Annotated in this window: 40 protein-coding genes, 2 pseudogenes and 1 riboswitch; of the genes and pseudogenes, 21 read left to right on the forward strand and 21 right to left on the reverse strand. The window is 40.4% G+C overall.

Annotated features, from left to right (window positions below):
• Window positions 1–555: 555 nt before the first annotated feature.
• Both QX565_RS13545 and QX565_RS13550 read right to left on the reverse strand, forming a co-directional pair.
• Complete coding sequence (locus QX565_RS13545; protein ID WP_002562392.1) at window positions 556–1,020, reverse strand: MaoC family dehydratase; 465 nt, start codon at window positions 1,018–1,020, stop codon at window positions 556–558.
• 108 nt (window positions 1,021–1,128) lie between these two features.
• On the reverse strand, window positions 1,129–1,995 hold the full coding sequence (locus tag QX565_RS13550) for a DUF6845 domain-containing protein (RefSeq protein WP_289293033.1): 867 nt from the start codon (window positions 1,993–1,995) through the stop codon (window positions 1,129–1,131).
• 709 nt (window positions 1,996–2,704) lie between these two features.
• Here QX565_RS13550 and hdhA point away from each other — a divergent pair.
• The 6 genes from hdhA (at window position 2,705) to pncB (ending at window position 7,747) form a co-directional block, all read left to right on the forward strand.
• Window positions 2,705–3,484, forward strand: a complete 780-nt coding sequence (hdhA, locus tag QX565_RS13555) for a 7alpha-hydroxysteroid dehydrogenase (protein WP_289293034.1) — start codon at window positions 2,705–2,707, stop codon at window positions 3,482–3,484.
• A 191-nt stretch (window positions 3,485–3,675) separates the two neighbouring features.
• Window positions 3,676–4,278, forward strand: coding sequence for a TetR/AcrR family transcriptional regulator (locus QX565_RS13560; RefSeq protein WP_221651206.1), 603 nt, complete (start codon window positions 3,676–3,678; stop codon window positions 4,276–4,278).
• Between the two features lie 8 nt (window positions 4,279–4,286).
• The gene (locus QX565_RS13565) at window positions 4,287–5,009 is read left to right on the forward strand and encodes a T9SS type B sorting domain-containing protein (protein WP_289293036.1); all 723 of its coding nucleotides are present in this window, start codon (window positions 4,287–4,289) and stop codon (window positions 5,007–5,009) included.
• Window positions 5,009–5,539 (forward strand): hypothetical protein, encoded by a 531-nt coding sequence (locus QX565_RS13570; protein WP_289293038.1) that lies wholly within the window; start codon window positions 5,009–5,011, stop codon window positions 5,537–5,539. Before QX565_RS13565 ends, QX565_RS13570 begins: the two co-directional genes overlap by 1 nt.
• Window positions 5,536–6,519, forward strand: a complete 984-nt coding sequence (locus tag QX565_RS13575; RefSeq protein ID WP_289293039.1) for an Acg family FMN-binding oxidoreductase — start codon at window positions 5,536–5,538, stop codon at window positions 6,517–6,519. The genes QX565_RS13570 and QX565_RS13575 overlap by 4 nt, the downstream gene beginning before the upstream one ends.
• A gap of 61 nt (window positions 6,520–6,580) precedes the next feature.
• The gene (pncB, locus tag QX565_RS13580) at window positions 6,581–7,747 is read left to right on the forward strand and encodes a nicotinate phosphoribosyltransferase (protein WP_289293040.1); all 1,167 of its coding nucleotides are present in this window, start codon (window positions 6,581–6,583) and stop codon (window positions 7,745–7,747) included.
• Here the strand turns inward: pncB and QX565_RS13585 are convergent.
• From QX565_RS13585 to QX565_RS13630, 10 genes are all read right to left on the reverse strand, one after another.
• The gene (locus tag QX565_RS13585; RefSeq protein WP_289293041.1) at window positions 7,733–8,554 is read right to left on the reverse strand and encodes a helix-turn-helix domain-containing protein; all 822 of its coding nucleotides are present in this window, start codon (window positions 8,552–8,554) and stop codon (window positions 7,733–7,735) included. The two genes, pncB and QX565_RS13585, sit on opposite strands and share 15 nt — an antisense overlap.
• A 474-nt stretch (window positions 8,555–9,028) precedes the next feature.
• Window positions 9,029–9,877 carry an alpha/beta hydrolase gene (locus QX565_RS13590; RefSeq protein WP_221651200.1) on the reverse strand — a complete coding sequence of 283 codons (849 nt, stop codon included), beginning with the start codon at window positions 9,875–9,877 and terminating at the stop codon, window positions 9,029–9,031.
• A gap of 47 nt (window positions 9,878–9,924) precedes the next feature.
• On the reverse strand, window positions 9,925–11,538 hold the full coding sequence (locus tag QX565_RS13595) for a hypothetical protein (protein ID WP_221651199.1): 1,614 nt from the start codon (window positions 11,536–11,538) through the stop codon (window positions 9,925–9,927).
• Between the two features lie 46 nt (window positions 11,539–11,584).
• The gene (locus QX565_RS13600) at window positions 11,585–13,903 is read right to left on the reverse strand and encodes a WD40/YVTN/BNR-like repeat-containing protein (RefSeq protein ID WP_289293043.1); all 2,319 of its coding nucleotides are present in this window, start codon (window positions 13,901–13,903) and stop codon (window positions 11,585–11,587) included.
• Window positions 13,904–13,946: 43 nt separating this feature from the next.
• Window positions 13,947–17,120: a polysaccharide lyase family 8 super-sandwich domain-containing protein gene (locus QX565_RS13605; RefSeq protein WP_289293044.1), complete on the reverse strand. Its 3,174-nt coding sequence runs from the start codon at window positions 17,118–17,120 to the stop codon at window positions 13,947–13,949.
• Window positions 17,121–17,159: 39 nt separating this feature from the next.
• Window positions 17,160–18,653 (reverse strand): RagB/SusD family nutrient uptake outer membrane protein, encoded by a 1,494-nt coding sequence (locus tag QX565_RS13610; protein ID WP_289293046.1) that lies wholly within the window; start codon window positions 18,651–18,653, stop codon window positions 17,160–17,162.
• Between the two features lie 12 nt (window positions 18,654–18,665).
• Window positions 18,666–21,668 carry a SusC/RagA family TonB-linked outer membrane protein gene (locus QX565_RS13615; RefSeq protein WP_289293048.1) on the reverse strand — a complete coding sequence of 1,001 codons (3,003 nt, stop codon included), beginning with the start codon at window positions 21,666–21,668 and terminating at the stop codon, window positions 18,666–18,668.
• A gap of 321 nt (window positions 21,669–21,989) precedes the next feature.
• A complete protein-coding gene (locus tag QX565_RS13620; RefSeq protein WP_221651195.1) occupies window positions 21,990–23,666 on the reverse strand; it encodes a T9SS type A sorting domain-containing protein in 1,677 nt (558 codons plus the stop codon).
• A 198-nt stretch (window positions 23,667–23,864) separates the two neighbouring features.
• Window positions 23,865–27,905, reverse strand: coding sequence for a hybrid sensor histidine kinase/response regulator transcription factor (locus tag QX565_RS13625; protein WP_289293051.1), 4,041 nt, complete (start codon window positions 27,903–27,905; stop codon window positions 23,865–23,867).
• Window positions 27,906–27,972: 67 nt separating this feature from the next.
• Window positions 27,973–28,212: a hypothetical protein gene (locus QX565_RS13630; protein WP_221651193.1), complete on the reverse strand. Its 240-nt coding sequence runs from the start codon at window positions 28,210–28,212 to the stop codon at window positions 27,973–27,975.
• Window positions 28,213–28,219: 7 nt separating this feature from the next.
• Here QX565_RS13630 and QX565_RS13635 point away from each other — a divergent pair, with 7 nt between their 5' ends.
• A complete protein-coding gene (locus tag QX565_RS13635) occupies window positions 28,220–29,398 on the forward strand; it encodes a multidrug effflux MFS transporter (RefSeq protein ID WP_221651192.1) in 1,179 nt (392 codons plus the stop codon).
• A 61-nt stretch (window positions 29,399–29,459) separates the two neighbouring features.
• On the opposite strand, the gene QX565_RS13640 is transcribed toward QX565_RS13635, so the two are convergent.
• Window positions 29,460–31,706, reverse strand: coding sequence for a monovalent cation:proton antiporter family protein (locus QX565_RS13640; protein ID WP_221651191.1), 2,247 nt, complete (start codon window positions 31,704–31,706; stop codon window positions 29,460–29,462).
• Window positions 31,707–31,879: 173 nt separating this feature from the next.
• A riboswitch (cobalamin riboswitch) is annotated at window positions 31,880–32,094 on the forward strand.
• Between the two features lie 136 nt (window positions 32,095–32,230).
• Between QX565_RS13640 and accC the strand changes: the two genes are divergently transcribed.
• The 4 genes and pseudogenes from accC to QX565_RS13660 all read left to right on the forward strand — a co-directional run.
• The gene (accC, locus tag QX565_RS13645; protein ID WP_289293054.1) at window positions 32,231–33,742 is read left to right on the forward strand and encodes an acetyl-CoA carboxylase biotin carboxylase subunit; all 1,512 of its coding nucleotides are present in this window, start codon (window positions 32,231–32,233) and stop codon (window positions 33,740–33,742) included.
• A gap of 80 nt (window positions 33,743–33,822) precedes the next feature.
• Entirely contained in the window at window positions 33,823–34,332 is a 510-nt protein-coding gene (locus QX565_RS13650) for an acyl-CoA carboxylase biotin carboxyl carrier protein subunit (RefSeq protein ID WP_289293056.1), read from the forward strand.
• 2 nt (window positions 34,333–34,334) lie between these two features.
• A complete protein-coding gene (locus tag QX565_RS13655) occupies window positions 34,335–35,870 on the forward strand; it encodes an acyl-CoA carboxylase subunit beta (protein ID WP_289293058.1) in 1,536 nt (511 codons plus the stop codon).
• A 427-nt stretch (window positions 35,871–36,297) separates the two neighbouring features.
• A pseudogene (locus tag QX565_RS13660) lies at window positions 36,298–36,675 on the forward strand (DUF302 domain-containing protein); the annotation flags it as partial.
• 33 nt (window positions 36,676–36,708) lie between these two features.
• Here the strand turns inward: QX565_RS13660 and QX565_RS13665 are convergent.
• Both QX565_RS13665 and QX565_RS13670 read right to left on the reverse strand, forming a co-directional pair.
• Window positions 36,709–37,647 (reverse strand): homocysteine S-methyltransferase family protein, encoded by a 939-nt coding sequence (locus QX565_RS13665; RefSeq protein WP_289293060.1) that lies wholly within the window; start codon window positions 37,645–37,647, stop codon window positions 36,709–36,711.
• 87 nt (window positions 37,648–37,734) lie between these two features.
• Entirely contained in the window at window positions 37,735–38,790 is a 1,056-nt protein-coding gene (locus tag QX565_RS13670) for an N-acetylmuramoyl-L-alanine amidase family protein (RefSeq protein ID WP_289293062.1), read from the reverse strand.
• 384 nt (window positions 38,791–39,174) lie between these two features.
• On the opposite strand from QX565_RS13670, the gene QX565_RS13675 reads away from it, so the two are divergent.
• A complete protein-coding gene (locus tag QX565_RS13675; RefSeq protein WP_221651184.1) occupies window positions 39,175–40,455 on the forward strand; it encodes an O-acetylhomoserine aminocarboxypropyltransferase/cysteine synthase family protein in 1,281 nt (426 codons plus the stop codon).
• Between the two features lie 157 nt (window positions 40,456–40,612).
• On the opposite strand, the gene QX565_RS13680 is transcribed toward QX565_RS13675, so the two are convergent.
• From QX565_RS13680 to QX565_RS13700, 5 genes are all read right to left on the reverse strand, one after another.
• Entirely contained in the window at window positions 40,613–40,819 is a 207-nt protein-coding gene (locus QX565_RS13680; protein WP_289293063.1) for a hypothetical protein, read from the reverse strand.
• A gap of 229 nt (window positions 40,820–41,048) precedes the next feature.
• Complete coding sequence (locus QX565_RS13685; protein WP_289293064.1) at window positions 41,049–41,648, reverse strand: TetR/AcrR family transcriptional regulator; 600 nt, start codon at window positions 41,646–41,648, stop codon at window positions 41,049–41,051.
• Between the two features lie 16 nt (window positions 41,649–41,664).
• Complete coding sequence (locus QX565_RS13690) at window positions 41,665–43,038, reverse strand: TolC family protein (protein ID WP_195350137.1); 1,374 nt, start codon at window positions 43,036–43,038, stop codon at window positions 41,665–41,667.
• A 31-nt stretch (window positions 43,039–43,069) separates the two neighbouring features.
• The gene (locus QX565_RS13695) at window positions 43,070–46,267 is read right to left on the reverse strand and encodes an efflux RND transporter permease subunit (RefSeq protein ID WP_289293065.1); all 3,198 of its coding nucleotides are present in this window, start codon (window positions 46,265–46,267) and stop codon (window positions 43,070–43,072) included.
• 22 nt (window positions 46,268–46,289) lie between these two features.
• A complete protein-coding gene (locus QX565_RS13700) occupies window positions 46,290–47,420 on the reverse strand; it encodes an efflux RND transporter periplasmic adaptor subunit (protein WP_221651180.1) in 1,131 nt (376 codons plus the stop codon).
• Window positions 47,421–47,619: 199 nt separating this feature from the next.
• Between QX565_RS13700 and QX565_RS13705 the strand changes: the two genes are divergently transcribed.
• The 6 genes from QX565_RS13705 to QX565_RS13730 all read left to right on the forward strand — a co-directional run bounded on the left by QX565_RS13705 (window position 47,620) and on the right by QX565_RS13730 (window position 54,624).
• Entirely contained in the window at window positions 47,620–48,465 is an 846-nt protein-coding gene (locus tag QX565_RS13705; RefSeq protein WP_289293066.1) for a helix-turn-helix domain-containing protein, read from the forward strand.
• A gap of 116 nt (window positions 48,466–48,581) precedes the next feature.
• On the forward strand, window positions 48,582–49,784 hold the full coding sequence (locus QX565_RS13710; protein WP_221651178.1) for an ATP-binding protein: 1,203 nt from the start codon (window positions 48,582–48,584) through the stop codon (window positions 49,782–49,784).
• A 122-nt stretch (window positions 49,785–49,906) separates the two neighbouring features.
• Entirely contained in the window at window positions 49,907–50,389 is a 483-nt protein-coding gene (locus QX565_RS13715; RefSeq protein ID WP_221651177.1) for a PepSY-like domain-containing protein, read from the forward strand.
• Between the two features lie 217 nt (window positions 50,390–50,606).
• Complete coding sequence (locus tag QX565_RS13720) at window positions 50,607–52,895, forward strand: NADP-dependent malic enzyme (RefSeq protein WP_221651176.1); 2,289 nt, start codon at window positions 50,607–50,609, stop codon at window positions 52,893–52,895.
• Window positions 52,892–53,068: a hypothetical protein gene (locus tag QX565_RS13725; RefSeq protein WP_002562412.1), complete on the forward strand. Its 177-nt coding sequence runs from the start codon at window positions 52,892–52,894 to the stop codon at window positions 53,066–53,068. The genes QX565_RS13720 and QX565_RS13725 overlap by 4 nt, the downstream gene beginning before the upstream one ends.
• Before the next feature lie 221 nt (window positions 53,069–53,289).
• Window positions 53,290–54,624 carry an NADP-specific glutamate dehydrogenase gene (locus QX565_RS13730; RefSeq protein WP_221651175.1) on the forward strand — a complete coding sequence of 445 codons (1,335 nt, stop codon included), beginning with the start codon at window positions 53,290–53,292 and terminating at the stop codon, window positions 54,622–54,624.
• Window positions 54,625–54,786: 162 nt separating this feature from the next.
• Here the strand turns inward: QX565_RS13730 and QX565_RS13735 are convergent, their stop codons facing one another.
• On the reverse strand, window positions 54,787–55,065 hold the full coding sequence (locus tag QX565_RS13735; RefSeq protein ID WP_289293067.1) for a hypothetical protein: 279 nt from the start codon (window positions 55,063–55,065) through the stop codon (window positions 54,787–54,789).
• Between the two features lie 194 nt (window positions 55,066–55,259).
• Here QX565_RS13735 and QX565_RS13740 point away from each other — a divergent pair, with 194 nt between their 5' ends.
• The 3 genes and pseudogenes from QX565_RS13740 to QX565_RS13750 all read left to right on the forward strand — a co-directional run bounded on the left by QX565_RS13740 (window position 55,260) and on the right by QX565_RS13750 (window position 57,637).
• Window positions 55,260–55,697 carry a helix-turn-helix domain-containing protein gene (locus tag QX565_RS13740; RefSeq protein ID WP_221651173.1) on the forward strand — a complete coding sequence of 146 codons (438 nt, stop codon included), beginning with the start codon at window positions 55,260–55,262 and terminating at the stop codon, window positions 55,695–55,697.
• Between the two features lie 131 nt (window positions 55,698–55,828).
• Window positions 55,829–56,630, forward strand: a pseudogene (locus tag QX565_RS13745) (PDDEXK nuclease domain-containing protein).
• Window positions 56,631–57,412: 782 nt separating this feature from the next.
• Window positions 57,413–57,637 (forward strand): winged helix-turn-helix domain-containing protein, encoded by a 225-nt coding sequence (locus tag QX565_RS13750; protein WP_221649620.1) that lies wholly within the window; start codon window positions 57,413–57,415, stop codon window positions 57,635–57,637.
• Window positions 57,638–57,671: the final 34 nt, after the last annotated feature.

Consider the following 57,671-nt stretch of genomic DNA (forward strand, 5'->3'; position numbering starts at 1 on the left):
AAGAAATTTATTCTTATTAACGTTCATAAAGAACTATGTTTTCCATGGCAAAGATAATGGTAGAGGAAAAAACAAAAATAGCAACGCGCTGAATAGCAACAGATTACAAAAATAATAAATGTACACTTTTTTTATTGAAAACAAGTAAGGATTGATGATTACAAAAAAATAGAAATGGGAAAATACGCACAGATACTAAGCGAAGATTTATAGTATGAACAATACATATATAACACGTTAAATACCAATATCATATTGATGATAATACAACTCTCTTATATTTATAACATCCAGATGTTCTTGTCAAAAACACCTGGATGTTTTAGCCCACAACACCCGGATGTTTCCTATAAGAACACCCGGGTGTTGTGGTTTCTTAATCCTTGAGTTATTCTCATTATTAAAGCTATTGCTTACATATATAAAAGCATACTGCTAAAAATAGGAACATTGTACAAGTTGGATATTCTCTATAAAACAGAAAGAATACAAGATTTTTGTAGAATCTCATTCATAAGCAATGTGCTTCTCTCATAATACAAATTCTCAGAAGCTTTAATTAAAGTAATATAAGAATATAGCAATACCTTCGAGCGCTTTCTTTGGCTGATCTTTAATTTCAATAACGAATTTAATTTCAGCTTTTGCCACACCACGCAAATTGGTCAGAGAATGAAGACTTGCCACCATACGAACACTCTGCCCTGGCAATACAGCCTGGCCGAATTTCATCTTATCCATACCATAATTTATCATCATCTTCAGGTTATTCACTTCAATAATCTGGTTCCACATATAAGGAAGCAATGATAAAGTAAGATAACCATGAGCAATAGTACTATGATACGGGCTTTCTACTTTGGCACGCTCTGTATCGACATGAATCCACTGATGATCCAAAGTTGCATCGGCAAAAAGATTAATACGTTCCTGCGAAACTTCCAAATAATCCGAAACTCCGATTTGCTGACCTACTAACTTTTCAAATTCCTCATACGAATTGATAATAACCTTCTCCATATTTCTTATATTAAATTGATATTTTACAAAAAAAACATTTTAGTACGTATGTGATAGTACGTACTAAAATGCCACAAAGATATAATTTTTTGGATTAAGCAGGAGCTTTTATATGACAGACGTTTCGTATGCACTGGTCAGCATTTCATAATCGGCATCTGTATACTCTCCTTTTTCCCGTACTTTCTGTGCTTGCTTGATGAAAGTTTCAACTTGCGCCAGGAATGCCTGATAAGCTTTCATATCGTTTTCGTGTCCTGCTACGACAGGAAGTTTTCTGGCTGCTTCTAATTGCCTGGTAAGTTCGGCTATTTTCAGATCAATGCGTGCAGTTTCCATCACAACATGCTTACGGGCATACAAATTAATAATACTTTGCATTGTAGATGCCATTTTGCGAACAGACATAATTTGTTCTTTTAACGGACTGTCTGCCAGAAGCACCTGTTCAGCCTGTTCGGTAAAAGGACTCAGAATATCAAAAACATTCATTTTATACTCAGCCATCTCTATACTCAGCCGATAACTCACTTCGAGGAGCTGGTTCGCTTTAGTATAATCCTTTGTTTTCAAATAAGACAAATAGGTATTGAAATTGGAATAAAACTGAGCTCTTGAACGAAACAGACCTGCATAGTTCTGTTTCAGGTTCTGACGGGTCTCCTCGTTAAAGCAAGTACCCGGATTCATCAGCATCACAGTATCTTTCTCAGAAATGGCAGGAGGTACAATAGGCGTAAGAGCAGGAGCTTTATCTTTCTGTTCCATATATCCCAGAACAGCATTCACATCTTTCTCATTCACTACATCTTTCAGTACACTAAGAGAAGTATTGTAATACTTAACTACTTCCATTGCACTTTCTACATCTGCCGTACTCACAGAAGTAGTTGATTGACTCTTATTTCCTCCCGAACAAGAGGCCAGTAAAAAAGCACCGATCAGTGCTCCAAATAATAATAAATTCTTTCTCATAATTCTTTTCTTTAATAATTTTACAAACAAGATAAGCCAAAAGACAGGCGACATTGCACTAATAACAATATAAATGACGTTTTGCTTTCGGATATTTTATAAATTTAAAAAAGAAGCAGATATTTATCATATAAACAAAAAAAGGCTACGCATCACGCGCAGCCAATCCTTGTTAACCTTAAATCTAATACTTATGAAAAAAACACTGTACAAAGATACCGATTCTCAGGAAATCAGCAAATTTCATAGCCTTTAAAGGCCATATTATAACATGGTTTAATGGTAAAGAGATTGAGTTAACACTTTAGAGTTATTACGTTAACAATTAACATATACATTTACAATCCGAAGAGGTCACATATGGACATAAAAAAAGGCTATCTATCCCAGACAGCCAATCTTTGTTAACCTTAAATCTAATACTATGAAAAACACAATGCAAAGGTACAGATTTTCAAGAAACCTCCAAATATCCGTGACATAACGGGGTGTATTATAACATGGTTTAATAGAATCGACCGGCCATTAACACATTAAGTGTATTCCGTTAACATTTAACAGATTTATAAACAAATGAACCGATAAAAGAATGGCAGATGCAAAAGTCACTAATGAAAACGGAAATCGTATTAAACCAAGATATAGAAAAATAACCTTTTCTTATAGCTGATTGTTTTAAAACAGAAGAACCCACATAAACCATTCTATCATGAACAGATTTGAAAATAAAGTAGCCATCATTACCGGTGCAGCCAGCGGTATTGGAGAGGCAACCACCCGTCGTATCGTATCCGAAGGAGGGAAAGTAATAATCGCTGATTATTCTAAAGAAAAGGCTGACAAACTGGCTACCGAACTAACTCAGTCCGGAGCAGATGTGCGTGCCACTTATTTCTCGGCAACCGTACTTCAAAGTAGTAAAGAACTGGCAGAATTTGCCATGAAAGAATATGGGCAGGTAGATGTACTGGTAAATAATGTGGGCGGAACCGACCCCAAACGAGATGGCAATATCGAGAAACTGGACATAGACTATTTTGACGAAGCATTTCATCTTAATCTATCCTGTACAATGTATCTTTCACAACTCATTATACCTATAATGAAGGTACACGGTGGAGGTAATATTGTTAATGTGGCTTCCATCAGCGGAATTACTGCTGATGCAAGTGGTACACTTTATGGTGCAAGTAAAGCCGGAGTAATTAACTTGACCAGATACATAGCCACACAAGTAGGCAAAAAGAATATCCGTTGCAACGCCGTAGCTCCCGGACTTGTACTCACTCCTGCTGCTTTAAACAACATGAATGAAGATGTACGCAATATTTTCTTAGGACAGTGCGCTACTCCTTATCTGGGAGAACCGCAGGACATCGCAGCTACTATTGCCTTTCTGGCCTCGGAAGATGCACGATACATCACCGGACAAACCATAGTAGCAGATGGAGGACTGACCATACATAACCCGACAGTAGAATTGGCATAACCTCTCAATCAGCTATACTATATTTTTCTTAAAACTAACCACTTAGCCTGTTTAAACTCTCCTCTTAAAAACTCTCTTCAGCTTATCCCAAGGAAATTTTAAACAGGCTCTTAAAATTTATTCCCTTTTTCTTTTTGATGTTACCGATAGGAAACATACTTTTGTGACCAAGTAGTAACAACAACAGAATAATGGAAAAAGAAGTAATTAAAAACAGGCAAACCACAGAAATGAATCTTATCAAAGCCGTTGACGAACTTATCGAAGAAAACGGATTCGAAGGATTGGGCATAAATGCTGTAGCGGCTAAAGCCGGAGTTTCCAAAATGCTAATTTATCGCTATTTCAATTCATTGGATGGATTAATAGCAGCTTACATCCAGCAACATGATTACTGGATAAACTTCGACGAACAACTGCCGGACGAAGAGCACATAGGCGAATTTATCAAAGAAATATTCAAGAGACAAATTGCTATGCTAAGACAAAGTTACACACTCCGAAGATTATACCGATGGGAATTGACATCCAACAATACTTTTATTAAAGAACTACGGGAAAAGAGGGAAGCAAAGGGAATATGGCTGGTAGATGCTGTCAGCAAACTATCTAAACATCCTCAGAAAGAAACCGCAGCAATGGCAAGTATTCTCACTGCTGCAATCAGCTATCTCAGCTTACTGGAAGAAAACTGTCCGTTTTTTAACGGGATTAACATTCAGACCGAGGACGGCTGGAAAGAATTGGAAGAGGGCATTAATATACTGATAGATATTTGGTTAGAAAAACGATAAAAAAGAAAATGAACAAGATGACAATAATAGGAATCTGCATTTTTGCCCTGTTATCGGGTGGATGCAACAAAGATTTGGTGGAGTATCACAGCAACGACATCAGGATATCAATTGAAAAGGGAGATGGATGGTTACATGATTTCCCTCTGTTTTTAGGAATCAATAAAAAGAACCCGCCACAAATTGCAATATGGACAGAAGATACAGAAGGACATTATCTCTCTACAATCTATGTAACACACAAAATAGCTACGCAAACCTGGCAAGCGGCAGGAGGAAACCGAAGAAAAGAAGCACTTCCGCATTGGTGTTATTCCAGAGGTGTAAAGTATGAAGACGGACTATACCTGCCAACCAAAAAATCACCCCTGACAGATGCTGTCACCGGAGCAACTCCTAAAGGAAGTTTTGATGTAAAACTAACTCCAACGGGAAAGATAAAGAAATTCATTGTAAAAGTGGAAATAAATCACTCAACCGACTGGAATGATGCCTATCCGAAATCGGCTCAGCAAGGAGATTCCAACTACTCAGGGGGAAAAGAAGGAAGTGGGCAACCAGCACTGGTCTACGCAGCGGAAGTGAATCTGACGTCAGGAGAAAAAGAGTTTCAGTTAAACCTCATTGGACATAGTAGTCCGGACGGAAGTGACGGAGGTATTACAACGGACATCTCCTCAATAACAACCGCACTGAACATTGTAAAAAGCATAACTATAAACCTGAAATAATGAAACGATTTATCCTCCCATTATTTGTATTATTTAGCTCAACGATAACTGTTCTGGGACAAACCGATACAAAAAAGATTTCCTATACTACCAATTTGGGAACAGGACTTCCGATGAGTTCTCCGGCCCATACACCATTCACATGGGAGGTTATGGGACATTATCACCTTAGTCAACGATTTGCAATAGGTGCCGGTACAGGGCTTTCAGTGTACGAAAGAGTACTTATACCCCTTTATGCAAACGTGCAATTCTTCGTCACCAAACCCAAAAAGCTGACTCCATATCTTGCATGTAATGCCGGCAGCGCATTTGCTCCTGGCAAAGAAGCCAATGGAGGTCTATACCTCTCTCCCTCCGTCGGAATGCAACTGAAGATATCGCATAAACTGAAAGTAAATTTGGCTATAGGATACGAATTGCAGAAACTGAAACGGGTTAAAACAGACTCGAACGAATATTTCACAACGGAGTTTGAAGAACAATTATCCCACAATTCAATAACCTTCAAAATAGGATTGACGCTATGAAAGAAAAAAGAGCTGACTATCTATTCATGATAGAACAGGCCACAAAAGCACCTTCGGGACATAATACACAGCCATGGTTGTTCCGCATCTGCGAAGATAGCATTGAAATACATCCGGACAACCGGAAAACATTGCATGTGGTAGACAGAAACCGAAGAGAAATGTTTGTTTCACTGGGGTGTGCCACGGAAAATCTATGTATAGCAGCCGAAAGTATAGGATATGCCAGCAAGGTACATGTTTCGGAAGAAGGAATCATCTCCATAGAACTTCATTCCGTGGACAATCAGAAAAAGCCATTACTCTCCAGACAAATAGCCGAAAGGCAGACCAACCGAAGTATATATAATGGAAAACAAATTCCGGAAGAGGTAATCAGAGAGTTACTTACCCTTGAAAAAGAAGAATACATCGGGATATACTGCTGGCAGAAACAGAGCATAGAGTTCAACAAAATACGGGATTACGTACTGGCAGGAAATAAAATACAAATGAGCGACAGTCGTTTCAAAAACGAACTGAAAAGTTGGATGCGGTTTAACAAGAGGGATGAGCAACAAACCCTGAACGGATTGAGTTATGCTGTATTCGGAGCTCCTAACCTCCCCAAATGGCTATCACGTCTCATAATGGGAGCATGTCTGACACCCGGGATGCAAAACAAAAGTGATGAAAAGAAAGTAAACTCCTCCTCTCATGTTGTACTTTTCACTGTTGAAAATGATTCTATCCCGGAGTGGATTCAACTTGGACGCACACTGGAACACTTCTTACTAAAAACGACGGAAGCAGGCATTGCCACCGCCTTCATTAATCAACCTTGCGAATTGAAAGTACTGGCGGAGCAAATGCAATGTGAAGTAATTCACCAAACAGGAAAAGAAAAAAGAATCCCGGTAGTATTGTTGCGTATAGGATATGCCAAACCAATGCCTTACTCTCCCAGAAAAGAGAGAAATGAAGTAATTATATCTGAGTAGAGTAGCGTTTCTTCTCAACAAATACTAACTTTATAGTGTTTTCTTAAAAAAAGACCTACAGATGATGATTCATACCATACTCGATACAGACCTCTACAAGTTTACCACTTCGTATGCTTATATAAAGTTGTTTCCCTATGCAATGGGGACTTTTAGTTTTAAAGACAGAGATGAAACAGCCTACACAGAAGTATTTCTGAGTAAACTGAAAACAGAAGTGGCCAACCTGGCTAAAGTGACATTGGCTGATAAAGAACTGGAATATATGACCCGTAACTGCAGATTCCTACCACCGGTATACTGGGAATGGCTCTCTTCTTTCCGGTTCCAACCGGAGAAAATAGACATCCATCTGGATAAAGAACATCACCTGAATATCGAAATAACGGATTACCTCTATAAATCGACACTTTACGAAGTACCATTGCTCGCCATTGTTTCAGAAATAAAAAACCAGATACAGGGAAACGTAGCCAACACGGAAGAGATAATCTGCAAACTATCCGAAAAGGTGGCACTCTCAAATGAACATCAGTTGTCATTCTCTGAATTTGGTACGCGAAGACGATTTTCTTTTGATGTGCAGGACAGAGTGATAGGGTATTTAAAGAAATCTGCACACTACTGCACAGGCACATCGAACTGCTACTTTGCTATGAAGTATAAGATGAAGATGATGGGAACGCATCCACACGAATGGTTCATGTTTCATGGAGCGCAGTTCGGTTACAAACATGCCAATTACATAGCACTGGAAAACTGGGTAAATGTGTATGACGGCGATCTGGGTATCGCACTGTCCGACACTTATACTTCTGACATCTTCCTGACTAATCTCAGCCGCAAACAAGCAAAACTATTTGACGGTGTACGATGCGATTCGGGAAATGAATTAGAATTCATCGATAAACTGACTGCACGCTATAAAGAACTTGGTATCGATTCAACAACTAAAACAATCGTGTTCAGCAATGCACTCGACTTTGGCAAAGCACTGGAAATACAGGAATATTGCCGTGGAAAAATAAGATGTGCTTTCGGTATCGGTACCAATCTGACGAACGACACCGGATTTAAACCTTCTAACATTGTAATGAAGCTGACCCAATGTAAAATGAATGTCAATCAGGAATGGCGCGAATGCGTAAAACTGTCTGATGATATAGGTAAACATATCGGTAGCCCGGAAGAAGTGCGGGCATGTTTATACGATTTACGACTGGGATAACCGATACTCCTGTGGAGCCATTCCTGCATAACGCTTAAAATAACGGGCAAAAAAAGAAGAGTTAGGAAAATTAAACCGTTCTGAGATTTGGGTAACAGTAAGCGTAGTAGACTTCAGTAGCGTCTTTGCCTCACGTACGGTAAAGTCGGCTATCCAATATGACGGAGTATGCCCGGTGACTTGTTGTATCACCCGCGCCAAGTATTTGGAAGTAATGCAAAGCCGATCGGCATAGAAAGATGTCTCCCTATGCATAGGAAGATGTTCATGCAAAAGACTAAAGAATCCATCTGCCAATTCCTCCCGATGAGTGGCAGTAGTCTTTATCGGATAATTGGCATAAATAGCACTCACCTCAGCAGTAAAAATGAATGTTAGAGAACGAAGTATTTGCTTATAAGAAGGATGCGTTTTAAATGTATAATGAGTATTTATGGCTGCATGCCACTTCTCCAACCGCTCTTGCTCTATAGCCGTAAGAAAGAGAAACGGGGTATGCTCTATCTTTTCCGAAATAAGTGTAGGAAGCACATACGGAAAATCAGTCATCGAATCGAAACGAAAAGCAAACGTAAGACAACGGAAATCATCAGTACACATCACCGAACGCAACAAACGTGAAGGCAACAAAGTGAGCAATGCCCCAGCCGACAATGTATACGAATGATTGTCTATCTCTACCGTAGCCTGCCCGGCCGTAGTAAGTACAAACACAAGTCCAACCATCGCATTACGTTGTGATCCTCCAATCGGAAAAAAACGAAAAAAAGCACCTGCCTCATCAGATATAAAGAAAGAAGTTTCCATTTTTAATACTTTTCCAATGTGTCAATCCAGGAGTGTGCAAATGTTCTACCTTTACACACAAATGACTATCAATAAATCACACATTACATTAGTTCATATTTATCCTAATAAACTTGTTACAAATATACCTATTCTTGATGATACAATTTAGACACTTATATCCAACTTGACAGCAAATAACTTGTTATAACAAAAAATAATAACTCATAGAAATACAAACTTTTATTAATATTAAAAGCTTTATTATTATGGAAAAGAAAAAATAAACTTAAGTAATGAAAGATTATTAACATTACGATTACACAAGTAATAAATAGATTCGATATAATAATAATAAATGAAGAAAAGTATCCCTCTGCCCTAACAAGTAGAACAGAAAAGATACTAAAATAGATGACTACTAATTAATCAAGATAAGAACATCTTTGGTATTATCCTGTATATTCTCTATTATATCTCCATTCGTCAGCATAATCATGGTAAATTTACTTCGGATATATTCTTAAAAAAATTACTAAAGAACAACAACTGATAATCTATAGAATTACTCCAATATTGAAAAGTATGTCCTCCCGGACGAACAATATAATCATGTGCAATTTTTTGTTTAAGAAGTTTTTGATGAAGATTATTATTTACCTGAAAAAAGAAATCATTATATCCGCAATCTATTATCAAACACAAACTCCCATTTTTTAATTTATCAATTTGGTTTATAACAGTATAATGTTCCCAGATCTGTTTACTAGATGACTGTTCACCTAAGTGTTTTTTTATTTCCCATTTATCAGGAAACAAAGTTATATCAACTCCTCCACTCATACTTCCGGCAGCACCAAATATATCTTGATGCCGAATAGCCAACCATAAAGCTCCATGTCCGCCCATACTTGCACCTGTTATAGCCCGCCCTCTCCTGTCCGATACTGTGACATAATTTTCATCAATATATTCTACCAGCTCCTTAGTAATAAAAGTTTCAAACTGAGACTTTGGTTCTTCAAGACTATCCCAATACCAACTATTTTCGGCATTAGGGCAAACGATCATAATTCCATATTGATCAGCAAGTATAGGTAAATCCGATTTAATCTTATCAATCCACACTTTATGACTATCATGATATCCTTTATTACTGTAGCCATGTAACAAATATAAAACCGGGAAACGCGATTCAGCTTTTTTTGTGTCGGGCGCAATAACAATACAAGGTATATCCCGATTCATTTTTTCACTTTTCACTTTAATAGTATCAACAACAGAGGAGTTAATCGGAATACATATCCATAAGCAAATCAATAATAATAACGACTTCAATACCATAATAAAATATTTTATATGAACTTCCTTATCGATTAGTTTGATTTTATCTAATTACAAGAATCGCTATTAACTAGTCTGTTTAAATACTCGTCCATAAAAAGTAGTGTTTTCACAGATTTGTAAGTACAGTTCATCCAAAAACTTTTTCCAGGTCTCACCATCCATAATGTAGCCAGAAAACCAGAAGAAGCATCTTGCCAGATTGTTATTGTATTGGTCAGACTTATTGCTTTTGCCAACAATAACGGATCTTTAGTCCTATCATAAGCCGCCATAAGAGCATTAATCACATTACACGCACTATCATCTACCGGAGTTTGATAATGATATTGTTCGAAGACGCAAGGAGTTCCTATCGGATAAATACCATTTTTATCCGCTTCTACATTCCAAATGGTAAACTGATCTTCACAAAAACGTATCAAATCCAACGCATCCTTAATATCCTGAGCTGTAGATTCTTCATCTTTCAACAATAATTCCGCATACGGAGCTACCGTGCAGTTTGTCATATTCTCATAACGATGAATAAAAACCGTCATATCCTCAAACTGACCATGCCAGTCATAAGCCGGATATATATCTTTTTTTATATAATTATAAGCCCTTTCTCGAGCTGTCTCGAATTCAGTATAACCACATATTCTCAACCGGTCAAAAAGAGAAATCAAAGAAGTTGGTATCGCTTTAGCATCATTAACTGGAATCCCACTTTCATAATCAACTTTTACTGGCCACGAACCATCATCCGCTTGATTCTTCAAATACGTTCTAGCAATTCCAAGTGCGTGGTCAAGATATTTTTTATCATGAATCAAATCATATAAATCCAAAAAAGCATCAGCAACAAAAACCGCCTCCATCATCATTGCCTTACCAATATTTTCTTCCTTCCTTGCTGTCAGTTCCTTTCCATAATAAGTTGGAGGGAAAAAAGCCAACGGAGCATCTACTGGAAGACTGTTGTCAATTAAAAATTGCGCAGCATTCTTTGCTATTTCTATAGCACTTTCTTTGTAGTCAGAATTTAATTTAGCAATCATTACCGCTACAGAAACAGTAGCTCCAACAATTTTACAGGGATAGGCATTATGAATATAGCTCATATCCGGTTCCGATGACGTCAACCAATGTTTAAAATACGGCTGGTGACAGAAATAGAACAAACCTTTCATAGCAGCTTCTTTATAAGAACGTACACTCGGAACATAAGGACCGATAAACGGATACTTTTTTTCAAAGCTACGTCGTCCTGCCTCACCTATGTATCGATCTTTTTTATCAAAAGATGCCACAACTAATTCATTCTTTCCTACCGGAACTTTATCCCAAACAGTAGATAATGGAGATAATATCGAATTTGTCCTAAAACTTATAGTATCATTAATAGTAAAAATGTAATACGACGCTTTTTTCTGCGGAACAAACTCGAAAACTGGCGCATAAGTAAAGGCCTTTGCATATTTATTCCAAAACGGAATACTTATCCCATCTCCCGGCCTGATCGGAGTTAAATATTCCACAAGTGCCTGTTTGTTCAACTGTTCAAAATCCAATCCCAATAAACTCTCATATGATTCAAACTTCTGAGCATTCAGATTAGAAACCGTAATAATGGAAACAAATATTGCAACTATTTTTTTTATATTTATCTGTAACATAATTCACATATTTATACATATTAAAATTACTTTCGTAATCATAAATCTATTGATTATCTATAATATCGAAATAAAATATACCACTTCCGGCAGTTGCCGTGTGTATTCGCTGTTTTTTTGCATCGGCAACTACAGAGATCCAACGTAAGCAGCCAAGTGAAGAATCATAAATATCCGTCCACTCATTCCCCTCATCGGTACTGATAAGAAGCTGTACCGGAGTATCTCCCAACGGATGATTCGAACAGGCTAAAACCATCAAACTCCGTCCGTTCTCATCCCTGCTTATCGACATGGAACTTGCATTATATTTTTTCTTCCCAAAAGGTTTTATCTTAGACCATGAGAGCCCATAATCTTCACTTTTCCACAATCCCCCATTCCAAAAACCCGCATATATCACTCCACTTCGATACGGATCGGCATATACCAATGCCAAGACAGTGTTTCTCTTTTTATCGAATGGCAGTTTATCACTTATTTTAACCCAGCTTTTACCTGCATTATCACTTCTAAAAACACCTTCGGTCCATTCTCCCACATAGATCACATCCTTTTTAAAAGGATCGAGAGCTATCATCTGCCCGGTTCCACACCCATTCTTACGCTGATGATTCACAATAGGAGTCAGATCTTTATCAATCTGAAATTCTTCAGCCGGTAATGTATCTATATTTCCCCAACAAGGATTACAAACTTTTTTCCAATTTTCTCCGTAATCATTACTCATATAGATACCGGCAGAAGTTTCATCTTCAGTCTTTGCAATTATATTACCCTCCATATAAGCCCAAAAGCGACCTGGTACCAACGGATCTTCTTTTATATCCTGTATAAAATTATCCCCTTTCCTATCCCAAACGACACGACCGGTCTTCCCCAAATCGTCACTTTTATATAATTTCATATATTGTCCTTTACGTTGGGAAGCAAATAACATAAGATCCGGCTCACGCATAGAAAAACTTACCGTTCTTCCAGGACCAACCGTTATGGGAGCCATCGTATACGATTCACTATCGTCAAACGATAATGCCGGAGCATGATCGCATACTCCACATGCCCAAACACCCTCACGAACAGGATGTTTTACTAATGTCTCACAACAGATTATTCCTATTCCTTTAAATTGATGACCATAATAATTTTTACCTCCGTCATAAGTCGTGGTTACTCCCCACCAATTAGCAATAAATAATTTATCCGGCTTTTCACAATCCGGCAAAATATGAGATATGGCACTTCCTATTTTACCAGGATTACGCCCATGCCATTCTTCTGGAAATTCAAACATATTTTCTGGTTTGCAATCGGGACTAAGAGGATACCACGAATTCCCTCTATCATCAGATTTATAAATTGTCACCGGATATTTTGTTGGAAATTCTTCAGCTGCATAAAAAACATCCGGATTTTGAACTGATTGTACTAATGTACGGTATTTTGATTCCTGCGGTAAATCTTCTATTTTCGCAAATGTCCTTCCTCCGTCACAACTACGATATACCCCTTGTTGGGAAGCAAACAACACTATATCCCCATTGCCTGCAATCACCAACTCGTATAAAGCTATATCATTCCCTTCAAAAAGTACTTGCCAATGTTTTCCTCCATCCTCTGACATATATAACCTACCAGGTTTATTTCGTGGAAAATCTTGAAGTTCACCAAGTTTATATTTTATTTGTGCTTTTACAAGTTCACCCTTAAACATCGCCTGATCAGAAATAGTTCCTACATAGATCCGGTTATTATAATACTTCACGCATGAAATACGATCGCCCGACAATCCCGAATATTTCCAAGATTCTCCGCTATCTCTACTAATCCAAATCCCTTTAGAATAGGTACCCGCTGTAACTTCCCCTTTTCTATCAGGATTATAACATATCAATTCTCCAAATTGGCGCGTAGGTCCGTTTCCATAATAATCCAATCCATCTTTTACTAAATACCAGCTTTTACCACCATCCGTAGAACGATGTATTCTTCCTACAAAACAAAAATCCCGAACATCTCCAGATGCACGTAATAAAGATTGATTATCAAAAGGATCCAAAGCCAAAGAATGACAATAATGGTCAGACATTTTATCAAGACCAGCATTATAAGGCATCCAGGATTTTCCACCATTCACACTCTTAAAAACACCGGCAACATCCGAACGAGCATAAAGTACTTCTGGGTTAATAATATCCTGTATAATACCAACGATGTATCCCCCTCCGCCCATATCAGTTTGATAAACCTGTACGGAATAATCCCCTTTAGCGGTAGACCGCATATCTATTTTTAAAGGTTGTCCCACGGCAGAGACATTCACACACAGAACAATAACTATTACAATAAAAAAAATATTTTTCATGTTGCTTTTTTATAATACTAAGTTTCACAATCTGATTTAATGATCAGAATATAAACTTTATAACTTTCATTTTACCATCACGCACTACTTGAATAATATTCACGCCTCTTAGAAGTGATGAATTTGGTATGAAATATTCCAAGTTTTCTCCGGAAAACAAAGAATCAAATAATACTCTACCATCCATTGATATCATTTTAACATTGGTCTGCGAACGTACCCGATTATTAAATATGAGCTGAACTCCACCAAGAACCTTTTTTACCCGAATATTATCTTCCCAACTGTCACATTCTTTCAATCCTGTATCATCTGGAGTTTTCAATTCGAAATAAATAGGTGCTCCGTCATTCATAGTTACGCTGATCAGTGTTTCTGCCTGCGAATTACTACAAATCGTAACTCCATCGACTGGCTCAACCAACTCCCAATTTCCATTTACTGTCAATGTTGTAGAACTAGACGTAGAATGCCATCCATAACTTACATCGTCTTCTGGGCACAAATCAGGATTACAGACTGCAAATTTATAACGATTCTTAACGGCATCCTGATGTACCATCAACAAATGCCTGAAAGTCGTTGCCTTTACGATTCCAAAGTCCAAACCATCCACTGCATCAAAAAACGCATAGGCAGTAGTGTTGCCCGGTAAATACGTAAGAGCGTGTAAATTGGCAGATTGTGCCTCAACCCGAAATAGTTCTCCCCCATGATTCTGTAGCTGTTGAGAAAGGGCAATCATCTTCGGCACTGTAACCGACGGAATAACGACAAAGATATCTTTCGCCCCGGTTGGCTTCACGCCGTGATCAATATACGCTTTTGCTGCCATTGCTGTTCCTGTCGGACTAGCATAATCTGCACCTGTTTGGCTTGGAGTAGTCTGTTCTCCGTATGCTAAGACAATTGGATCATTCCCTTTAGGAACAAAATAACCAGTACCCGCAGGCGTAATAAACCAGTTATCATTATCACCCATGATCCGAGACTCTCCCTGGATTGCCATTTCTCCATTCACAACCAAATCTCCGACATAATCTGTCACAATATTCTGGAACAGATTGGTTGCTGTAATCATATCATCACTATACATACCTGAAGAAGTGATATCACTCCCCATACAAATAATCATATCTCCAAACGCAAACATACTCTTCTTAAATTCCAGATTAGTAGGAAGATAACACTCCGTATTTCCCCATTTATCTATCTGTGAAAAATCAGTGGCAAAGATTCCATTTGAATCCATAGCCAAAGCACCCGAAAAATTCTTTTCTTTACTGTATTGGTCAAAGCGCTGGGTCGTTGACTGAGCCGGCATCATATCCAACCATGAAGTATAATGTACCGTTGTCGTACCAGGCACTACATTCCAATCCCAACCGCCTACGGCATTATTTGTCGGATAACCATTAGCAGCTAAACTCCCATCATAAAGTACATCCAAACTACCATGACTTTGATAACGTCCGAAGCGATTTTGCCCACTATATATTTCTGCTCCCCAAAACTTAGAAGTAATTGAACGCATTGACACGACCCAATTTTTTTTTCTAAAGATAGCTGCCGGACTATAATTAAATGCATAAAAGCCCGCATAATCTACCGCATCTACGGTATAATCACTATTTTCAAAAAAATAATTATATGCAGCTTTCAATTCTTCGTCATTTCCCTTAATATCATCACCCGTTTCTATCAACTGCTTAAAATGTTCTCTACTGTACTCTAATGAGATTCCTCCTCCAAAACAATTACGCCCGGCAAACGTATTGGAAAAGAAATGATTCCCATCCAAAAAGCTTTTTGTAGCCATTATATACACAGAAAGTACAGCTTTTTTAAAACGTTCATAAGCGTCCTCCGCTATGCAGAAAGAAGTTCCTCTCAATCCCCACATACATTGAGTCCAAGGCATATAGGAGTACATATAATTATTATAATGAGTATTATGATGAAATCCCGTACCGTCAGACTTCAATATCCCTTTACTACCGGGAGTATATTCCGTATTACGTTCGATATAACGTTTCACAGCTTTCAACTCCCTTACGGCAACAGCGTCATCTGTCTGTAAAGCTGCTATAGCCAGAAAATGAGGCAGATATAAATACACATAATCTGATACAAGATTCACTTTATATGTTTCTTCCGGACGATACGCTTCATTATAATAGCAAAACCATTGCACAAAATCGAGAAGACGTTGTCTTAAATCGCCCTCACAAGCATATGCAACATCTAATACAGCAGCAGGAATTTCTTTACCCGCAGTATAAAAATTCATCGTCGAGGACATCTCATAATTACATCCTTCTCCTATTCCTTGGTCAAGAATATAACGTACCGCCCTCAAGAACATTTCCTGATAAATACCGGCTTTTGACAAATTGGCCAAATGTACGAATATACTTTGTATATAAGAGTCATTCAACGCACCATAAGTGGTATCAATAATTTTTCCACACAATGTTCCATCCATATTCTCAACGATATTCAGAGCATTTACAAAATCCAACGCTCTCCTGACCTGCAATGTAGTAGGAGTTGTCAGTATTCTATGCTGCCTCTCTCGAATTAACGCCAAGTCGGCCAGTTCCTCAAACGAAGGTTGGGATATTGGAATATCCCGTTCAAATGCATAAAGCTCAAGATAAGAAGTTCTTCCTTTTAGATATTCCCTATCGAGAACCATGTGAGGACCATGTATTTTCATCTCAAGGTTCGTTAAGTTATTAAACTCCATGTTATCAAACAATATCCTCCGACTTCCCGCTACATTTTTATTCAACTTCAGCGCAATCTCCACTTGAGTTATATTCGTAGCTGTTTTGGTCTTATACTCCACATAAGTACGGTTAAACTCCCTCCAACCCACGAAATTACATAAGACATTAGCTCTTCGTTTAACCGTATTCCCGTTTATGAACGAGATGGTTATCGTATCATTTGTAACTCTTGGAGAATAGATGTAGAAAAACGTTCCATTCGTAGATAACGCTTTAAAAGCCAAAGGAAAGGAAATATTCGAGTTTGTATTAGCCATCCATTCCAATGAGCTTTTCCCTTCCTTGTATGTAACTGCTGTCAAAGCGAGTTGTCCTCCTGTCACCGTCCAATCTGACGGTATGACGTCTTCAAATGTAAAAAGAGTTTGAGACTTCATTGAAACGGTGACAAGTATACCAAACAAAATAACTATTATTTTTTTCATACCCAATAATCTCTTAATAAGGGTTTACATTCCAAAATATCAATATCCCGAATTTTGGGTAAATTTGCATAATTCTACCTGTTTTGGAGGGAGTGGCATAAGATAGTTTTCCTTATTCCTATTTATATTTCCTGCCGCAACAACACGTTCATTATACAAGTTACACTCTTCCACTTTTTCCCGGCGTACCAACTGAAACCATCTCTTATATTCCGCAAAGAACTCCCATCCCCGTTCATCAAAAACGTATTTATCGAAAAGCTCACAAGAGAGACCTTCCGGGACATTGTTGGCCGTTCCGCCAATAGCTCTTTTTCGTATCCGGTTTATGCAGTCATACGCCAAGTCATCCGGTCCGTTACTAGCCAAATTCTGAGCTTCAGCGTAAATAAGTAGTACATCCGCATATCGGTATATAGGAATAATTCCATCTGACTGTGCTGCAGTAATTCCATAATCGCGATACTTCTTTATAAAAGGAGATTTCATGGCCGACTGCAAGTACGAATTTGGTTGGGGCCTTCCCGGAACCGCATAAGTAGTCTGATAGTTCCACTCTTTTCGTTCATCATCCGGATATTTCAAATAAAACTCCGCATCTCCCAGATAATCGCTCCATCCTTTTTCTTCTTGAGCAAGAAAAGAGATTCCATACTGACTCGCCATATTCGTAGTCCGAGAGCAGTTCACAGCGAATATATGTTCCGTATTATCATTCTTCGTAACCTCTTTCCACAAATCGGCATAATGATCCACCAAGTCATGATGATTATATGGGGCCTCTATTATTTCCCTGGCTTTCTGTGCCGCCTTCGCATAATATTCAGTCCTGTGCAATGGCCATCCGGCCATTGTCAAATAAACCTCTGCAAGGCAGGTCTGCGCAGCAATTTTCCCAACAGAAGAATTATCTTTTGTACGAGGGGTTTCTGGCAGATAGGTTTCGGCCAGAATCAAATCGGGAACGATAATCTTATCATATATATCCGCCACTTTATTACGTCCGATATTCTCGTTACCCAATATATCCTGAGTCGATTTGGAATCGACTATACCCGGAACATCTCCGAATAACCGTACTAGGTTATAATAAGCAAAAGCCCGCATAAAATAAGCCTCACCCAAATAGGCTTGTTTTTCATTCTCTGACACTCCATCTTCATTACTACCACGAATACCTTCAATCATTAAGTTAGAATTTAATATCAGATCATACATATTCTTCCAAAACCAATGAACATCCAACTCGCTAATTGTAGCATCCGCACGTAACTCATCAATAACAATAGTACGTGATTTACTCAACATTCCGGAAATTACATCATCAGCCCCCAATGTTAAGGTAAACAATCGGCAGCAATAACCATAATTCCAATGCCAAAGAGTACGATACAGCCCATTCGCCGTATTAGTTAAATTTGCTTCATCATATATAATATTCTCCGGAGTCAGAAAACTGAGAGGCTCTTGCTTCAGATCCACACACCCCGATAAAAGCAAAACGCTGAAAACTATTCCAATAATTTTTTTCATTTTTTCCATCTTTTAAAATGAGAAATTCAATCCTAACATGTAATTACGTCCATTCGGATAATATCCCCAATCAATACCCGAAGCCAACGGAGTTTTCAAAGTTACTTCCGGGTCTATTCCTGAATATCCGGTAAACAAAAATGGATTCTGTACGGATACATAACACCTCAAAGACGACACCCGCAGCTTTTGCAAAACTTTCTGCGGCAAGGTGTATCCGACTGTTATACTTTTCACTTTTACAAAATCTCCCTTCTCTACGAATAAAGAAGATATCCGTCCCCCTGTCGGTGTCTTGATAAATCCTTCGAGATATCCGCTCTCATCATCCGGACGCCAACGTTTATACATTTCGGGATTAGGAGTCAAACCAATTGTCCGCACCTGACGGGTATAATTATAGATATCGAATCCATGATACCCGATCATAAACAAGTTAAAATCAAAATTCTTCCAATTGATAGTATTACTCCATCCCCAATTAAATTTCGGTTGCCCGTTTCCAATAACACATTGGTCATCTATTGTAATCAAAGGATTATCATCGAGATTTTTAAACTTATAGGAACCGGCTTCCGGACGGTTTTCCGATTCCGGCAATCCGGACACTTCGGCCATTTTCCAGATACCCTCGTATTGGTATCCCCATATCGTACCTATCCGTCCTCCCTTTATATAACGGAAATAGTCATTTTCATATCCTCCCGAAGGCATGATCATATCAATATCATCCGAAAACTTCTTAAAAGTTCCTTGGTTGTGCGATAAGGTGAGCACGCTGTTCCATGTAATGTTTTTTACAGCCACAGGCGTCATGTTAACAGTAACTTCAACACCCTTATTCAAAATATGGGCGACATTAGCCAACTTCGTTTCCTGTCCGGTATGAAGAGGTACATTGACATTAATCAGCACATCTTTACTCAACTTATGGTAAAGGTCAACATTAAACACCAACCTGTTATTAAAAAGACCGAAATCAAGACCAATGTTGTATTGCTCGGTACGTTCCCATCCCAAATTAGGGTTTCCGATCCGTTTCAAGGAAAGTACCAAGTCATTATTAGCATTCCGACTAGTTACATATTCGTTAAATGCCGAATACGCTGCTACCGCCTGATTTCCAGTTTGACCGTACCCTAAGCGCAATTTTAATTGGTCAAAAGGTACTCCATCCATAAATCTTTCCTGTTTGATATCCCAAGCCAAAGCAAGAGAGGGGAAATTATCCCAACGTTTACCATACGCCAATCGAGAAGAACCGTCCCAACGATATGACGCAGTCAGCATATATCGATTCATAAAAACATAATTCACACGTGCCAAAGCCGACATCATCGCCGTTTTTATTCGAGAAGACTCACCACCGATCACTTTTCCTAAAGATGTATTATTCGCTCCAATTTCAATAGAAGCAAGTCCAGATGCCGAAGAGGTATTGATAAAGTCATCACTATAGCTTTGTTCAAAGACAAACGTTGTATTCAACCGATGATTACTATTTATCTCTTTCACGTAGCTCAATATATTAGAATTTATCCAACTGTATGAATGGCTGCTCTGCGCCCTTGACGAGGTAAGAGAAGTTCCTGCCCAAGTTTCGTAACAATCCTCATTAAAAGTAGACCGATAAATACTCGATCCAAAATTGAAGCTTTGATTCATCCGTAAGGACAAACCTGGTAGTAATTTTAAGTCGACATATCCTTGTAAGCGTATTTTATGAGAATAATCGTCTTTATCCTGTTCCCAAATATGTCCCATTGGGTTATACTGTGCACTACCCAATAAATTAAGATTGTTATATTTCCCATTTTCATCTTTGGGAGATATTGTATTTGGGAAAATCAAGCTTTCTATTAATACCCCCCTGTACTGAGAGAATCTCGGACCTTGTGAGGTCGTATACTCTCCCCATAAGTTTACTCCCGTCTTTAACCATGATTTTATTTCGCTGTCAACTTTTACACGGTAGTTTACTTTCTCATTAGAAGATGTCTCTACAATACCTTCATTAGAAGAATAACGACCAGAAATAAGATATTGAGTCTTATTTTCACCACCAGAAATCGATATTTCATGGGCATGTTCCACCGCACATTTTCTGAATATATTATCGACATAATCATATCCGATACTACCATTATCAAAAGCAACTATCTCATCCGCAGTATAAAATTCTCTGACCTCAGTACCCGAAGCTGTATAAAATTCTTTACCATACTCGTTTGCCAACCGTGCAAACTCACCCGATGTCATCATGTCCGGTAAAGAATAAGGAGCTTTAAAATTGATATAGCCATTATATTGTACCGTAATCTTTCCTTTTTCAACATTTTTCGTAGTTACCAAAATAACACCATTTGCACCTTGCGAACCGTATATAGCCGTTGCTGAAGCGTCTTTAAGTACTTCGATCGATTCTATATCAGCAGGATTCAAAGAGGAAAGGCTTCCTCCAATAAAACCGTCAATCACTACCAGGGGGCCTGTATCAGCTTGTATTGAGTTAACACCACGTACTCGTATTGTAGCTTCTGAGCCCGGTTGTCCGGAAGCAGATATGATACTCACTCCCGAGAACCTTCCCTGCAAAGCATCGGTAATATTCGATACCGGCATCTGTTTCAAAGCTTCATCAGCCTTCACCGAAGCGACTGATCCTGTCAGATCCGATTTACGCATAACGCCATATCCCACTACTACCACTTCATCCAGATCATAGTTATCTTCTTCTAAAACTATTTTTATCGTACTTCTCCCGTTCACAGATACCTGTCTGGTTTTATACCCAACATACGAAACCTGTAATACAGTTTTCGAATCGCATTGTAAGGTAAAATTCCCTTCTTCATCTGTTATCGTACCTTTTTGGGTATCTTTCGCGAAAATAGAGGCTCCGAGAATTTTTTCTCCAGACCTACTCTCCACACTCCCTCTTAACACTATATTCTGAGCCACCCCTTCCATTCCCAATAATAGAAGGGCTAAAAACAGTATTTGTCGTTTAATCATAATACTCTTCACATTAAATTTTAATTATTATCTACTGACGTTGTATATCATCAGCAACCTTAATACGCACAATATAAGTATCCGATTATCCAACAGTTACTATAATATACATGGGCACGTACATAAGGCTTTCGCCGACTATCCTGATTTCATCTCCTGTTACAGCACTTTTTTATTACAGCACTTAAATCAGAAGCCGGTTCATATCTACCTGTCCTCGATGTAAAACCACCTGAAATCAGATATATATCTTGTTATCAGTGGAATACCGCTGATAACAAGACAAGTACCTAATAACAATCTTTTTATCACTGAATACCTTTATAATATAATCATCTTTGTCATCGAGTGTCCACTCTTCTCTATCTTCACAATATAAGTTCCTTTCTCCAATACTGTCGATTTGGAAAAATCACCCGTATAGAAAGATTTCACACACTTTCCTGTAATATCAAACACCGTAACATTGCTATTTGCCACATTTACATATAAAACACCCGAACTAGCGTAGATTTCCTTTCCGTCAAAAATTGACTGTACAGAAACAATACCACCTGCGGGGTCCACTTCATATACTCCCAAGTCAACAGGATCTTCATCGGTCATGGCCCGCTTTTTTCCAACAATATCACAATCAAATTCAACTAACGCATCATAATAACTGTTACCCTTGTTAATCAGAAATGATGTTTCATTCATTTTCCAGTTAGCATTTCTAATCTCTGTAAGTGCGTCAATATCCGTAGAAGATACAGCTCCCACAAATGATGTCGGTTTAATAAATTTTGCGTAATTCACTTCCACATCCTCTCCCATATTATCATCTGATATTCGGTATAGAGGATAAAACGACCAGTCCGAATTTTCCGCTTTAGTTATTATATCTTCAGATCCCCTGTTAGAGGCTACGCAATCGAAATAACTAACCGTCGAACCGGCTTGCGTATACATGTAAGCCTTACTACCGGAAGTAGTCATATTGTTCCAGACCACACTATTTGCCAATGTACCACCACCATCAGCATCAAAAAAAACTGAATAACTGCCTTGATCACCGGTCAGGTTATTACACACAGTCATATTAATAAACATAGCCCCCCTGTCCGTATAAATTGGATAACCTGTATTATTATAAACCAAACAATTTAAAATCGTATTAGAGGACCAATTAGCTGCAATAGCCGAACCTTTACCATATCCATCAGCAGCACTCCCGGATATATTGTTATAAAAGATACAATTAGTTATCATACCTGCTGCAGCAGCACGCAAACCACCACCACATATACTCCCCCATTTCAATCCTCGGTTACTATCAAATACACAATGGTCAACATAGTTCACATCTTCAACTGATGTACTGGAAAGATACAATCCCGCACCACCGTTTTTATCATTCGCGGCAGACGAATTATTGAAAAAATAACAATATTGCACTTTACCGCCCATATACATTTGTACACCGCCGCCTCCCCAAGTCGACACATTCTCACGAAAAATACAGTTCTGCACAACTCCACCTTTTCTTACAGTAACCGCCGAACCTTTACTCTTCTCAAAAGTAATACCGTCAATAAACGTTTCATTCAGGAATTGAGTCTTCTGATTTGTAATATTAGAGGCTGTAGCCGCAGCGTCAATCGAAAGTATCGTCTGGTTAACAAAGTCCCACGGCTGCCCCCCTTCGACCTTTATCCGATCTTCCAACTTACTTTCAGTTCCGGCAAAGCCGCCGTACAAAGAAGTACCGGATTTCATGGTTAAATACACTTTAGAAGCATCTAGTTCCTCATTTTTAATCATATAAATACCTGCAGCTATCCATACCTGGTCTCCCGAAGCAGCAGCCTCATAAGCCATCTTTATATCCGTATAAACCAGTCCCGGATTTTTATCACTCCAAGCCGTAGATTCAACATTCGGCTTTACATAATACACTGTAGCGTTTGCCCAAATCGCCATACACATTAATGATAAAAAGAGATACAATTTTCTCATGGCATTTCAATTTAATAGTTTAACTTTTATTTTTAATACGCCACAAAAATAGGGTTAAAAACAAGGGAAGATTGGATAAAATTGTACGTAAAACAACCCAATATTTTCCGTCTCAGAATATAGGAATGCTCTATTTATCAAGAATATACATTGGAGAGGAAATATTTATTTCCCCTCCAAATCTCTATTAATCAACTTTTAAAATGAAGTACCCTTACGATAAGCGGTAGGAGATATTCCAAATTGTTCTTTAAAACATTTTCCGAAATATTTTGGAGATCCAAATCCTAATGTATATGCAATATCGGCAACCGACATTTCCATATTATCACGAAGAAAAACAGAAGCTTTTTTCAATTTCACATTCATAATAAAATCATTCGGTGTCTGACCGGTAACTCCTTTCAATTTAGCAAACAACTTCGTACGACACATATTGAGCTCGGCACATAATACCGGAATGTCAAAATCCGAATCATCAATATGCTTTTCTATAACCTCACAAACTTTTTCTATAAAAGTAAGATCTTGTTCATTAGTTGCCAAAACTTTAGCTGAAACATCCGGGCGGCAGCTAAATTTTTTCTGAAGTATCCTTCTGTTATTAACCAGATTATTACAACGAATTATAAGAGTTTCTATATTAAAAGGTTTAGTAATATAGTCATCCGCCCCATTTTTTAATCCTTCTATATTACTCTCTATCGTAGTACGAGCTGTCAATAATACAACTGGAATATGACAAAGCTCCAAACTTTCTTTTATTTTCCGGCATAACTCCGAACCAGATAAAAAAGGCATCATTATATCACTCAAAACAATATCCGGCTGCAACTCTATCGTTTTCCGGTAACCTTCCTCTCCGTCAGCTGCCAAAGCAACATTATATACCGGAGAAAAAACATCTTTCAACATAAGCCGAAGTTCCATATTATCTTCAACAATCAATATTTGCGGCTTATCGCCATCTTCATTTTCAGATTCACGAACAATTTCAGAAGCTATATCTGTTTCAGACTCCAATATTTTCTTTATGCAAATCTGATCTGCATTTTCTATCTCTGATATTTCAGACTGTTTGAAATGCGATTTCCCTTTCCGTATAGAAACAACAAAACAACTCTCCACACCCGGAACACTCGATACAGAAATATCTCCAGAATGAGACTCTACGATCAACTTTGACAAAGCTAGCCCAATTCCAGTTCCAGGTGTCATACTACTCACCTGTACATTATTATCCACCTGATAAAAACATTGAAATATTTTATCAATATATTCTTCTGAAATACCTATACCGTTATCCGTTACAGAAACTAAGACTCTATCTTTCATTTCCTTCATTCCAACCACAATACACCCCTGTTCAGGTGTAAACTTAAAAGCATTGGAAATAAGATTATAAAATACTTTCTGCATCTGTATAGGATCAATCCATACAAAAATATCATCTTCGCCCTTCTCCAACCGGAATGTTATATTTCTCAAACGAGCCAATTCTGTAAAAGATACATATATCTCATCCAGAAAATCTCCCATATTCACCTGCGAAACTTTCAATAGCAAATATCCCTGTTCATATTTTCGGAATTCGAGCAGTTCGGTTATAAGATTCTGCATATGGTAAGCATTTCTTTTAATTGCAAGAATCTTTTTATAAACCGCAGGAGAAACACGAGAAGTTTGCAGTAACATTTCAACTTGCCCCAAAATAAGAGTTAAAGGTGTTCTAAACTCATGCGATATATTTGTAAAAAAACATAATTTTGACTGATTAGTCTGTTCTATACGATCTTTTTCCTTTTTTTCATACTCAAGCGATGTCCTTAACAGCAACTTCGATTTGATCGAAGACAAATAAATGTAAATTAAAGAAATAACGATAAATACATATATCAGATATGCCCACCATGATCTGTAAAATGGAGGGGAAACATGAATCAATAACTGTTTTTCACAAGCTATTTGCTGGGTACCCTCCCATTTCCCCCGAATTTTAAGTACATAATCCCCTTCTGCAAGGTGCATAAAATTCAGACTATATACATGTGGAGGTATTTTAACCCATTGATTTGACAATCCGGACATCTGATATTCATAAACACAACGGTTAGATGGAATATAATTATCTGAAATAAATGAAATTGAAAGTATTGTTTGATCATACTTCAAATCGATTTTATTTGTAAATGCCAACGTGGACTTTAATATCCCCGTAGAATCACCGGGAATAACTCTATGATTATTAACTAAAAGTTCCTGAAATTCAATTTTAAAGGGAGTATATTCCTGTTTCAGATCTTTTTCCGTGAAGGAAATAATACCATCTATCCCCGAAAGGTAAATCTGTCCGTCAGAAGTGACACAAACATCCCCGCCATAAGCAGAAGAAAGCGGGAATCCATTTTCCACCCCATAATTATATACTCTCTTATTCCGAGGGTCAAGCAAAGAAATTCCTTCAGTATGTAAAAGAATTAAATACCCATTCTTGGATTCAGCAATATTACCGATATAATTATTCTTCAATCCACAACTACGTTGATCAAACCGATGGAAGCAATCATTTTTTGCGTCATATAAATTTAGACCTCCTCCACCCGTCGTTATCCATAATCTATTCTGCGAATCCAGAAAAAGTTTCTCCATATTATTACTGCTTAAAGAAGTTTCTTCTTTCGGATCATACAGATATTCTTTTAACTTTTGTTTTTTGGTATCAAAGCATAACAATCCTTTCCCTGCAACCCAAAGATTCTGTTCTTTATCAAATAATATGTCCACAACAAAGGGATTGTGCTTATGCAGGCATTCAGAAAAAAGAGAAAATTTATTCGTCCGCATATCAAACAGGTATAATCCGGAATGAGTCCCAACCAATAACGAGTCTTTCCCATACGGTTTGATAACTCGTATCGATACCGCATCTCCAACTGCATCTTGGGAATTGTGATATTCATCAAATATTATATATTCCCGCGTAGACATATTAAATTTACATAATCCTCCGAAATGTAGTCCTAACCACAATATATGGTTATTTTTATCATAATATGCAGTTTTTATATTCGATTTAAATATATATTTGCCGCGAGATCTTTCAATAGAATATTGTTTGCATTGTTTTTTTTCTACATCATAATAAATAACTCCTTCACCTTCTGTACACAAAAAAAGATTTTCATACTCATCCTTAATAATATTTCCGACAATAGGACCGGAAACATTTATTTTCCCAGGATATTGCAAATCAAGATAAGCATATGATTTAATTTCGGGATTAAAGTAATTTACTCCACCATAATATGTACCAATCCAGATAGTCCCTTGTACATCTTTATACAGCGACCAAACAGAACAATCAGACAATTTCCACGAATCACGTTCTCCTTCATCGAAAAACGCTAAATTCTGTTTATCTTCATCCAAGCGATTAATTCCGAGCGATGTACCGATCCAAATTCCCCCCTTATTATCTTCACAAATATCCCTCACAAAATCTGACGACAACCGGCACTCTTTCCTCGAAGCTACCGTACAATAGTGCTCTACCAAACGAGTATCCTGAAAACAATACAACCCCGTGGTATAAGAACCTATCCAAACATCATTTTTCGAATCTTCATATACAACAGAAACTCGTCCTATATCCGGTAATAATTGCGTAACTTGCTTGTTTTTATCCAAGTAGTATACTCCCGAAGAAAATGTTCCAACAATAAGATTTCCATTTTTCAGTTCTTTTACTGCTGATATATTTACCTGATATGGAAATTGAAGAAAACTTTCAATAGCCCCATCTTTATAGATATACAAATGGTTATATTCTGCAATCCAAAGGTGACCATAACCGTAGGAAACAGCTGTACATACATTCTCTTTTAAAGTCAAAAAATTGTTTGTCTTTAAATCGTATTCTGAAACGCCCCGATTTGTGAGAATAAATACTTTTCCATTCCGGTCCCCACATATTTGTCTAATTCGTTCACCACACAACGAATTTGAATTACCAGGTTCAGGAGTAAAAACCTGCATTCCACTCTGGTCATAACGGTTTAACCCCTCACGAGTTCCAAACCAAAAAGAGCCTAATTCATCCTGATAAATACTCATTACTGAAGGCTGAGACAATCCCTGCTTCATACCCAATTTGGAAAAATAAATACCATTTGCATAAAGCACATTACAACAGAGCACGAAACAAGTAACAATCAATCCTGCAACAAATTCTTTTTTCATAATATTAGTATATACACGATTACAAATACATTCTTTCGGCAAATTTATAAAAACAAAAACTCTATTTTCAACTTTTAAATATAAAAATATGCTTGTTATTATCCATACGATAGTCTACAGTAAGCATTCGGCTATCCTCGTATTCTATCCGTATCTTTGTATACCAAACAATGATGTATGTACAAGATTCTGTTCTTTTTATAATACCAATAACTTTATTAGCGACAATCAGGCCGAACAAGACACCGGACAGAACGAAAACATCCGGTACATTGTAGCGTACTTTGCCACCGAAAATCAAAAACAAGATCATTATGAAAGAAAAGACCGGCAATTCTGCCCTTTATATCCTTTTGTTAGTAGGAGCAATTTCAGCTTTCGGTCCATTCGTTACCGACTTTTATCTACCCGCACTTCCGGCATTGGGTATCTATTTTGACACTTCCGCCTCTATGGTAGCGCTTACCCTCACTGTCAGCATGGTAGGGTTGGCTATAGGACAACTCTTCATCGGTCCCCTCTCCGATCGCTATGGACGGAAATTCCCACTCTTGGCGTCGCTCATTCTGTTTGTCCTGTCTACCCTGGCTTGTCTGGCGTCCACTACAATTTATGAGTTCCTCATCTTCCGATTTATACAGGGGGTAGCAGGAGCAGGCGGAGTAGTCATTTCCAAATCCATCGCTACGGACCTGTATAAAGGAAAACGCTTGGCACACTTCTTCTCCATACTGAGTAGTGTACAAGGTCTGGCCCCTATCTGTGCTCCCGTTCTGGGAGGATTATTACTCATGGTAACAGACTGGCGAGGTATCTTCCTGACTTTACTGGGCATAGGAATCCTTCTGCTATTTTTCACCACTTACTTTCACGAATCCCTATCAATACGTAATCAAGGTAAAGTGAAAGACACCTTTAAAGCTTATCTACCCGTATTGCGTAATCATCACTTTATGCGATATGTACTGATACAAGCTATGGCAATGGGAGTCATGTTTGCCTATATCGCTGCGTCACCTTTCATCTTTCAGGAACACTACGGATTATCGCCACTCACATATAGCCTCTGTTTCGGTATCAATGCATTGGGTATTATGGGAGGAAGTCTGCTCGTCATCCGCTTCCGACAAGTAGAGACAGCACTACAAATCGGTGTACGGGGATTCCTGCTACTGAGTATTGTAGTAGCTATAACACTGACCTGTAACTTCTCTGTTTATTATGTAGAAACAGCTTTTTTCATTCTGTTAGTATTCCTGGGTATGATACTTCCCACCTCTACTACACTGGCCTTGGAACCCGTACGTGAGAGTTCCGGTAATGCATCGGCTATTCTTGGTTTCCTTACCTTTTTTGTAGGTGGTATTTGCTCTCCTCTGGCAGGGTTGGGCAATATGTTGATTTCGACCTCGATACTGATCGTGTTTTGTGCATTTTGTACACTCCTATTGACAAGAGGAAAAAACAGAAATATAAAATTTCAATATAGATAAGTAGAAATCTACCTGAACAAAGTGGAAAATCTATGTAGATACAGACTTTTCGGGCAACTCCTTAAAAGAGTTGTCTGATCTTCTCCCTCTCTCCGACAAACCATACCAAATCACCTAACAGAAAAGTAGTATCCTTATCCAGAGGAACCAGCTCACCATTCCGCTCAATAGCTACAACAATACTATCATACTTTTCACCCAAACGGGATTGAACAATGCTTTTATCCAGGAAATGAAAAGCCTCATTCACTGTGAAAGAGTGCAGAGTCATCTCTTGACGCACCTCCTCTGTATCCGGTGCTCCTTGCGGGCTTTCAATTTCGTCACGAAACTTTTGCAGTTGCCCGTCCGTACCAACCACTGCCAGTTTATCCTGTGGATAAATCCGTTCAGAACTCTTGGGGATATATATTTTAAGATCACCACGCACAATGGCTACTACATTCACACCAAAATCCCGCCGGAACGAGAGCTCTCCCAAAGATTTGCCTATATAACGGGAATAAGGAGATACGAGAATAGAGGTAAGTTCAAGATCTTTATTATTGAACTCACTGTTGAAACTCGTCCTCAACGGATGATGTTTTCTGGCAACCTCTTCCCGTAGATTAAGATTGGTCAGAAAATGAGTTTCCAGACGCGAATATTGAGTAAGATCTTCCCGAAGGATAAGAATCAGAACCACCACAGCTACAGCAATAACCACTCCTATCCCAAAATTCAGATGAAAATAGCTGATGACTACAGCCGAAATAAAAAAAATAGCAACAGACACCCGGAACAGCACTAAAGCAACCAGGCGACCGTGATTGTAGTTCTCATCTTCCCACAGTTTCAGAAATATTGCAGAAGAATTGTACTTATTGGAGATAAGCGCCCACAAAAAAGGAGTCATAAGTAAAAGAGTAGCCAGACACATCGCCAGATTAACCCAGATCGTCACAGGAGTAAACAGTTCACTGACAGCAGGATATAGTGTTTTCACAGACAGTAGCCAAATAGCAGTGAGCAGTACACTATAAATAATGACTCTGCCAACAATATTTTTTAATAGCTTCTTCCAGTCACTATCATGGTTCACCGTTTTTTTACCAGAAGCATAACGAGCCAGTATTTCCTGAACTTTGGGTGGTAATACTTTATAAAGCCATTCGGCAAAAGGATTTGCCAGACGAATAAAATAGGGAGTAGTGAAAGTTGTAATAACGGATACAGCCACAATAATCGGAGAGATAAACGGATCAAGTACCTTGAGCGAAACACCCAATCCGGCAATAATAAAAGCAAATTCTCCGATTTGTGCCAAACTAAACCCGGACTTGATGGAAATATTAAGTGACTCTCCGGACAGAAGAACACCCAATGAAGAGAATATGGCTTTTCCAATAATGGTAACCAGTGTAATAATAATAACCGGCCAAGCATATTCAACCAATACAGCCGGATTGACCAACATACCGACAGACACAAAGAAAATTGCTCCGAAAAGATCTTTCACCGGCTGTATAATATGCTCAATGTGTTCCGCCTCAACCGTTTCAGCAAGGATAGAACCCATAATAAATGCACCCAGAGCAGCCGAGAATCCGGTATAGGTAGCCAGTACTACCATTCCCAGACAAAGGCCGAGAGACACAATCAGAAGCGTTTCATTATTCATCAGCTTCTTTGCTTTTTTCAAGAAAGCCGGAAGGATAAAAATACCGATAAGAAACCACAGTATCAGGAAGAAAACAACTTTCAGTACACTTACCAGCAACTCTTCGCCCATAAAATCTTTGCTCACTGCCATCGTAGAAAGAAGAACCATCATCAAAATAGCAATCAGGTCCTCCACAACCAGTGTACCGAATACAATGCCTGTAAACCGCTGGCTACGCAACCCCAGATCATCAAAAGCCTTGATAATAATGGTAGTAGATGACATAGACAGCATTCCACCCAGAAAAATAGAATTCATGGTACCCCATCCCAGCAGATATCCTACCATATAACCAATCAATAACATACTGATAACTTCGGTAGTTGCCGTGATAAAAGCTGTTGAACCCACATTGATAAGTTTCTTGAAACTAAATTCCAGACCGAGAGCAAAAAGCAGAAATACAACTCCTATTTCGGCCCAGATATTAATATTTGCTATATCTCCTACAGTAGGGAAAATATGGACATAAGGACCAGCCAGTAATCCGGCAACAATATAACCTAAAACTAAAGGTTGTTTTAACCATTTGAACAATAAAGTTATAATACTTGCGGATATCAATATCAGTGCAAGGTCAGCAATTAAAGTTGGCAAATGCGACATGAAATGTATTTTTATAGGTTTTTATTTTGCATAAGGTTACATACCTCATTTAAAATAACAAAAAAAGAGGGCATTGTGTTTCAACTGTCAGGCTTTTACACCTGCTTTTTTATTCAGACTGCACAAAAAGTAAACTTTCGTGCAAAAAAGATTCGTCCTATTCAATAATTCTCTATATTTGCGCCCGATTTGGTTCGGAATCCGTGGTCAACGGATGAAGATTAAAAGGGAATCGGGTGTAACTCCCGGACAGTCCCGCTGCTGTGAAGCTCTGTACAACATCTTATAAATTAACCAGATTCGCGCCACTGACGGAGGTAAAAAATCCATCGGGAAGGCCCATAAGATGAGAGTCAGTCAGAAGACCTGCCAGTCAAAATTTATACTTTCTCACCTCGTGGGTTAGGAAAGAAAGTATCGCCGTTTAGCCCCAAATCTTAGAAATACTGTGTTTTCACCGGGTGGAATGTGTCCGCAGGGTGGAAAAGCACTAATACGTATATGCATTTAATTGAGAAATGAATATGATAAAAAGAATCTTAGTTGCCAATCGCGGAGAAATAGCCGTGAGAGTAATGCGCTCCTGCCGGGAAATGGAAATAGCAAGTATCGCTGTTTTCTCAGAGGCAGACCGCACCGCAAAGCATGTGCTCTACGCCGATGAAGCTTACTGCATCGGTCCGGCCGCATCAAAAGAGAGTTATCTGAATATAGAAAAGATCCTTGAGGTGGCGAAGATATGCCACGCAGATGCCATACATCCGGGATATGGCTTCTTATCGGAAAATGCCACATTCGCCCGTCGTTGTCAGGAAGAAGGAATCATCTTTATCGGTCCGAATCCGGAAACAATGGAGGCAATGGGAGACAAAATTGCTGCCCGTATCAAAATGATTGAAGCGGGGGTTCCGGTAGTTCCAGGTACGCAGGAAAATCTGAAAAGCGTGGAAGAAGCCGTAGAACTGTGCAACCAAATAGGCTACCCGGTAATGCTGAAAGCTTCTATGGGCGGTGGCGGAAAAGGAATGCGACTGATCCACAATGCCAGTGAAGTAGAAGAAGCCTATACTACAGCCAAAAGCGAATCGCTCTCCTCATTTGGAGACGACACCGTATATCTGGAAAAGTTCGTTGAGGAACCACATCATATTGAATTTCAGATTCTGGGTGATAAACACGGCAATGTAATTCATCTATGCGAACGTGAATGCTCCGTACAACGTCGTAACCAGAAAATCGTAGAAGAAAGTCCTTCGGTATTCGTAACACCCGAATTACGCAAAGACATGGGCGAAAAGGCAGTAGCTGCCGCCAAAGCCGTCAACTATATCGGTGCAGGAACAATTGAGTTCCTGGTAGACAAACACCGCAACTACTACTTCCTGGAAATGAATACCCGTTTACAAGTAGAACATCCTATTACAGAGGAAGTTGTGGGGGTAGACCTGGTAAAAGAGCAAATCAAAGTGGCAGATAACCAGGTGTTAAAGTTAAAACAAGAGGATATCAAGCAACGCGGACACGCTATTGAATGCCGTATCTGTGCAGAAGATACCGAAATGAACTTCATGCCCAGTCCGGGAGTGATCAAGCAAATTACTGAGCCAAACGGTATCGGTGTACGCATTGATAGCTACGTATACGAAGGATATGAAATCCCTATCTACTATGACCCGATGATCGGTAAACTGATTGTGTGGGCTACCACCCGTGAATACGCCATTGAGCGCATGCGCCGGGTACTCCACGAATACAAACTGACAGGGGTGAAAAACAACATCAGTTACCTGCGTTGTATTATGGATACCGCCGACTTTGTAGAAGGGCATTATGATACAGGTTTTATTGCAAAGAACGGCGAAGCATTACAAAAGTGTATCACCCACACCAGTGAACGTTCTGAGAAAATAGCCTTGATTGCCGCCTATATGGACTATCTGATGAACCTTGAAGAAAATAGCGGATCGTCTACCGATAACCGCCCTATCAGCAAGTGGAAAGAATTCGGATTGCATAAAGGAGTGTTAAGAATATAATAATGTGCCAATATGCTAATGTGCCAATTGGCTACGCTGTATTGCCGAAAGACATTGGTACATTATTTAAATGATTAATTATGGAAATTCATATAGGAAACCGTGTGGCCGAGATAGAATTGGTCAGCAAGGAAGATAATAAAGTGGTACTTACCATAGACGGACAGACGTTTGAAGCAGATGTAGTGATGGCAGAAAACGGAACCTGTAACATCCTGATGGATGGACACAGCTCCAATGCACAGCTGATTCGCGGTGAGAACGGAAAGAGTTATAAGGTAAATACACACTATAACAGTTACAATGTAGAAATTGTAGACAGTCAGGCAAAATACCTGCGCATGCGCAAAAAGGGAGATGAAGAACAGAATGACCGCATCACCTCTCCAATGCCGGGCAAGGTTGTGAAAATTCCCGTTAGTGTGGGCCAGGAAGTAAAAGCCGGAGACACCGCCATTGTCATTGAAGCAATGAAAATGCAAAGTAACTACAAAGTAACTTCGGACTGTCGCATTAAAGAAATACTGGTGCAGGAAGGTGATAGTATCACTGGTGACCAGACATTAATAACCCTTGAAGCCATAGAGTAAAAATGGAAGAAATAAATAAAGCATATGCCGCGTTTGAAGAACGTGACCGCATCGCTTCCCTTGGTGGAGGTGTCGATAAGATAGAAAAGCAACACGAAAGTGGAAAAATGACTGCCCGCGAGCGTATTGACATGCTGTTGGACAAAGGTACTTTCGTAGAACTGGATAAGTTAATGGTGCACCGGTGTACCAACTACGGTATGGACAAAAACAAGATTCCCGGAGATGGCATTGTGTCCGGTTATGGGAAAATAGACGGCCGCCAGGTCTTTGTTTATGCTTATGACTTCACGGTATATGGTGGTTCACTTTCGGCATCCAATGCAAAGAAGATTGTGAAAGTACAACAGCTGGCATTAAAAAACGGAGCTCCCATCATCGCTTTGAACGATTCGGGTGGTGCCCGCATCCAGGAAGGTATCGAAAGCCTTTCGGGCTATGCTGATATCTTCTATCAGAACACAATGGCAAGCGGGGTAATTCCTCAGATTTCAGCCATTCTGGGTCCATGTGCCGGCGGTGCCTGTTACTCTCCCGCACTGACGGACTTTATCTTTATGGTAAAAGAAAAGAGCCACATGTTTGTGACAGGACCGGATGTAGTAAAAACGGTGATCCACGAAGAAGTGAGTAAAGAGGAATTGGGTGGTGCAATGACACATAGCAGCAAAAGCGGAGTGACTCATTTCATGGCCAACAGCGAAGAAGAGCTGCTGATGAGTATTCGCGAATTGCTCTCCTTCCTGCCACAAAACAATATGGACGAAGCTAAGAAGCAAAACAATACCGATGATATCAACCGTGAAGATGCATCACTGGATACAATTGTCCCGGCTGACCCGAACGTACCTTATGATATGAAAGATATCATTGAGCGCGTGGTAGACAATAGCTATTTCTTTGAAGTAATGCCCAACTTTGCCAAGAACATCCTTATCGGTTTTGCACGTTTGGGCGGACGCTCGGTAGGTATCGTAGCCAATCAGCCGGCTTATCTGGCAGGCGTGCTCGATATTGATGCCAGCGATAAGGCGAGCCGTTTCATTCGTTTCTGCGACTGTTTCAATATTCCGTTGATCACCTTTGAAGATGTTCCGGGATTCCTGCCGGGATATACGCAAGAGAATAACGGTATCATACGCCACGGGGCAAAGATTGTATATGCATTTGCAGAGGCAACCGTACCTAAAATCACAGTTATCACCCGTAAAGCATACGGTGGTGCCTACATCGTAATGAACTCTAAGCAGACCGGGGCAGACGTAAACTTTGCTTATCCGAGTGCTGAAATTGCGGTAATGGGCGCTGATGGTGCGGTAAATATTCTGTTCCGTAAAGCAGATGCAGAAACAAAAGCCAAAGAGCTGGAAGCCTATAAAGAAAAGTTTGCCAACCCTTATCAGGCTGCCGAATTGGGCTTTATTGACGAAATAATCCTACCGAAGCAGACCCGGAAGCGCTTGATCCAGGCCCTGGAAATGACAGAAAATAAGATGCAGACCAATCCGCCTAAGAAACACGGAAATATGCCATTGTAGAGCTTATTTAGTTGAAAGTTGAGAGTTGAAAATTGGCTGCGCTGTTACGCTGCATAGTACTTCTTTATTTAGTTGAAAGTTATGGAGTTGTAAAGTTATAGAGTTGGGAGCTCTTCACTGACCATTGTCAACTTTCAATTTTTAACTAAATAAGACCTTCAATTAAGAAGTACTATGTAACGTAACAGCGCAGCCAATTTTCAACTCCCTACTTTCAACTAAACAAGCTCTCTTTTCGGGAATAATAGCCAGCTAAACAGGTAATATAGCCATTTCCTCAAATACCGTAATACTCTATCTTTGTATCATGAGATCAAAAAACAAAAGGAAAACTGAATGCGTTATGAGGAAGAGTTTACTAATTATAATCATCATGCTGATTTCTAACACGATATTGGCACAAAACGGAGGAAGAGTTATGAATAAGTCTTATAAAAGCCAGTTCGGCGTATCCGAAACAATGATGCGTACAGAACAGATATTAAAAACCATGGATATCCCTGTATTTGCCAAATTCGATCATGAGAAGAATGCAGAAGAAGCAGGGCTGCAACTCCTCCCAAATCAGGTCATTGTTTTCGGTTCACCCAAAGTAGGTACTGTACTCATGCAAGAAAATCCGGCTATATCAATCGAATTACCACTAAAGATATCAGTATGGGAAGATAAGGATAGAAACGTATGGCTCAGTATTCCACTAATAAAGCAAATAGCAGCCAACTACGGAATGGAGGACCACCCTGTAATTGGTAAAATGCAGGAATTACTGGAGAAGATAGCATCCCAGTCAGTAAATGCCCGCTGACAAGAGATAAAGTATCTATCGCTATAAAAAAGGTCAGCGTTGGGTCAGAATCTCTGCAAAGCTATTGAGATGCCGCTCGTCTGTGCCACAACAGCCTCCGCAAATTTTTAACGGGAAATCCCAAAGTAACGTCATCAATCTGTCGGCCAGCTCATCAGGAGAAGAAGATTCCAGATCGGTACGCCCTTCCAATTCTTCGGGAGTTAATGTAGAAGCATTAGCCTGAAGCCCCTGAAAGCGTTCGCGCACCAGAGGAGTATCATTATGCGAATGTGATAAAGCCTGGTGCAGTACATCGGGATGTACACAGTTTGCCATATAGCAAAGTGGACGGGTGGTTGCCTCTTTATCTATTGTATCAATAGCATCATGGATAAAACTTCCATCCAACAACCGTCCGTCACGACGAATCATAAAGCTGATGATATAGGGCAATCCGGTTGCTGCCATTGCATTGGCCATACCAATGGTCTCGGTGAGTTGAGGCATAATGCCTGCAAACAAATAGTCGGCACCTGCCTCAGCCAGGGCACGAACGGTGGGATAATGGAATTGTGTTGCTTCTTCTACCGAGAGATGGTAGCGTCCATCATAAGCGTCGCCCCGGCAACCGGCCAGGCCACCAATATAGATGGGAGTAGAAGCTGTATCGCGAAGTTCCGAAAGAAAGGCAACGTTGTCCCGCAATATATCCCGGTTTCGGTAAACCGAACCGGAGATTCTTTCTGCATTAGCTCTGCGGGTAGGTGTCATCAGCATCAAGGGCAACTGATACCGGGCGGCAATGTCAATATATTGCTTATAAATGCCTGCCAGGACTTCACGGTAAGAAGTATTATAGATCAAAGCTGCATGGATAAGATCTTCATCCAAAGGGATATGAAATTCACGACGCAAACGCTCTACAACGGCTCCTTCAGTAAGAATATAAGGAGAAGTCCGATAAGTGCCGACAAAAGACAACTGATTCATGTAAGGTAAGTTTTTAGGTTTTTACTTCGTATTCGCCAACAAATATAGGGTTTATTCTCACAGTCCGGTTGTCCGTTCTTGCTAAATTCACATCCCTTTATAATCTTTCAGAAAACCTTCCATTAACCATTTCGCCAATGCTTGCCGGTTGGAAGGAATAACCAATCGTCTTTGGTCAAGTGTGTTCTGGATATTACCCAGTTCTACAAATACAGATACAGGGGTTGTATGGGCCAATACATATAAATTCCGTCCGCTCACTGTTCCGGAGAAACCACGGTTTGGTTGGTGTTTTCCGTACTTCGACTCAAAAGTATCTTTCATATTATTCGCCAATCGTTTACTATCAGCTTTGCGGTTGGAGTGGTAGAAAAACACATCCGTCTGCGTTCCTTTACTACGGCTATCTACATGAATAAAAATGGCACGGCAATACTTATAGTTTTTACGGTCATTGCGATACAGGGCATTTATTTTGTCACATCGCTGTTGCAGACGTTGCACCTGATTCAAGGGAATGGGATCGCCCATACAAGTCTCCCGTTTACTGTTAGAGAGGTAAGCATCGTCACGGATTCCGTCTTTGGCATCCTGAATAATGATATGTACTTCTGCTCCTTCCTGCATCAGGTTACGTGCCAGACGCAGAGCAATATCATAGGCATATTCATCCTCGTGAAGTTCGTGCTTCCCCACCCTGCCAATGGCTCCGGGATCAGGTCCGCCATGCCCGCTGACCACATAAAAGCAGGCACCGGCCAAGCGATTGGAGGTAACTTTTGTGTTTGCCAGCAATTTTCCGAAGAGAGGTTCATTGATTTCTGTCCGCCGTGCAAGTTTGGGTTTATCCTGCTTCTCAACGGTTTTTCCGGCAGGAGCAGACTTAGCCGTAGCAGCAGATACAGAACTTTTTGCAGGAGGAATCAGATAGATAACTCCCATTTTAAGTGTTTTATCTTTTCCTAATTTAGCTTTGTTCAACTCAACAAAATCATCATAGTACTTCTTGGGAGCACGATTGTGGCGCAGTAGGAAAGACGAAATTCCCTCACCAGCTTTCGGAGTAGCTTTCTGCTGCGCCCACATATCCGGGGCAACAAACAGGAAAGAGATAAACAGAAAAAGACAGAGGAGACGATTCATATTTAATTGAAAATTATTTAATTGACAGTTATTCAGTTGACAATTGACAATTGACAATTGACAGTTGACAATTGACAGTTGACAATTGACAGTTGACAATTGACAGTTGACAGTTGACAGTTGACAGTGGGCTGCGCGGATACAGAGTTATGTGTTCAATGTCAATAGGTAACCGTTCGTTGAACAATTGCCAACTGGATAACTGTCAATTGTCAATTGTCAACTGTCAACTGTCAACTGTCAATTGAATAACTGTCAATTAAATAATTGTCAACTGTCAATTGAATAACTCCGCAAAGATAACCTTTTAAACCAATTATTTTCTCTACTTTTGCGTCGATATAACTTTTTTAAGGCAATAAATCTGAAAACCCAATAACAATTATGGCAAAACAATTCAAACCCGAAACCCTGTGTGTACAAGCAGGATGGACTCCTAAAAAGGGTGAGCCGCGCGTGCTGCCCATCTATCAGAGTACTACTTTCAAATATGAAACCAGTGAGCAGATGGCCCGTTTGTTTGATCTTGAGGATAGTGGTTATTTCTACACCCGCCTGCAAAATCCTACCAACGACGCCGTAGCTGCCAAAATTGCTGCACTCGAAGGAGGTGTAGCTGCTATGCTGACTTCCAGCGGGCAGGCAGCCAATTTTTATGCCATATTCAACATTTGCCAGGCAGGCGATCATTTTGTTTGTTCATCGGCCATCTACGGTGGTACATTCAACCTGTTCGGAGTGACGATGAAGAAGTTAGGTATTGATGTTACTTTTGTCAGCCCCGATGCCAGTGAGGAAGAAATCTCCGCGGCTTTCCGCCCTAACACCAAGGCACTGTTTGGCGAAACAATCTCCAATCCGTCTCTCGAAGTACTGGACATCGAAAAGTTTGCCCGCATCGCTCATAGCAATGGCGTTCCGTTGATTGTAGACAATACATTCCCTACTCCTATCAACTGCCGCCCGTTTGAGTGGGGAGCAGACATCGTGGTACACTCTACTACCAAATACATGGATGGACATGCCACCAGCGTAGGCGGCTGTATCGTAGACAGTGGTAATTTCGACTGGGATGCCCATGCTGATAAGTTCCCCGGACTTTGCACACCGGATGAGTCTTACCATGGACTGACTTACACAACCTCTTTCGGTAAAATGGCATATATAACCAAAGCCACTGCCCAACTGATGCGTGACTTAGGTAGTATCCAAAGCCCGCAGAATGCTTTCCTATTGAATTTAGGACTGGAAACGTTGCATCTCCGCATGCCTCAGCATTGTGGCAACGCACAGAAGGTGGCCGAATATCTTGCTAAGAATGACAAAGTAGCCTGGGTGAACTATTGCGGTCTTCCGGGAAACAAATACTACGAACTGGCCCAGAAATATATGCCGAACGGTTCCTGCGGCGTTATCTCTTTCGGACTGAAAGGCGGACGCGAAGTATCTATCAAATTCATGGATTCACTGCAACTGGCTGCTATCGTGACTCATGTGGCAGACGCCCGTACATGTGTACTGCATCCTGCCAGCCACACACACCGTCAGCTGACTGATGAGCAGCTCATGGAAGCAGGTGTACGCCCGGACTTGATCCGCTTCTCGGTGGGTATAGAAAGTGCCGAAGACATTATTGCAGATATTGAACAGGCGCTGAACGCATAAGCCCATACATTACAATCTTATATAAAGAAAGAGACACGAAGCCAATTTGCTTCGTGTCTCTTTCTTTATAAGAGTAACCATTCATCAAAGTGATATTTTTGTATGATGTAAAGCAATATTACCACACCCATAGAATAGAGAAGATAAAAAGTCTATCCTACAACAAATTGATAATCAAAGACTTTACAAGTACATTTTCTCCCCGGAGCCGAACAGCCTCTTCCCCGGAGCCGAGCAACGTCCTCCCCGGAGCCGAGGGACCTTCTCCCCGGAGCCGGGCAATACGTATGGCTTGGGGAAGGAAGGACATGTAAAACAATCTAACTCTCCATTCCGAGTAGTTGGTTACTGAGTTCAAAGCCATACAAAAATGAGCAAAACTCACCACAGAGTAGCACAGAGTTCCACAGAGTATTATTTATCTGATAAAACGCGGATTAACACAGATAAACACAGATTAAAAGACTGTAGTTATTTATCTTGGATTTGTTTCCCTTTGCGAAAATCTGCGTTAATTCTGCGTTTCAAGAAAGATTCAAAACTCCGTGCCCTCTGCGTACTCTGTGGTGAAATGCCATACAGAAATAAACACCTCATCCCGTCTTCGTTATCGGCAAACATTCATCAATATAGCGGATATCATCCACTTTAAAAAAACCTCGTAACAACGAATAAGCAAGTAACCGTTGCGTGGCATAGGAAGCGCCACGCAAACAGTTCTCATAAAGGATAGTGAGTATTTCTATCGCCAAACGGTCGGGATTAACATCAGCTACCAACACCCCGCAAGCCTTGCAAAGATTCAGCGCATCGGCCAGTTGCTGCAACCAGAAAGTCTTTTCACGTTCCAACATAGGTTGATAGTCGGGATCTCCTGCCAGATCAGACAACAATGTACTACCCTGACAATGTATCAGCGATGTATAAGCATCCATCGTACGGAAAAGAATCTCAGTACAGGAATACTCTTCTTGTTTCTGCCCGGTAAGCAATCGGTTGTGTTTCTCGGCAGCAAACTCTGCCAGGCAAATACGTACCAGGCAGACTTTGCTGGGAAAAAGCTGATAAAGCGTCCGTTTGGACATGCCCATGCCCTGAGCAATAATATCCATAGTCAAACGACTGACGCCGTGCAGAATCATCTCCTGCTTGGTATAATCAATTATTCGGCGACGAGCAGTTTCGGGTTTCATTCCATTCCTCCTCTTCTTACATTCTTCCGCCACCAAGGGCCTGATACAATGTAATAACTCCCTGAATTTCAGTAAAACGGTTGGCTACCTGAGAAAGTTGTGCATTGAGCAATGTCTGCTGGGCAGTCAATACTTCCAGATACGTGGTATTGCCATGCTTCATCAACAAACGGGTGCTTCGGGCGGCATTTTCCAGTGAGGCAACCTGTTTAGTGAAATACTCAGATTTGTCACGGGCTGTCTGATATTGTACCAGTGCATTGTTAACCTCGCTACCTGCATTGAGCAACGTCTGTTCAAAGCTGAGACGTGCCTCCTCCTGCTGTGCCTTCGCTATTTTGAGCTGGGCGATATTCTGTCCCCGGTTGAACAACGGCTGCGTCAACGACGCAACTGCCGTAGCAATGAACTTACCGGGATTGACAATCAGAGCACCTGCCGAGTTAGTCCATCCGGCACTACCACTCAACGTGATAGAGGGATAGAAAGCAGAACGCGCACTATTGGTTGTATAAAAAGCCTGTGCCAAAGCCTGTTCTGCACTGCGCACATCGGGACGGTTGGCAAGCATCTGAAGAGGTACGCCAACGAAGAGGTCTTCGGGCAATTGCTGCCCTTCAAGCTTGCCGCGCCGAATGTTCTGAGGAACATCAAACAGCAACAGGGAAAGGGCATTCTCCACTTGATTGATCTGCTCTTTCAAATCGAGCAGCGATGTACGGATATTATAATAGGTAGCTTCGGTCTGCGCCAACCCTGCTTCGGTCACCATACCGGCTGCTTTCATAGCACGGGTGGCAGTCACACTCTCCGCCCAGGCAGCCTCGGTGGCTGTAGATATTTCAAGCTGGGCATCGAGCATCAGCAAGGTATAATAATTGTTGGCTACGGCCGACACCAGTTGGGTCTGCACAGCCTGTTCATACTCCCGGCTTTGAGCAAGAACCGCCTTTGCACGGCGCTTGGCGTTGGTGATACGTCCGAAGAGATCAATCTCCCAGCTTGCAGAAACAGGCAATGTGTACGTCTGCGTAGCTTTCGCACCATCAAAACTACTCACCGTGCCTTGCGGAGAAAGAGAGAAAGAAGGCAGATAGGATAAACGGGCAGAAAGCAATGTAGCCTCAGCCTCTTTCACACGCAAATGGGCGGTTTGCAAATCAGTATTGCGCACCAGGGCAGAGTCAATGAGCATCTGCAAGTGCGGGTCTGTAAATACCTTACGCCAGGAGAGATTTCCCAGATTGGCGGTATCGGTAGCGGACACAAGCGTATCAGTAGCCCCATAAAGCCCTTCGGGAACCTCCGTAGCAGGTTTGTATTTGGAATAAATGCCGCAACTACTCAGTATAAAAGTCGTTGCCACAGATAATAGAATTATCTTCTTCATATTTCTTTTCTTTTTAATAATTTGGTTAAGATCATTCCTTACCGGCTTCTTGTTTTTCCCGGTCGCTCTTCACAATCTCTTCCTCAATCTGCCAATCGTGGGTAGGCTGAGGCTGTACCGGACGCAAACGTTCCTGTAACCACTGGAAGGCTATAAAGAGTGAAGGAACAATGAATAGCAACGCCAGTGTACCAACCACCATGCCACCTACCGTACCGGTTCCGAGTGAACGGTTACCATTGGCTCCTACTCCGGAAGCTACCATCAAAGGCAACAGACCGAAAACCATTGTAAGAACCGTCATCAGGATAGGACGGAAACGGGCTTTGGCTGCACTCAGTGCCGAAGCAATCAGTCCCATACCTGCCTTACGGCGCTCGGTTGCATATTCCGTCAGCAAGATCGCTGTCTTTGCCAACAGACCAATCAGCATGATAAGCCCCGTTTGCAAATAGATATTGTTCTCGAGTCCGAACATACGGGCAAAAAGGAAACTTCCCATGAGTCCGCAGGGCACACTCAGAAGTACGGCAAAAGGTACAATGAAACTCTCATAAAGTGCACTCAGGATGAGGTAAATCATGAGGAAACAGATAGCAAATATGATAATTGTAGTGCCACTCTGCTGGTTCTCTTCACGAGTGATACCTCCATAATCATAACCATAGCCTTTGGGCAATGAAGTGGCGGCAGTTTCCTGCACGGCACGAATTGCGTCACCGGTACTGTAACCTTCAGCAGGCATCGCATTTACCGCAATAGAGTTGTACATATTGAAGCGGCTCAGTGATTCGGCACCATACACGCGTGTCAATGTTACAAACTGACTCAGCGGAGCCATTTCCCCATTCGCCATACGCACAAAAGTATTGTTCAGTGAAGTCTCATCCAGACGATATTCAGGATCGGCCTGTATCATTACCTTATATACTTTTGAGAACCGGTTGAAGTTGGACACATATTGCCCGCCATAATATCCCGACAAAGTGCTGAGTACCTGATCCGGCGTAATGCCTGCACGTTTACATCTGGAAGCATCTACTTCTACCGACCATTGCGGATAACGTACATCAAATGTAGAATATGCCATTGCTATCTCAGGACGCTGGTTCAAAGCACCCAGATATTGCTGTGTGGTCTGGAAGAAAGTGTTTACATCACCTCCCTGTTTGTCCTGCATATGCAGTTCGAGTGCATTACCCATACCGTAACCCGGAATCATACCCGGAGAAATGGCAAATACTGTAGCATCCTTGATATCCGCCGTACAGCCATATACCCGACCGATAACAGCCTGTACATTGTCTTCCTTGCCGGGGCGTTCGTCCCAGGGTTTCAACTTCAGAATCAGCATACCGAATGAACTTCCCTGCCCGGATAACAATCCGTAACCTGCCACCTTCTGCACATGTGCCACCTGCGGGATATCTTCCAGACGCTTCTCGATACGTTCAATGACCGTATTCGTAGTCTTGAGTGAACTACCGGCAGCAGTACTGACATTCACAAACACCACTCCCTGGTCTTCATCCGGTACCAACCCTGTCTTCGTGGTATTCATGAAGAACAGAAGCAAAGCCATCGAACAAGCCAGCAAAGACCATGTAAGCCATCTGCGTTTGATGAAAAACAATACGATGCCTTTATATTTATCTACCACCACATCAAAAGCTGCATTAAATGCACGGCGGAAACGGGAAGCAAAATTATTCTTCTGTGTTCCGTCCTCATTAATATAAGGTTTCAGCAACAGTGCACAAAGCGCCGGACTCAGCGTGAGGGCGTTGATAGCGGAAATACCCACAGCAACCGCCATTGTCAATCCGAATTGCGTATAGAAGGTTCCGGAGGTACCTCCCATAAAAGATACCGGAATAAATACCGCCATAAATACCAGTGAGGAAGTAATTACCGCATTACTGATACCTTTCATTGCATCTATACTTGCCATATAAGAGGATTTATACCCCACATCAAACCGGGCTTGCACCGCCTCGACCACCACAATGGCATCATCTACCACCGTACCGATGACCAATACCAAAGCAAACAGCGTGATCAGGTTGATACTGAAACCCGCCAGTGCCATAAAGGCAAACGTACCGATCAAAGAAACAATAATACCTACCAACGGAATCAGCGTGGAACGAATGTCCTGCAAGAAGACATACACCACCAGGATTACCAGAATAATAGCTTCAATCAGCGTCTTGACTACCTCATAAATAGAAGCATACAAGAAGTCATTGGAACTCATCAGCTGTGTAAGCTCTACCCCTTTCGGCAAATCTTTCCGGGCTTCCTCCAGAAATTTATCAATGTTATTGTTCACTTCGGTAGCATTAGAACCGGCTGTCTGAAATATCATGCAGGAAATACCATTATGTCCATCGGTAGTACCTTTGTAGGCATAGCTTTCCTGTCCCAATTCAAGGTCGGCAATATCTTTTAGTTTCAGTACTTCGCCGTCGTCCGTGGAGCGGATTACAATTTCACCAAACTCTTCGGGAGTAATGAGACGGCCTTTATACTTCATGGTATACTGGTAGGTTTCGTCGGAGTTCTCACCGAATGATCCGGTAGCCGATTCAATGTTCTGTTCGGCAAGTACAGAGGTTACATCACCCGGAATGAGTTTGTACTGTGCCATCACATCCGGTTTCATCCATACACGCAAGCTATATTCGCCGCCCATAATCATCATATCTCCTACTCCGGAGATACGGAGAATTTCAGGTTTCAGATTGATACTGATATAGTTGGAAAGGAAAGTCTCATCGTAAGAATCGTCTGGGCTATACAAAGAGAACATCTGCAAGATACTGGTCTGCCGCTTGGAGGTAGTAACTCCTACCTGGGTCACTTCCGCCGGAAGCTGGCCTGTAGCCTTAGAAACACGGTTCTGCACGTTTACTGCCGCCATGTCAGGATCGGTACCCTGTTTGAAGTAAACAGTGATGGAAACCGTACCGGCATTGGTAGCCGAAGAGGTCATGTAAGTCATATCTTCCACACCATTAATTGCTTCTTCCAGCGGAGAAATCACACTCTTTTGCAAAGTCTCTGCGCTGGCACCAAAATAACTGGTACTCACCATAATGGTGGGAGGAGCAATATCAGGATATTGTTCGACGGGCAACGTGAACAGTCCGATGATCCCGACAACGACAATCGTTATAGAGATGACAGCCGATAGAACCGGCCGTTCAATGAAAGTTCTTAAGTTCATTATTTTGTCTTTATTTCATTAATTACTTTGATGTGCCATGCAATGCGTCTTTCGGTTGAATTGGGGTACCCTCACGAAGTAATCCTACTCCTTCTGCTACAATCACCTCACCAGACTCTAACCCACTATCTACGATATATTCTTTCCCACCGTTCACACGGGTCACCTGCACGGGAGCCGATTGTGCCTTGCCGTCTACTACCTTATATACAAATACCTTATCCTGAATTTCATATGTAGCTGCCTGAGGAATAACAATAGCTCCTGATTTCTGCACAGGTACAATCACATTACCGGCACCACCGCTATGAAGCAACCCTCCCTCATTCGGGAATACGGCACGCAGACTAACAGTTCCCGTACTACGATCAATCACCCCACTAATCGTCTCAATTCTTCCCTTTTCCGAATAAGCAGATTTGTCGTTCAACAATAAATCAATAGCCGGCATCTGTTTCAGTGCCTCCTCTTTCGAACCATACTGCCTGATCAATCCTAACAACTGATTTTCGGTCATAGAGAAGTAAACATACATATCCGAATTGTCAGAAACGGTAGTCAACGCTTCCGGCAGGCTGGCACTAACCAACGCTCCTACACGATAAGGCAAAGTTCCCACAACTCCATCGGCAGGACTTTTCACTACCGTATAAGAAAGGTTATTACGGGCATTCACCTCCTGGGCCTTCACCTGTGCCAATTGTGCTTTGGCTGCCAGCAATGAGTTCTTTGCCGTGCTAAGATCGAATTCGGAAACTACATTCTGTCTGTAGAGTTCCTGCTTGCTGTCATACGTCAATTGTGCCGTTGCCAGTGTAGCCTTTGCCGCTTCCACATTGGCCAAAGCCGTCTGTAAAGCCGCTTCATAAGGCACCTGGTCTATGATAAACAACGCCTGTCCATTCTTTACCCGCTGACCTTCAGTGACACATACTTTAGTCAACGTACCACTCACTTGCGGATAAATCTCAATATCCTGCCGACCGCGAATTGTCGCCGAATATGTACTGAACAATACCCGGTCGGACGGTGATGCCGTCATCACCTCATATCCGCTTTCCATTTGTACTTGTGGTGCCTGCTTGCATCCTGCAACAGCCAAACAACATGATAGCATCACAATGTGCTTCATTCTACATACCTTTTTGCTCATAATACCCATTTAATTAATGTTCTCTACTATACAGTTGATCCTTCAACTGGTTGACTTATCTATTTTGTCGCGGCAAAGGTAGAACGTTTTCCTTGCAGAAAACTTTTCATACCATCCACAGTTTTGTTCATTTTCGGAACAACATATCTCTATTTTCAGTTAAAACTCCTATATTTGCCAGTGAAATAAAGAACAAAGTATGGAATATAAAAACCCGCTCACCGTCTCTCTGGAAAGATCTTTCATAGCCGGGACAGGCGATCTTGCTGCTTTTCACAACCGTTTGAACAAACTCGATTGCGCTGTCATTTTATTCTGTCGCAGCGGTTGGGCACAAATTACTATCGACCTTCGGAAATATGAGATAGTAAAAAACACCCAGATTGTTTTATTACCCGGAACCGTAATCAGCCTGGACGGAAAAAGTGATGACTTCAACCTTTCTTTTTTCGCTTCCTATGGCGAAATGTTTCGGGAAGCCTGTCTGCGGCTCGACCCGCCCTTCTTTCATTTTCTGAAAGAAAATCCTTGCTATACGCTCCCCGAAGATGCAACCAGAAGTATAAATGGGCTTATGGATGCCACTTCCGCCATCTACATTGACTACGAAAACCGTTTTCGTAATCAGATAGCCCGTAATCATTTGCAAAGTTTTCTACTTGATATTTACGATAAAACATACCGTTACTTTACTAAAAGTGAGATTGAAGGCAGCAATCGCCAGGATGAGATATTTGGTAAATTCGTTGCCATGGTACACGAACATTGCAGCTCACAGCGTGATGTAACCTTCTATGCCAACAAGCTTTGCATCTCTACCAAATACCTGACAGGAATCTGCCGGAGTGTGACAGGCAACTCTGCTAAAAAAATAATTGATAACTTCGCCATACTGGAAATAAAAGTATTACTCCAATCTTCTAAATTGAACATCCAGGAAATAGCCGATAAATTGGGATTTCCGGATCAGTCTTATTTGGGCAGGTACTTCAAACGGCATGAGGGAATGTCTCCGGCGGAATACCGGAATGGGAAAGAAAAATAAAGAGTTAGATAAATAGCTTCCATTCTAAACGGATAGTAGTTTCCATTTAGAATGGAAACTATTTTGCATTTACAATGGAAACCTTTATATTTGCCTGTATCTAAATGCAATATGTTATGATACAAAAAGATTTTCTACAGGAGATAATCCGCCAACAAAAAGAGATGCTGCAAATTAAAGAGAAAGGAATGCTTCGGAATGAGTTAAAGACTTTACCGGATATTGACAACTATGCTCTCATTGTATCTGGTGTTCGAAGATGTGGAAAGAGTACCCTTCTACATCAATTATTAAAACAGAAACACACAGAAGCTTTATATATTAACTTTGACGATCCACGATTATATGATTTTGAAATATCTGATTTCCAGAAGTTGGATATGATCATAGCAGAAGCAGGAAATCAAGTCTTGATGTTTGATGAGATACAAGTAGTTACAGGTTGGGAACGTTATGTCCGCCAAAAGTTAGACGAAAGTTTTAAGGTTTTCGTTACTGGTTCCAATGCATCTTTATTAAGTAAAGAGCTGGGAACCAGTTTAACAGGAAGACACTTAACTATAGAACTATTCCCTTTCTCATATGACGAATTTTGTCGTTTTAAAGATTTTGATCATAACGAAGATTCTATTAAAGAGTATATGCGTTTAGGTGGATTTCCTGAATACTTAAAAGCTCCTTTTGAAGAAATATTGGCAAATCTACTTGATGATATACTCATACGGGACATTTCTGTGCGATATGGTATAAAAGATACACGCGGATTAAAACGTTTAATGGTTTATCTGCTTTCAAACATAGGTAATCTGACATCTGCAAACAAGCTGAAGGAGCCTTCCGGCATTAGCTCTACTACTACAATCCTGGAATATATTTCTCATCTGGAACAAAGTTATTTAATAAATTTAGTCCCCATGTTTGATTATTCATTAAAGAAACAAACGGTCAATCCTAAAAAAATCTATGCAATCGACATGGGGTTAGTAGCAGCTAACGTCAATAAAATAAAAGGAGAAGAAGGACATAAGTTAGAAAACATGGTTTATAACGCTTTACGATTAAAATATAAAGAAATATATTATCATAAAGGAAAAGGTGAATGTGACTTTATCACCATAGAAAAAGGAGCCATTACACAAGCTATTCAGGTTTGCCTGAAACTTGACATAGATAATCAGACACGTGAATTCAATGGACTAATAGATGCCATGAAAACATATCACCTCAATGAGGGTTACATCGTAACATTAAATCAGGAAGACGTTTTTCAAATAGAAGACCTGACTATTAAAGTCGTTTCAAGTTATAACTTTTTATAAGAATAAAACGCAGATTAACCATCGCTTGGCGTATCTCCCCGTGCGGGAAGCACTCTTAGCTAAACAAAAAGCAGCACTGAGTGTTAGTAGCAAAAATATCCACCTAACTAAACACTTTAACTATGATTAAATTAAAACTTGGTGTATTGCTTGCTATGCTGATAGCTTCTACCACCGCCTTTGCCGGCTATGCTCCTGCCCAAGTACAGGCAGCTTTAAAAAAGATGTACCCCACTGCCAAAGATATTGCCTGGTCACAGGATGACGGTTATTATTGTGCCGACTTCATGATGAACGGCCTTGAAAAGAATGTATGGTTCAATGCCCAGGCACAATGGGCCATGACCCAGACAGAACTGGTAAGTGTAGACCGCCTCTCTCCTGCCGTATACAATGCTTTTGCCGCCAGCGACTATGCGGACGGAATTGTTGAAGATGTCACCTACGTTGAATTCCCCAAATGGGAACCCATTATTGTTATTAAAGTGGGAAAAGCCAATATAGATATGAAATACCAGCTGTTTTATACCCCCAACGGTCAATTGTTGCGTACCCGGGATGTGAGCAATATGTATGATATACTGGGTCCGGGAACTTTCCTGTAAATTAAAGAACGAAGAATAAAAAATAAAAGACAGAGTATGAAGGTCGGAAAATGAATTAGAATATATATACGTAAAAGGCACAAAAGGAGGTACTATTTCTCTCTTTTTGTGCCTTTTTGTTATTAATTTAATAGAATTTATAACAGATAGACTACAGTTTCTAACTTTTATTCCTACATTTGCAGACAAATGATAACCTTTATAAAAACGCAGTATCATGGCTAAAATAACAAAAGAGGCCGCTTTGCTCTATCATTCACAGGGCAAACCCGGTAAAATTGAGGTAGTTCCTACCAAACCCTATAGTACACAAACCGACTTATCGCTTGCTTACTCTCCCGGTGTGGCAGAACCATGCCTCGAAATCGAAAAGAACCCGCAGGATGCATATAAATATACAGCCAAAGGAAACCTGGTAGCTGTAATCTCCAACGGTACAGCCGTACTCGGTCTGGGCGATATAGGTGCACTAAGTGGCAAACCGGTAATGGAAGGTAAGGGACTATTATTTAAAATCTATGCAGGTATCGATGTGTTCGATATTGAAGTAGACGAAAAAGACCCGGACAAGTTCATCGAAGCTGTAAAAGCAATTGCACCGACTTTTGGCGGCATCAACCTGGAGGATATCAAAGCGCCGGAGTGTTTTGAAATAGAACGCCGGTTAAAAGAAGAACTCGACATTCCTGTCATGCACGACGACCAGCACGGAACGGCTATTATCTCCAGCGCCGGACTGATCAATGCCCTGCAAGTAGCCGGAAAGAAAATTGAAAATGTAAAAATCGTTGTAAACGGTGCAGGTGCTTCTGCCGTATCGTGTACAAAACTATACGTATCACTCGGTGCACGCCTCGAAAACATCGTAATGGTGGATAGCAAAGGCGTTATCAGCAAAGCCCGTACCGACCTGAACGAACAGAAGAGATACTTTGCCACAGACCGTACCGACATTCATACACTGGCAGAAGCCATCAAAGGAGCAGATGTATTCCTCGGCCTGTCAAAAGGAAATGTACTTTCACAAGATATGGTACGCAGCATGGCTGCCTCTCCTATTGTGTTTGCACTTGCCAACCCGACGCCGGAGATTTCTTATGAAGATGCTATGGCTGCCCGCCCCGATGTATTAATGGCAACCGGACGTTCGGACTATCCGAACCAGATCAACAATGTGATTGGTTTCCCTTATATCTTCCGTGGTGCACTGGATACACAGGCCAAAGCCATTAATGAAGAAATGAAAATCGCTGCCGTACATGCTATTGCCAACCTGGCAAAACAACCCGTGCCCGATGTAGTAAACGAAGCTTACCATGTAAACAACTTCACCTTCGGACCGGAATATTTCATTCCGAAACCGGTAGACCCTCGTCTGATTACAGAAGTATCCATCGCTGTGGCCCGTGCTGCCATGGAAAGTGGTGTAGCCCGCAAAAATATCGAGGATTGGGACGCTTACAGAACGCATCTTCGCGAACTCATGGGACAAGAGTCACAGCTCACCCGCCAGCTTTATGATACGGCCCGCCGTAATCCGCAACGCGTCGTATTTGCCGAAGGTGGCCACCCCAATATGTTGAAAGCTGCCGTTGAAGCAAAAGCAGAAGGTATCTGCCATCCTATTATATTAGGTAACGAAGAACGTATCGAGAAACTGGCACATGAACTTGACCTGAGCCTGGAAGGTATCGAAATTGTCAACCTGCGCCACGACCGCGAAACAGAACGCCGCGAACGCTATGCAAAGATACTGGCAGAAAAGCGTGCCCGCGAAGGTGCTACGTATGACGAAGCAACAGATAAAATGTTTGAGCGTAACTACTTTGGTATGATGATGGTGGAAACCGGAGATGCAGACGCCTTTATCACCGGATTGTATACCAAATATAGCAATACAATCAAAGTAGCCAAAGAAGTAATCGGAATCCGTCCCGAATACAACCACTTCGGAACGATGCACATCCTGAATTCCAAGAAGGGAACCTACTTCCTGGCCGACACTTTGATCAACCGTCATCCGGATGCCTCAACCCTGATAGATATTGCGAAACTGGCAGATCAGACAGTGAGGTTCTTTAATCACACTCCGGTTATCGCTATGCTGAGCTACTCTAACTTTGGTTCCGATCAGGCAGGTAGTCCGCTGAAAGTACACGAGGCTGTAACATATATGCAGAAAGAGTACCCGGAACTGGCTATTGATGGTGAAATGCAAGTAAACTTCGCCATGAATCGCGAACTTCGTGATGCTAAATACCCGTTCACCCGCCTCAATGGTAAGGATGTCAATACACTGGTATTCCCCAACCTCAGTTCTGCCAACTCCGGTTACAAACTGATCCAGGCAATGACTCCGGATACAGAACTGATTGGCCCTATCCAGATGGGATTGAACAAGCCTATCCACTTTACCGATATCGAAAGCTCCGTGCGCGATATTGTAAATATCACAGCCGTAGCGGTTATCGATGCGATTGTTGACAAGAAAAAAGCAGGGATATGAAACGCCCGTTATCCAAATCACAAATAGTTTGCATCATTCTGCTTTGGGTAGCGCTTTGTTACATAGTATTAGTATACGCCGAGCGTATTGACGGTCCAACAATACTTATGCTTATCATTTCGGCAGCATTAGTGTTCATTCCTGTCTACAAATCGCTCAAAAAGAATAAATAATATCTTTTTATTCCATATTTGCGGCATAAAATATCAAAATTGATATTTTATGCCGTTTTTCTTTATAAAATGTTTGCAAGTTCAATTTTTATGTTTACTTTTGCAACACCAAAAAGAGAGAAACAAGACAAAAGATAGTAAGACAGGTGATTTCCCTGCCAACTTGTTCTCATCATTTATTTGTCAACTTATAAACTCAACTAATAAAAAGAAAAAGAATTATGAATGCAGCTAAGGTATTAGAAGATTTGAAGAGAAGGTTTCCCAATGAACCGGAGTATCATCAGGCAGTAGAAGAAGTTCTTGCTACTATTGAAGAAGAATACAACAAACATCCTGAATTCGACAAAGCCAACCTGATTGAGCGTCTTTGCATTCCCGACAGAGTGTATCAATTCCGTGTAACTTGGGTAGACGATAAAGGTAATGTGCAGACCAACATGGGTTACCGTGTTCAGCACAACAACGCTATCGGCCCGTACAAAGGCGGTATCCGTTTCCATGCTTCAGTAAACCTTAGTATTCTTAAATTCCTTGCCTTCGAGCAAACATTCAAAAACTCACTGACTACATTGCCGATGGGTGGTGGTAAAGGTGGTTCCGATTTCTCTCCACGCGGAAAGTCAAACGCCGAAGTAATGCGTTTCGTACAGGCTTTCATGCTGGAATTGTGGCGTCACATCGGTCCTGAGACCGACGTACCGGCAGGTGACATCGGTGTAGGTGGCCGCGAAGTAGGTTTCATGTTCGGCATGTACAAGAAACTGGCTCACGAATTCACAGGAACATTCACAGGTAAAGGCCGCGAATTTGGTGGTTCACTGATTCGCCCGGAAGCTACCGGTTATGGTAACATCTACTTCCTGATGGAAATGCTGAAAAGGCAGGGTACCGATCTGAAAGGCAAAGTTTGTCTTATCTCAGGTTCTGGTAACGTAGCTCAGTATACAGCAGAAAAAGTATTGGAACTGGGTGGTAAAGTAGTTACGATGTCCGACTCTGATGGTTACATTTACGATCCGGACGGTATCGACCGTGCAAAATTGGATTATATCATGGAGCTGAAGAACCTCTACCGTGGCCGTATCCGTGAATATGCCGAAACTTACGGTTGTAAATATGTAGAAGGAGCTAAACCTTGGGGTGAAAAATGTGATATCGCTCTGCCTTCTGCAACACAGAATGAGTTGAACGGTGACCATGCCCGCCAGTTGGTTGCAAACGGATGTATCGCAGTCAGCGAAGGTGCAAACATGCCTTCTACTCCGGAAGCTATCAAAGTATTCCAGGATGCTAAAATCCTGTATGCTCCAGGTAAAGCTGCTAATGCCGGTGGTGTATCCGTATCCGGTCTGGAAATGACTCAAAACTCTATCAAACTGAGCTGGAGCTCTGAAGAAGTAGATGAAAAACTGAAGAGCATCATGAAGAATATCCACGAAGCTTGTGTACAATACGGTACTGAAGCCGATGGTTATGTAAACTATGTGAAAGGTGCCAACGTAGCCGGATTCATGAAGGTTGCCAAAGCAATGATGGCTCAGGGTATATTATAATCAGCAAGCCCCTTTTTTAAAAAGCTATAGTTAATATAGAAGCCGCTTCTTTACGAGGGAGCGGCTTTTTCATGTTATAAATTACATCTATTGTTATGTACCACTACATATATTGTTATGCAACGTCACAACTATTGTTATTCATCATTAGATGTAGAAGCCTCAGCCCTTCTCTTCATCCGGAAGGAGCAAATTAACTTCTTTATTTTTGGCTATCCACTCTATCTGCCTGCTTGTTTCATTTAACAGATCCGCAATATCCTCTTCATCAAAACTCTTCGGGAGCATTATAGGTACTCTTTTGACATCTTTATCTCCTTCAAAAACAATAATTTTAACTTCATCCGAAGTATCACAGGAGATGATAGCATCATACTCTTTTAATAGGTTAGCCAGTTTTCTTAATAACGTAGACTCTTTAGTTGTCAATAACTTAATCATTTTACCCCCTATTTTAATCATTCTTGAATTTACAAATTAAGTGTAAACAAACTATACCGGCAAATATAAATACATTCAATTTATTTCATTTTGGGCAAAGTAATATTCGTTTTATTCATTCTATTCGTTTTTTTCGTATATTTGCTTCGGATGAAACTTTTTGCTGATAGTAATTGTTGAAAAACTAAAAAAACATGGAAACAGAAGAATTACAGAACCTGAATGTCCATCATGGACATAATATAAGACGCACCCGTATTGAAAAAGGGATCAAACAGGATGCCATGTCTGAGCTTGTACATCTGTCACAACCTGCGATTTCGAGATACGAAAGAACAAAAACGATTGATGATGAAATACTGCAAAGATTTGCCAGAGCACTGAATGTACCGGTAGAATATCTGAAAACGCTGGAAGAAGATGCGCCATCAGTGGTATTTGAAAGTATAACAAATGATGTACATGATAATAAAGAGGGAGTAACTGTTCCGACAGGTTATTCAAATAATCTAAAAAATGCTTTTAATCCTATCGACAAAATCACCGAACTTTATGAACGCTTACTAAAAGAGAAAGATGAAAAATACGCCGCGCTTGAGCAACGTATTCAAAATCTGGAAAAGCAGAAGTAAGTTATAGATGCACTACCCGTTAGCCGGATTAATTTTATACTGAATAATAACGAATCAAACTCACATAAAGATAATGGTGCAGTCTATATATTATCTGCAAGATGTGCTTATGTCTTCTAAAGAGTAAAAATATGAACTTTGAATCTTTAGTTAATCACATCAGTGCCATTCAGAATACCTTGCAAGCACAAGCTGCACATTCTGTAAATCTTGCACTAACTTCCCGCAATTGGTTAATGGGATGCTACATTGTTGAGTTTGAACAGCATGGCGAAGACCGTGCAACCTACGGTGAGCAACTTTTAAAGAATTTAGAAAAGCGATTAAACACCAAAGGGTTAAATGAGCGTAGATTCCGGGAATTCAGACGTTTGTATCTAATTTATCCGCAATTAAAAGAAGAAGTCTTAGGATATGTTATGTCAAACCCGGAAATCCGTTGGTCACTGACTACAGAATTCGCTACCCCAATTCGGCAGATGGCATCCGCCAAATATGAAAATGAGATTCGGCGGATGACATCCGCCGAATTGATGGATATACATAAATGGATGATTCCAGCTGATAAGCTATTCAATAAACTTACTTACTCTAACCTGTCTTTAATATCAGCTATTGACAATCCCGTCAAACGTGCTTTTTATGAAATGGAAACAATTCGTGGATAAATGCCATGTAATAGTGGAATTGAAAATTGACAAATTCCACCATGAATATGCATCCCAGCTGAATATGTATCTCAACTACTTCAAAGCAGAAATAATGCAACCTGATGATAACCCTCCAATTGGTATCTTATTGTGCACGGAAAAAGGAGACACTTTAGTCCGTTATGCAACAGCAGGTTTAGACCCCAATATTTTTGTGCAAAAATACAAAGTCCAGCTACCTAGTGAAGAAGAGATTAAAGATTTCATTTCCAAAGGTATCTAAAGTCATATATAACCTATATACCAATAACAACCAATAGAAATTGCCTGCATTCTTATAGATGCACTACCCGTTAGCCGGATTAATTTTATACTGAATAATAACGAATCAAACTACTATAGAATTCGTAATTCAGCAAGTTAGAATCACACCTATAACAATCTGATAATCAACACTTACAAGAATGTACACTTTTGTATAATAAGAATGTACATTCTTGTATAGCAAAACTGTACATTCTTAGGATACCAAAGTGTACATTCTTATTCAACAGAAAACAGGTTCTAATATTCTACCCATAAATTGAAGCATTTTTTATTACAACAAGAACAAGATAATTTCTCTTTATAAATATTACCTGTAAAATATTGCAAACATCCGACTTATAATTCTACGAGAATCGATTCATTTCTCGTAGAGTTTCACCCCATTCCTCGTAGAGTTTCGACCCATTCCTCGTAGAGAAAAAAGCCGCTTACATATAACACTAATAGTCAAGCATTTAAAAACCTTATTCCTTGTAATATTTTTCCAACTTGCAAGCTATCCTATCTTTCCATTTTCGCACCGTTTCTACATCTCTAAATAATTACAAAAAGATAAATATAATTATTTCAATATGAGAGTAATTCAAGGTGATTTCATTTCCAATTAATACAGATTAAGTTTGTTTTTTTCTGTAAAAATGTTATCTTTGTGGATAGGTAATGTGTATAACATTATTTTCATATGCTCACAATGATTAAATTATAGATAAATAAATTGTTTAATCTTCTAAAGTTTGCATTATGGAAAAGAATAAAATTGGCTTAAATGCAGGAAAAGTGTGGCGTATCTTAAATGAAAAAGGTGAACTTTCCATGTTCGATTTATGCCATGAGCTGGGTTTGACGTTTGAAGATGTAGCTCTTGCTATTGGTTGGCTGGCCAGAGAAAGCAAAGTCTTTTTAAGAAAAAAAGAAGGAATGCTTTTTGCAAGCATTGAGAATGTTGAATTTTCTTTTGGCTAAAGTGGAAACTAAATTACATTTAAGATGGAAATCT

It is taken from the genome of Bacteroides sp. 41_26 (genome assembly GCF_949740115.1).
Lineage (GTDB): Bacteria > Bacteroidota > Bacteroidia > Bacteroidales > Bacteroidaceae > Bacteroides > Bacteroides nordii.

What these genes read in the sequence shown, in the direction of transcription:
- hdhA (WP_289293034.1), top strand. Translation starts at nt 2,705, where the DNA reads ATGAACAGATTTGAAAATAAAGTAGCCATCATTACCGGTGCAGCCAGC.
- QX565_RS13590 (WP_221651200.1), bottom strand. Translation starts at nt 9,877, where the DNA reads ATGGTATTGAAGTCGTTATTATTATTGATTTGCTTATGGATATGTATT.
- QX565_RS13565 (WP_289293036.1), top strand. Translation starts at nt 4,287, where the DNA reads ATGAACAAGATGACAATAATAGGAATCTGCATTTTTGCCCTGTTATCG.
- QX565_RS13720 (WP_221651176.1), top strand. Translation starts at nt 50,607, where the DNA reads ATGGCTAAAATAACAAAAGAGGCCGCTTTGCTCTATCATTCACAGGGC.
- QX565_RS13735 (WP_289293067.1), bottom strand. Translation starts at nt 55,065, where the DNA reads ATGATTAAGTTATTGACAACTAAAGAGTCTACGTTATTAAGAAAACTG.
- QX565_RS13575 (WP_289293039.1), top strand. Translation starts at nt 5,536, where the DNA reads ATGAAAGAAAAAAGAGCTGACTATCTATTCATGATAGAACAGGCCACA.
- QX565_RS13570 (WP_289293038.1), top strand. Translation starts at nt 5,009, where the DNA reads ATGAAACGATTTATCCTCCCATTATTTGTATTATTTAGCTCAACGATA.
- QX565_RS13545 (WP_002562392.1), bottom strand. Translation starts at nt 1,020, where the DNA reads ATGGAGAAGGTTATTATCAATTCGTATGAGGAATTTGAAAAGTTAGTA.
- QX565_RS13690 (WP_195350137.1), bottom strand. Translation starts at nt 43,038, where the DNA reads ATGAAGAAGATAATTCTATTATCTGTGGCAACGACTTTTATACTGAGT.
- QX565_RS13615 (WP_289293048.1), bottom strand. Translation starts at nt 21,668, where the DNA reads ATGATTAAACGACAAATACTGTTTTTAGCCCTTCTATTATTGGGAATG.
- QX565_RS13665 (WP_289293060.1), bottom strand. Translation starts at nt 37,647, where the DNA reads ATGAATCAGTTGTCTTTTGTCGGCACTTATCGGACTTCTCCTTATATT.
- pncB (WP_289293040.1), top strand. Translation starts at nt 6,581, where the DNA reads ATGATGATTCATACCATACTCGATACAGACCTCTACAAGTTTACCACT.
- QX565_RS13550 (WP_289293033.1), bottom strand. Translation starts at nt 1,995, where the DNA reads ATGAGAAAGAATTTATTATTATTTGGAGCACTGATCGGTGCTTTTTTA.
- QX565_RS13650 (WP_289293056.1), top strand. Translation starts at nt 33,823, where the DNA reads ATGGAAATTCATATAGGAAACCGTGTGGCCGAGATAGAATTGGTCAGC.
- QX565_RS13685 (WP_289293064.1), bottom strand. Translation starts at nt 41,648, where the DNA reads ATGAAACCCGAAACTGCTCGTCGCCGAATAATTGATTATACCAAGCAG.
- QX565_RS13725 (WP_002562412.1), top strand. Translation starts at nt 52,892, where the DNA reads ATGAAACGCCCGTTATCCAAATCACAAATAGTTTGCATCATTCTGCTT.
- QX565_RS13700 (WP_221651180.1), bottom strand. Translation starts at nt 47,420, where the DNA reads ATGAGCAAAAAGGTATGTAGAATGAAGCACATTGTGATGCTATCATGT.
- QX565_RS13595 (WP_221651199.1), bottom strand. Translation starts at nt 11,538, where the DNA reads ATGTTACAGATAAATATAAAAAAAATAGTTGCAATATTTGTTTCCATT.
- QX565_RS13640 (WP_221651191.1), bottom strand. Translation starts at nt 31,706, where the DNA reads ATGTCGCATTTGCCAACTTTAATTGCTGACCTTGCACTGATATTGATA.
- QX565_RS13560 (WP_221651206.1), top strand. Translation starts at nt 3,676, where the DNA reads ATGGAAAAAGAAGTAATTAAAAACAGGCAAACCACAGAAATGAATCTT.
- QX565_RS13605 (WP_289293044.1), bottom strand. Translation starts at nt 17,120, where the DNA reads ATGAAAAAAATAATAGTTATTTTGTTTGGTATACTTGTCACCGTTTCA.
- QX565_RS13695 (WP_289293065.1), bottom strand. Translation starts at nt 46,267, where the DNA reads ATGAACTTAAGAACTTTCATTGAACGGCCGGTTCTATCGGCTGTCATC.
- QX565_RS13710 (WP_221651178.1), top strand. Translation starts at nt 48,582, where the DNA reads ATGATACAAAAAGATTTTCTACAGGAGATAATCCGCCAACAAAAAGAG.
- QX565_RS13635 (WP_221651192.1), top strand. Translation starts at nt 28,220, where the DNA reads ATGAAAGAAAAGACCGGCAATTCTGCCCTTTATATCCTTTTGTTAGTA.
- QX565_RS13670 (WP_289293062.1), bottom strand. Translation starts at nt 38,790, where the DNA reads ATGAATCGTCTCCTCTGTCTTTTTCTGTTTATCTCTTTCCTGTTTGTT.
- QX565_RS13675 (WP_221651184.1), top strand. Translation starts at nt 39,175, where the DNA reads ATGGCAAAACAATTCAAACCCGAAACCCTGTGTGTACAAGCAGGATGG.
- accC (WP_289293054.1), top strand. Translation starts at nt 32,231, where the DNA reads ATGATAAAAAGAATCTTAGTTGCCAATCGCGGAGAAATAGCCGTGAGA.
- QX565_RS13655 (WP_289293058.1), top strand. Translation starts at nt 34,335, where the DNA reads ATGGAAGAAATAAATAAAGCATATGCCGCGTTTGAAGAACGTGACCGC.
- QX565_RS13625 (WP_289293051.1), bottom strand. Translation starts at nt 27,905, where the DNA reads ATGAAAAAAGAATTTGTTGCAGGATTGATTGTTACTTGTTTCGTGCTC.
- QX565_RS13680 (WP_289293063.1), bottom strand. Translation starts at nt 40,819, where the DNA reads ATGGCTTTGAACTCAGTAACCAACTACTCGGAATGGAGAGTTAGATTG.
- QX565_RS13715 (WP_221651177.1), top strand. Translation starts at nt 49,907, where the DNA reads ATGATTAAATTAAAACTTGGTGTATTGCTTGCTATGCTGATAGCTTCT.
- QX565_RS13610 (WP_289293046.1), bottom strand. Translation starts at nt 18,653, where the DNA reads ATGAAAAAAATTATTGGAATAGTTTTCAGCGTTTTGCTTTTATCGGGG.
- QX565_RS13620 (WP_221651195.1), bottom strand. Translation starts at nt 23,666, where the DNA reads ATGAGAAAATTGTATCTCTTTTTATCATTAATGTGTATGGCGATTTGG.
- QX565_RS13705 (WP_289293066.1), top strand. Translation starts at nt 47,620, where the DNA reads ATGGAATATAAAAACCCGCTCACCGTCTCTCTGGAAAGATCTTTCATA.
- QX565_RS13585 (WP_289293041.1), bottom strand. Translation starts at nt 8,554, where the DNA reads ATGGAAACTTCTTTCTTTATATCTGATGAGGCAGGTGCTTTTTTTCGT.
- QX565_RS13600 (WP_289293043.1), bottom strand. Translation starts at nt 13,903, where the DNA reads ATGAAAAATATTTTTTTTATTGTAATAGTTATTGTTCTGTGTGTGAAT.
- QX565_RS13740 (WP_221651173.1), top strand. Translation starts at nt 55,260, where the DNA reads ATGGAAACAGAAGAATTACAGAACCTGAATGTCCATCATGGACATAAT.
- QX565_RS13730 (WP_221651175.1), top strand. Translation starts at nt 53,290, where the DNA reads ATGAATGCAGCTAAGGTATTAGAAGATTTGAAGAGAAGGTTTCCCAAT.